This is a genomic window from Mycolicibacterium iranicum, from assembly GCF_002101705.1.
GTDB lineage: Bacteria > Actinomycetota > Actinomycetes > Mycobacteriales > Mycobacteriaceae > Mycobacterium > Mycobacterium iranicum.
In genome coordinates, this window is sequence record NZ_LQPC01000027.1 from 228,728 (window position 1) to 279,838 (window position 51,111).

The following is a 51,111-nucleotide window of genomic DNA, read 5'->3' on the forward strand; positions in this document are numbered from 1 at the left end:
GTGACGAATGCCAGGGCGACGCCGACGCCCCACGGGGTGTGCTGGATATGGATTCCCACCGGGCTGGACGGGCCGTAGAGGGCGAGCAGCACCAGGCTTGCCACAATCGTGGGCAACGCGAATGGCAGATCGATGATCGCGTCGATGATCCGCTTGAACGGGAAGTCGTCGCGCACCAGCACCCATGCGATCAACAGGCCGAACACCAGGTTCACCGCCGTGACGATCACCGAGATCGTCAATGTGACCGTGAACGATGCGACGGCCGACGGCGAGGTCACCGCCGAGAGGAACGCGTCCCAGCCGCCTTTGGCGGAAATCCAAACGATCGCGGCCAGCGGCAGCAGCACGATCAGGGACAGCCAGACCACTGCGACGCCCACCTGAAGAGTGGCGCCGCCAGGCCGGCCGAATCCGGACTGTCCGCCCGGAGCTGGGGTCAGCTCCGGGCGGACGGCCTCGGGATTCGGATCGACAACAGAAGTCATCCAGTCGCCTGCTTGTAGATCTTGGTGATGGTGCCGTTGTCTTTATCGAACAGCTGGGTATCGACGGCTGTCCAGCCACCCAGGTCGTCGATCGTCCACAGCTTCTCGGGCGCGGGGAACTTGTCCTTGTACTCCTCGGCGACCGCGGGATCGACCGGCCGAAAACCGGCCTCGGCCCACACCTTCTGACCCTCGGGGGTGAACTGGAAGTCGATGAAGGCCTGCGCCTTGTCGGGGTGCTGGCTCGTGTTGACCACCGCGGTCGGATTCTCGATCTTGAATGTCTGCGCCGGGTTGACGTGCTCGAGGTCGAAGTTCAGCGCCTCGTTCTCGTAGGCGAGCAGCACGTCGCCGCTGCCCTGCCGGAACACGTCGGTGGCCTCACGGCCTGAGCCGGGACGCAGCCTCACATGCTCGGTGACGAGCTTGTTCACGAATTCGATGCCAGCCTGCGGGTTCTGCCCGCCGTTGCTGGCGTAGGCGTAGGGCGCCAACAGGTTCCACTTGGCCGCGCCGGAGCTCAGCGGGCTCGGGGTGATGACCTCGATACCGGGCTTCAGCAGGTCGTCCCACGTACGGATGTTCTTCGGGTTCCCGGGCCGAACCGCGAACGTGACGATCGAGCCGAACGCGATGCCCTTGTTGGGGCCCGCGTTCCAGTCCTGGTCGACCTTCCCGGCCTTGACGAGCCGAGTGATGTCCGGTTCCACCGAGAAGTTGACGATGTCGGCCGGCTTGCCCGACTCCACGCTGCGGGACTGGTCACCCGAGGCGCCGTAGGAGGCGGTGACCTCGACACCCTTTCCTTCCTCCGTCGCGGCGAACGCAGGGGCGGCCTTCGACCAGCCCGGCTCCGGCACGGCGAATGCGACCAAGGTCAGCGTGGTTTCGGCATCACCGCTGCCGCCCTCGCCCCCGGCCACGTCGCTGGCACCGCCGCCGCACGCCGCGAGCACGGTCGCCGTGGTCGCGAGCGCGGCGGCAATGCGCCACCGCCTGGTGTTTCGCAGGATTTTCTGCATGAATGACCTTTCCGGTTTCGGGATTCCGAGGATGGACCCGTTGCGGGAAGGCGGGGCTTTGCCGAAAGCAGTCATGCCACAGCCATCACCGACGCCGAGCCACGAACGGGCAGGGTGTCAGCGACAACAACACACATCAGCAACGGCAGAGAAACCCACGGCAATGAGGGCCACGATATGACCACCCTTGTTGCCGGACGCCGGTTGCATGGCGCGAAGAATAACAGAGCCGACGGATTTGTCAGCGGGTGAGCAGCCACATCACAAGGACGAGAAGGATCAGCGCGACGAGCGCCAGCGTCACGCGCGAGCGCGGCATACCGCTCATCGGGGCAATCTCCTCTTCGCGCAGGCGCTCATCGGTGCAATCTCCTCTTCGCGCAGGCGCTCATCGGGTCGACTCCCGCTTCTCTGCGTCGTCCTCGGTGTGGCGAATGCGGTGCAGAATCCTGATGCCGTTGCCGAGAAGACCGTCGAGGACCACGGCAGCGACGTAGGCCAGCGCCAACACCACCGGCATAACGACAACCGTCTGCGCGACGAACGGCAGCCCGGACAGCCACAACTCCACGCCGTCCCACCAGTTGAGGAAGCCGTCCACCCGGCCAGCCTATGCGCCGCGGCAAAGCCCGACCCGCCGGGTGTTCCGGTAGACGCCGGGGTATCCGACAGTCGATGATGTGCCCATGGTCTTGCAGCAGCCCGAAACCTCCCGCGGGGTGTCCTCCAACGGGGAGTCGACGGCGTTGACCCTGCCCTCGCCCACGCCGTATGCCACCGCCGGCCCCCTGCGGAACCCGTTCCCGCCCATCGCGGATTACGCGTTCCTGTCCGACTGCGAGACTCAGTGCCTGATCTCCTCAGCCGGGTCGGTGGAGTGGTTGTGCGTGCCGCGTCCGGACTCCCCGAGCGTGTTCGGCGCGATCCTCGACCGGGGCGCCGGCCACTTCCGGCTGGGGCCCTACGGGGTGTCGGTGCCGGCCGCCCGGCGCTATCTGCCCGGCAGCCTGATCCTGGAGACCACCTGGCAGACCCACACCGGCTGGGTGATCGTGCGGGATGCGCTGGTGATGGGCCCGTGGCACGACCTCGAGCGCCGCTCGCGCACGCACCGCCGCACCCCGATGGACTGGGACGCCGAGCACATCCTGCTGCGCACGGTGCGGTGCGTGAGCGGCACCGTCGAGCTGGTGATGAGCTGCGAGCCGTCATTCGACTACCACCGCACCAGCGCGCAATGGGAGTACTCGGCGCAGGCTTACGGCGAGGCGATCGCGCGCGCCACGAAGGACCCCGATTCACATCCGACGCTGCGGCTCACGACCAATCTGCGCATCGGGCTGGAGGGCCGTGAGGCTCGCGCGCGCACCCGGCTCAAGGAGGGCGACAACGTCTTCGTCGCGCTCAGCTGGTCGGGTCACCCCGCGCCACAGACGTTCGACGAGGCCGCCGACAAGATGTGGCAGACCAGCGAGTGCTGGCGGCAGTGGATCAACGTGGGCGACTTCCCCGACCATCCGTGGCGGGCGTATCTGCAGCGCAGCGCGCTGACGCTAAAGGGCCTGACCTACTCCCCGACCGGTGCGCTGCTGGCCGCGCCGACCACATCCTTGCCGGAAACGCCTCAGGGTGAACGCAATTGGGATTACAGGTACGCCTGGGTCCGGGATTCGACCTTCGCACTGTGGGGTCTCTACACGCTCGGGCTGGACCGCGAGGCCGACGACTTCTTCGCGTTCATCGCCGACGTATCCGGCGCCAACAACGGTGAACGTCATCCGCTGCAGGTGATGTACGGCGTCGGCGGGGAACGCACGCTGGTCGAGGAAGAGCTCAACCACCTTTCCGGCTACGACAACGCCCGCCCGGTGCGTATCGGCAACGGCGCCTTCGACCAGAGGCAGCACGATATCTGGGGGACGATGCTCGATTCGGTTTATCTGCACACGAAGTCGCGTGAGCAGATCCCCGAGACGTTGTGGCCCGTTCTCAAGGAGCAGGTCGAGGAAGCGATCAAACACTGGAAGGAGCCCGACCGCGGCATCTGGGAGGTGCGCGGCGAACCGCAGCACTTCACCTCCAGCAAGATCATGTGCTGGGTAGCCCTTGATCGCGGCGCCAAACTGGCCGACCTGGAGGGCGAGAAGTCCTACGCCCAGCAATGGCGTGCGATCGCCGAGGAGATCAAGGCCGACATTCTCAAGCACGGTGTGGACGAGCGTGGCGTGCTGACCCAGAGGTACGGCGACCCGGCACTGGACGCCTCCCTGTTGCTGGCGGTGCTGACCCGGTTCCTGCCGCCCGACGATCCGCGCATCCGGGCGACGGTGCTGGCGATCGCCGATGAACTGACAGAAGAAGGCCTGGTGCTGCGCTACCGAACCGAGGAGACCGATGACGGTCTGTCCGGCGAAGAGGGCACCTTCACCATCTGCTCCTTCTGGCTGGTGTCTGCCCTGGTCGAGATCGGCGAGATCCACCGGGCCCGGCACCTGTGCGAGCGGTTGTTGTCGTTCGCCAGCCCCCTGCACCTCTACGCCGAGGAGATCGAGCCGCGCACCGGACGTCACCTGGGCAACTTCCCGCAGGCGTTCACCCACCTGGCTTTGATCAACGCCGTCGTCCATGTGATCCGCGCCGAGGAGGAAGCCGACAGCTCGGGTGTGTTCCAACCGGCGAACGCGCCTGTATAGCGGGACCGTCGCGGTCGCGAGCGGTTCCTCGTCGGCCGACCACCCCGAAGCACTCGCCACCGCAAGCTGACGTCAGTTCGCGGCGTTCGTGATCATCGTGTCCGCGATTTCGGCAGCCTCGTCGGTGATGTCGTAGCCGCACGCCCACGCCTCGACCGTCAGGTTCGACACGTGAGACAGCGCGTGCTGGCATGACCAGCCGTCGGCACCTTCCTGAGTCGTCATCTGGGTGATCAGGGTGTCGTCGACAGAGACGTCACCGATTTCCCAGAGGTACTCCCCCTCGCCCACGACAATCGCGTCGTTCGCGCAGTCCTGCCACGTTGCCAGAGAACGGTCGAAGAATTCCTTGGCGTTCTGCTCGGCCGGATAGAGCACCGCGGTCTGTTCCACCCAGTGGTCGTTGTCCTCGTCGGGTTCACGTGCCACTTGGTCACGCACAGCCGTCCAATCGGTGCCCTCGTAGACGGGCGCCTCGGCGCCGTACACCGCGCCCAGGCAGTCAGGATCGGACACGTTCTCGGAATTGTCAGTCATCTCGTCGAGCTCGCTGGTGACCTTCATTTGTGTCGACCCGAGGATGCCGTTGATCTCTCCGATGGTCAGCAGGATCTCGTCGAGATTGGCCTCGTCGAGCGGTGGCACAGTGAGCGAACCGGCTCCATGGCCGCGGACCGCCTGCCCTTCGGTGGTGCTGACACAGCCTGTGATCAGCACTGATGCTGCCGCGAACGCGCCAACGAGGAAGGCGCGGCGGCGGGCAGCAGAGTCATTCACCGACATATTGTGGGCCATCGAGCACAGCGGCCGCGACGTACAGCATTCTTTCAGCGAGTCGTGGCGATCTTGTCGAGGATGACGTCTGCGATCGCTACCGCGCCCTTCGCGTCACCCGCGGGCCTCGGATCGCTGAGTTCCACTTCGACGATGCAGTCCCCGGCGAGGCCGGCAGCGCGCAAACCTGTCGGTGATTCGGTTCCCGCGGAGGTGTGCAGCACATTCGCCGAGAGCACGCGCTCGCCGAAGGCGACGTCGGTGATCCTGCTGACCTCGTCGGCGCCGTGGCCGGGTAGCTGTAACGACACCGTCTGGCCGTTGCAGCGCCGCCACTGCCCCGTCATCGATGCGAAGAACTCCTGCGCGGCGCCGGCACTGGCCATCTGGACGACGCTGAAGAAGCCGGTCACCGGCGGCGCGTCGAATCCGCCTCCGGCCCACGTGCTGGTGGCCACCGACTGCACGGGTTCGGCGTCGTAGACGATCCGCTGGAGCCGGTAGGCGGAACTGACGCATTCCGCGGGCGCCGCCTGACCGTCGGCCACGGTGCTCAGCAAGATGTCGGAGTCGCCTTCGACGGGCGGCCCCATCAGGCTGTTCGGACCGGTTCCCAGCACCCCGGACAGTTCAGGTGCGGTGGGAAGGAACTGGCCCAGCGGGATGGCCGGGGACGGCTGAGCCGCTTCGACGATCGTGACGACGGGTCGAGTGTCGCCTGGGTCGCCGGCACACCCGGACAGCCCGAGCGCGACGCACACCGCAGCGGCCGCGCCCGCGGCGAATCTCCCCGACATATGTCCTGGGTAGCACGCCGCGGCGCGGCGCGCGACCGGGTTCAGAGAACCCTCAATACTTCGCCAAGCACCGCGAGCGCGCGTGTCAGAACGGCAACACGCCGGCCCTGCTGGCATTCCACGCGCATTCGTCGAAGACGGGCGCGCGCAGAGCGCCATGGATGTGCGGCGTGGCGGCGTGCAGACACGCGCGCTCGCGGTGCGTCGACGTCACTCGCTGTCGATACGCCGTGCCGTTGCGCGGCAACACCTTTCGAATACTCGTATCACTGCAGGCGCCCACCGCTGCCCTAACCGGTCGACACACGAGACTGTGACGAGCAGTGCGACCAGCAGCGTCACCAGCCCGAGTATCGGGTGCAGTGCCGCCGAGACCGCGGTCAGGTTGAACGCAGCCACGAGTACCACCACCGTGACGGCGACGAGCTTGGCGCTACCCAAGGATTGTGGGCTGGACATCGGCCACTCCTGGAGGCTCTGACGAAATGTGTGACCAAGCGCGCGGACAAGGTACTCACGCGGACCTAGACGAGCTCGAAGACCTTGCTCACGCTCTCGTCGACAGCACCGATGGTGGCGTGCACCTGCACCTCGCCATCAGCGGAAGAAACTGTGGCGCAGACGATTGCGCACGTTCGGTCGTCCACTCTGCTGGACAGCATCGGGGAGCGTTGCATCAGGGCGACGCCGGTCTCGACGATATGGGCCGCAGCGACCGACTGGACCGAGTCGGCGACCGTCCCGCGCCGCACCACTGAGGCCAGCGCATGCTCGATGACCCGGCGCATGGACCCGCCGGGAAGTTCGGCGTGTTCCCATGCCCGCAGCGCCGCCTGCATGGCCGGGCAGTCGTCATGACCGAGCACGACGATCAGCGGGACCTCGAGCTTCTCGACGGCGTACTCGAGGCTGCCCAGCACACTTTTGTCCACGACGTGGCCCCAGGTGCTGATGTCGAACAGTGCGCCGGCGTCCTGACCGAACACCGCGTCGATGCTGACGGGGGCGTCGGCACACCGGAAGACGGCGGCAACGGGTTGATCTGGCGACCGTTCATGGGACGGCCGTTGGCCGTCACGCAACTGCTGCCAGGCGGCAAGTGGAAGGGTCATGAGCTCCGTCCTTTCGTGATGGTGGATCAGCTGAAGTACTCGGGCCTGCTGACGTAGGTCTCGGTCACGAACATCACGCCCGACGACGCGTCCAACAGCGGCCGCAGACCGGCGAGCAAAGCCTCGACCTTGTTGTCGGGTACGACGGTGATGATCAGTTCCAGGGTCGCCTGCTGGTTGAACAGCAATCGGCCCTGGCGATAGCCGTGGTGGCCGAGCCCGGAAACCCCGGACAGGCTGGTGTATCCGGTGGCGCCGACGCTCCCGATGAGCTCGCGCACCGCGGCCGCGTCGGTTCCTCCGACGACGACCTCGATCTTGGTCATCTTGGTCAGGTTGGGGGTCATGGGATCATCTCCTCGTCGTAAACCTGTTGTGCGCGATAGGTTTCAGCCCAGGACCGCCAGCCTGCGCGGGTCCAGCGCTGCCATGAGTGCGTTGCGTCTTCGCGGGCGGCCACGACGATCCAGTCGTTGCCGAACAGCTGTTGCAGAAGCGGATTCCGCTCGACGACCGTGTCGATGCGGGCCAGCGGCGCTTGGATGACCGCCAGGAGCCGAAGCGGTTCATGCAGCAGCCGGTCCCCGTAGCTCACCGATTGCCACGGCAGGCCCAGTCGCAGGTCGCCGGAGTGGCCGGCGATCACCCCGACGTTCCCGACGACGTTGTGGACGGTCTTGCTTCCGGCCCCGAAGACGTCGGGGGCGACGGCAGAGAAGTAGTACTGGCAGTTGATCCACTGTGCCACCACCATGGGAGCGGTCAGGATGGTCTCCAGCGCGGTGGCGTCGGCGTCGGCGTCGGCGTCGTAGGAGTGCAGGAAGGTTCGACGGCGCAGGTCGAGTCCGCGGGTGACGTCTCGCGGCGCGACGATGAATGCGGCGTTGCCTGCCAGCCCCCACTCCGGGTACACCTGTGCCCAGTCGACCGCTCTGCGCCCGACGTGCCTGGCGGCGGCGCGCGGTGAGAAGCGCCGCCGGGCGCCGGGCAACACCGCGCACCTCTCGGCTGCCAGCGCTCGTCCGGCACGGGCGAGATCGGCTTCGAGGCGGTCGATGTCGGTGCGGTGGCTGGGAGGAATGAGGTGATCGTCGAGGACGGTGACCCGGTCGGTGGCCGTATCGTGCAGAGCTGCCACCACATGGGTGTGGTCCGGAATGTCGATGCCTGCGTCGCGCAACTCGTCGCGGACTTCGGCCTGGTTGAGGATGCGCGCCGCAGTGCGGGCATTGGGGCCACCGCCCTGCCCACCGCAGGCGCCGCAGTCCAATGACGCTTGGTACGGGTTGTTCTCGGTGCCGCTGTGGTGCGCGCACAGGACGACAAGGCGACCGAATCCGGTTGTCAGACCGATGGTTTTCAAGGTCACCTGGGCAAAGAGCACCCGCTCGTGCAGCGGAATAGATTCCACGGTGAGCATGGTTTGCGCCTCGGGTGTGATCACGTCGCGTAGCTTCCGCCGCACGCTGGCGACGGCAGCTGGGGCCAAGGTCTTGGCCGCCGACAAAGGAGCCGCGATCCAGCCGGCAGCTTCTGCGAGGGTGAACGGGCCTGCGGGAGACTCCTTGGCGGCGTGGTAGGCCGACTCGGCCCCGCCCAGCGTGATCGCACCACTGAGGCGACGCCCGGCGACGCGAAGGGCCTCAGGCGCAGGCTCTTCGGCGATGTGGTGATGCGGCCGGATCAGCACCGGGCACAGGTCAGCCGGTGCGCCGCCGAGTAGGTCGGTGTACCGGATGGCAACGGCGAAGAACCCTGCGAATCCCAGAGTCTGGTAGCCGCCGCATGATTCGAGGTGACGACGCAGACCCTCTGAGCGGGTGTCGATGCACGTGACGAGGTGGGTGTGCGCGGGCTCCGGGCTGTAGGGCGCCCGGGACCCCAGTTCGGCGAGAAGCCCATCCTGGTAGTGAGCCTCGAAGGCGTTCTGCCAGATGAGCGGACGGGCAGGGGCAGGTAACGCGGCGAGGATGCGCGCCGCCGTGGCGAGGTCGGACTCGATGTCACCGGCTAGGCCCCACACCTTGAAAAGGTGCGCGGCACGATCCCGGGCCGTGGACGGGGCGGACACGACCGGGTCCGCGATCTGGTCGTTCTGGTTCTCTAGAAGCGCCGCTTCATAACTCAGTCTCATGGCCAGGTACTGCAACAGGTCGATGCCGCCGTCACGATCGGCGCACCAGTTCACGTGCGCCGCCCACCCCGGCAGCCGGGTGAGATGGGCCTGCAGATAGGTGATCCGGTCCTGATCCGGGATGCCAAGGGCATCAAGCGCTTCCAGTACGCCGTCGTCGGGACGTTCGGCGATGTCGCGCAGCCGGGCGCGCAGGGTGCGCGGCAAAGTGCGGTCGGTCGGCGCCAGCGCCCGCCACGCGCTGTAGAAGCCCTGCTCCCTGCCGGGCATCGGCCAACCCGCCTCGCCGAGGAACGCGGCCATCCATTTGGAGGTTTGCGCATCAACCACGCGGGCCGCCTCGCTCCCGTGGTCCTCGGCCCGAGTTCGATACAGCCGCTGCGGTTCTGGGGCGGGAATGCCATGCAGGAGATCGGCACGCAACAGCGCGGTGGCGCTCAGCCGGTGGTTCCCGAGCTGCAAGTCCGGCTCGTCGGCCAGTATCGGGTAGCGGCGCAGGAGCGTTCGATCCAGGTCGGCGTCGGTGATACGCCCCTCGCGGTACAGCTTGCGGAATACCGCCTCGCGAAGGGTACCCGGCGTCCCGTAGAGGTCGCCGGCCCGTCGAACGGCCTGTTCGAACGGCATGGCCTGCAAACCTGCGAGGGGGTTGACCGCGATGAAGGTATCCAGAGGATAGTGGGTCGGCAGCACCCGCGCGGCGATTCGAACGTCGCTGCGCAGCCGTGCACGCCGGGAGTCCAGTTCAGTTGACGTGGAATTAGTCATCGCGGTGATCCTCCGGTGGCGGGTTGGACGGTTGCTGCGCTGAGCGCCTGGGTGTATAGGGTTCGTCGTAGGGCCATGGCGACCGGTGACCGGCGCACCGTTGCCAGCGCACCAAGCAAGATCGCCGCGGCGGTCACGGTCACCCAGACCTCGACCGGGGCGACCGTGGTGTCCGGCAGCGACGATGCAAGGAAGACGGTAATCGCGCTGATCACCGCGACGTAGCCCACAGCGCAGGGCAGTAGGACGGCCGCGGCGCTGACTGCGCCGGCGATGTCGGGGCGGCGCTTCAGCCACCCCCAGGTAGCCGCCGCACCGGTCACCCAGGCGAACAGCAGCAGGGCCTGCTCAGCGGCGTGGGTGTGCGTCCACCTCGAGAGCAGCCCGGTGGCGGCGAGCAACGCGGCGAACGGCAGTGCCGCGGAGGTGATCTGGCTGAACAACCGCCGGCGCCCGTCCAGAGGCGGCGCGGGGGGCAGTGCGATGAGCCGACGGTGACGGGCGATCGCCGAGCCGGAGGAAAGAAACAGCGTAGCTTTGTAGAAGCCATGCGCCACAAGGTGAATCACCGTCGCAGCCCAGAGTCCGAGCCCACAGGTCAGGATCATGAATCCCATCTGCGCCATGGTCGAATAGGCAAGCGCACCTTTGATGTCCGGCTTTACAAGCATGGCCGCCGCGCCGTAGGCCATCGTTGCTGCGCCCGCGGTGACGATGAGGGCGGTGGCCAGCATTGGACTGGGCAGCGGACTCAGCCGGATCAGCAGGATCCCGCCGGCATTCACCACGCCGGCGTGGAGCAGTGCCGACACCGGGGTGGGCGCTGCCAGAGTCGCGGGCAGCCAACGGTGAAACGGGATTTGCGCAGATCGGGATAACGCGGCGGTGACGATCAGCACGGCGACGACCGGTGCTGAAGCACCGTCGAGTTGGGATGCCGGCAGGTCGGTGAGGGTGACGCTGCCCGTCCCGACATAGATCAGTCCCACGGCAAACCAGAGGGCGCTGTCGCCGATCAGGAATGCCACCCCGGCACGGCGGACACCGTCGCGAGCGTTTTCGAGATGCCAGTAGGTGCCCAGGAGCAGGCACAATGCGACACCAGCCGCCGTCCAGCCGACAGCGACGCCGACGATTGTGGTGGCTGTCGCCATCACAGCGGACGCCGTGGTCAGCAAGCCTGCACCGGCGGTGAACCACCAGGCCCGCGAATCCCCCGCGAGGTAGCGCACCGCAAACGCCTGCGCCACGGTGCTCACCCCGAAGATCAGCAGAAGCACCGTTATTGCCAATCGGTCGGCGCCGAACACGAAGACACTTGTTCCGACGGTGACCTCCTCGCCGCGGGCAGCGCTCACGGCAAGTCCTGCAGCAAGAAGGAATCCCGTTCCCGCGCTCAAGGAGCCAAACCGCGCCGTTAGCACAGGCGCTCTTCGTCCGAGCGTGGCCGCCAACAGGGCGGCCGACAACGGCGCCGAGAGCAACAGCAGGAGCGCGGCGGCTTCATCCCACACCAACATACGAAGAAAACTACATGTAACTAATTGCGCGTGTCAAATGTTGTGTTTTTTTCTGCACATCTTTGAGATCGATCTGTAACGAAGTTTGTTTCGTGTGTTACTGTTCGCACTAAAGCCTCGAGAGGAAGGACGCCGACAGTGCGCGCAGGAGATGTCATGATTCGCCCGGTAGTTTCGGTGCGGTCCTCGGCGCCACTGCGTGAAGCCGGTACGGTGCTGGCCGATTACGGCTTCGCCGGACTGCCCGTTGTAGACGAATCTGGTTGCCTTCTAGGCTTTCTCACCGCCGGTGACGTACTTCGTGCCGGCACCGCGGGTGACGCGACGGCGAACACTGCGATGACTGCTCCCGCGGTTGCCGTCGGTTTTCACTCCGACCTCGACGAGATCGGCCGACTGCTGGTGCGCCGCGGTATTCGCAGCGTCCCGGTCATTGACGACGAGCGACGAGTGATCGGCATCATAAGCCGAGGTGACCTGCTGCGACTCGACCTGACCAGCGACGACGTCATCGCCGTGGGAGCACAGAAGATGCTCGATGGCTACACCGGCAAGCGCCGGTGGATCGCCCAGGTGCGGCAGGGCACGGTTCTTGTCGCCGGACATTTCGACAGCGACGCAGAGCGTCGGATCGCCACGGCGCTGATGCGGATGGTCCCCGGCGTCCGCGAGGTGCGCATCGGGGCGGCAATGCCGACCACCGACTGACTTGATACCGACAGTTCACCAGATCAAGGGAGACCGATGGCCGACGCAATAGTCGTTCCACTGTGGGGATGGGCCGCACTGACCGCGGCCATCGCGGTGATGCTGGCGATCGACCTTTTCCTGCACCGCGACAACCATGTCATCAGCTTCCGCGAAGCCGCCGTGTGGTCGTCCATCTGGATTGCCGCGGGACTGGGCTTCGGCGTGATCGTCTGGTGGGTCTACGGCGCCGAGGTCTCAGGAACCTATTACGCCGGTTACCTGATCGAGAAGGCCCTCTCGGTCGACAACGTCTTCGTCTTCGCGCTGATCTTCACTTACTTCGCAGTGCCGGACCACTATCAGCACAAGGTGCTGTTCTGGGGGGTCATCGGCGCGCTGCTGTTCCGTTTGGTGTTCATCTTCATCGGCGCGGAACTGCTGGCCGCATTCTTCTGGACGGCCTACATCTTCGGGGCGTTCCTGATCTATACCGCCTACAAGATGGCCTTCCAGCACGACAACACACTCGAACCGGACAAGAACCTGATCGTGCGATTGGTGCGCCGGGTGATCCCGACAGATCCGCGCTACCACGGGGACAAACTGTTCACGCGGGTCAACGGCAAGCGGATGGCCACGCTGCTCTTCGTCGTCCTGATCGCGGTCGAGGCGACCGATCTGATCTTCGCGATCGACTCGGTGGCTGCCGTGCTGGCGATCACCACCAGCACGTTCATCGTCTGGACCGCCAATGCCTTTGCGGTGCTGGGCCTGCGCAGCCTGTACTTCTGCCTGTCAGGGCTGCTCCGACGGTTCACCCATCTGCACTACGGCCTCGCGGTGCTGCTGGCCTTCGCTGGCGTCAAGCTCATCCTGTCGGAGACTCCAGTCGGCAAACTTCCGATTCCGGTGACCCTTGGCGTCATCGTCGTGACGCTCACGGTGTCCATCGTGTGGAGCCTCCTCGCGACCCGAACCGCGAAGGCGGCGAGCGACACGCTGGATTAGTGAAATGCTTCACACGAATGGGCCGTACCATGTCTTGCGATGGTCGCCGCGAAACGAACACCGAAGACGCCCCCGCCGGCCCGCACCCCCAAGAAGGCGGCCACACGCGGGCGGCCGAAAAAGGTGCCCGCGGCCGGCGTCAAGGCTCTGGTCGAGTCCGGCGGTCAGCCGCGCGCATGGACTTTCCTGACCAACCACGCCCACGTCCTGTTGTGCCTGGCGCGGGAATCGCTGACCGCCCGGGAACTGAGCCTGCTCATCGGGATCACGGAGCGCTCGGTGCAGGCCATCCTGGCCGACCTGATCGCTGAGGGCTACCTGGAGAAAACGAAGGTCGGCAGGCGCAACAGCTACTCGGTGAATCCGTCGGGACGCTTGCGCCACCCGCTGGAGTCCGCGCACACCGTCGGCGAATTGATCGACGTACTCGCGTAGTCGGCGCAAATCCGTGACGCCCCAAAGGGAACACGGCGCGCCTTCACCGCTCGGCGGCTTTGGCGACCATCTCAGTGAGCAACTTCGTCGCTTCGTCAGTGATCTGTTCGGCGCACACCGAGGCCTCCAGCACCACATTCGACGCGGCGGCGAGGGCATGTTCGCACTGCCATTCGATCGAATCCAAGGCCGTCGACCTTTGGCTCAGGATGCCATCGGTTCGCACGGCGTCGCTCAAATCCCAGTCGTACCAGTCCTCGCCGTCGCTGATCGACACGGTCCGCCCTGCGCAGCCCTGCCATTGCTGCGCCGACTCGGCGACGAACTCTTCGGCGTCCTGCGCCGACGGCATGACGACCGCGGTCTCCTCCACCCAGTGCTCGTACTCGTCGCCTGACTCACTGGCCAGCCGCGTCAGCACGGCCGCATACCCGGTATCGGCATAAACCGGCTCTTCTGCGGTGTACAGCGCGCCGATGCAGTCGGGATCCGACACGTCGGCCGAGTCGTCGGTCATCTCGCGGACCTCGTCGGTGACTTCGATGTCAGAACTGCCCAGCAGGTTGTTGAGTTCCTCGTCGTCGAGCAGGATGGCGTCGAGGTCGCCCTCCCCCAGAATCGCTGTGGGCGAGGCGCTGTCACCGCGCACGGCCGCCCCGTCCACGACACTGGTGCAAGCCGCCGTCCATACCGACAGCGCGGTCGCGGCCATCACAGCGCCTCTACGCACCCGCCGGTTCACAACCTGACCTACTTCTTGGGTTTATCGGCAGCCGACTCGGTGGACAGTGCCGCGACAAACGCTTCCTGCGGAACATCGACCCGGCCGATCGTCTTCATCCGCTTCTTGCCCTCTTTCTGCTTCTCCAACAGCTTGCGCTTACGCGTGATGTCGCCGCCGTAGCACTTGGAGAGCACGTCTTTGCGGATCGCCCGGATGTTCTCGCGCGCAATGATTCTCGACCCGATGGCGGCCTGCACCGGCACCTCGAACTGTTGGCGCGGAATCAGTTCCTTGAGCTTGGTCGTCATCTTGTTGCCGTACGCCGACGCACCGTCCTTGTGCACGATGGCACTGAACGCGTCGACGGCTTCGCCCTGCAACAGGATGTCGACCTTGACCAGATCGGCCTCCTGCTCGCCGGCCTCCTCGTAGTCGAGGCTGGCGTAGCCGCGGGTACGTGACTTCAGCGAGTCGAAGAAGTCGAAGATGATCTCGCCGAGCGGCATCGTGTACCGCAGCTCGACGCGCTCGGGCGACAGGTAGTCCATGCCGCCGAGTTCGCCGCGCCGGGCCTGGCACAGCTCCATGATCGTGCCGATGAACTCGCTCGGCGCGATGACCGTCGTCTTGACGACCGGCTCGAACACCGAACGGACCTTGCCTTCGGGCCAGTCCGACGGGTTGGTCACGATGACCTCGGTGTTGTCTTCTTTCACAACCCGGTAGACCACGTTGGGCGCGGTCGAGATCAGGTCGAGGTTGAACTCGCGCTCCAGCCGCTCGCGGGTGATCTCCATGTGCAACAGCCCGAGAAACCCGCAGCGGAACCCGAACCCGAGCGCCACCGACGTCTCCGGCTCGTAGGTCAGCGCCGCGTCGTTGAGCTGCAGCTTGTCCAGCGCCTCGCGCAGCACCGGGTAATCGGAGCCGTCGACCGGGTAAAGGCCCGAGTACACCATCGGCTTGGGTTCGCGGTAGCCGGTGAGCGCTTCGGTCGCGCCCTTACGCGCCGTCGTCACCGTGTCACCGACCTTGGACTGGCGCACGTCCTTCACGCCGGTGATCAGGTAACCCACCTCACCGACGCCGAGACCGTCGGACGGCTTGGGTTCCGGCGAGACGATCCCCACCTCGAGCAGTTCGTGGGTAGCGCCTGTCGACATCATCGCGATGCGCTCGCGCGGGGTGATCTTGCCGTCGACCACGCGCACGTAGGTGACGACGCCGCGGTAGATGTCGTAGACGGAGTCAAAGATCATCGCCCGGGCGGGCGCATCCGGGTCGCCCTGCGGCGGCGGGATCTCTCGGACCACGTGGTCGAGCAGGTCGGCGACACCGGCGCCGGTCTTGCCCGACACCCGCAGCACATCCTCGGGTTCGCAACCGATGATGTGGGCGATTTCACCGGCGTACCGGTCGGGGTCGGCGGCGGGCAGGTCGATCTTGTTGAGCACCGGGATGATCGTCAGGTCGCGATCCAGCGCCAAATACAGGTTTGCCAGGGTCTGCGCCTCGATACCCTGCGCCGCGTCGACCAGCAGCACCGCACCTTCGCACGCCTCCAGCGCGCGGGACACCTCATAGGTGAAATCAACATGGCCAGGCGTGTCGATCAAATGCAGCACGAACTCTTCGCCGTTGACCACCCACGGCAGCCGCACGTTCTGCGCCTTGATGGTGATGCCGCGCTCACGCTCGATGTCCATCCGGTCGAGGTACTGGGCCCGCATCGAGCGCTCGTCCACGACGCCGGTGAGCTGCAGCATCCGGTCGGCCAACGTGGACTTGCCGTGGTCGATGTGGGCGATGATGCAGAAGTTCCGGATCTGCGCCGGCGCAGTGAACGTCTTGTCGGCGAAGCTGCTGATGGGTTTCTCCTGGTGAGCGGGTTCTGTCAGCCTGATCAGGCCCATCCAGAGTATCGACCGCAGCACCCCGCAGCCCAATCGAGGCGGATCCTCAGCGCCTATGCTTGGCGGGTATGGCCACCTCGGCATCGCCTTTCAAGGCGTTTCAACGCTTCTTGGTGAAGAGCACCGAGAACCTCGTGTTCAACGAGGCGCCGAAACTGGTTCGTCAACTGCAAAGATCCGACACCCTGCAGCGCGGCATCCAGCAGGGTATCCGGATCGGCCTGGACGTCCTCGCCGGCGCCGCTGACAAGAGCACACCCGCGCTGCCCGCGGGCCGTCCCGTCTCCAACAATTTCGTCCCCACCGCGCACCGCGCCCGCAAGGTCTCGTACTCCCCGGACCTCGACGGCCGCGCCGACCCCGGGGAGATCGTCTGGACCTGGGTGGTTTACGAAGACGACCCGACCAGGGGCAAGGACCGTCCCGTACTCGTTGTGGGCCGCGACAGCCACATCCTGCTCGGGTTGATGCTGTCGAGCCAGGACCACCACCGCGACGACCCCAACTGGGTCGGCATCGGGAGCGGCACCTGGGATGACGAAGGCAGAGCCAGTTGGGTGCGCCTCGACCGGGTGCTGGACGTGCCCGAGGAAGGCATCAGGCGCGAGGGCGCAGTGCTGGACCGGACGGTGTTCGACATCGTCGCGGCGCGGCTGCGCGCCGAGTACTCGTGGTCCTGATTCCCGCCTCAACAGGGAGCGAGCTGATCAGGCTGGTCGGCGCCACATCTGCCACATCGTCGGGCCGCCGTCAGGGATCGTGAGCTCGCCGGTCACCTCGAAGCCGAATCGCATGTAGTACGGCACGTTGGACTCTTTGCTGGACTCCAGGTAGGCCGGTGCGCCCTCCCTGTCGCATTTGTCCAGTCGCGACGTCATCAATGCATGCCCGAACCCGCCCCCGCGCACATCGGGATTGCTGCCGATCACTGCGAGATACCAGTGCGGCTCCTCAGGATGGTGCTTCTTCATCAGCTCGGAGATGCCCATCCCGCGCCCCACTTGCAGGCCCATCGCCCGCAGAAAGCTCGGCATCATCCGGAACTCCTCGCGCGGTGTCTGCTTCCACCGCCCCGGCGGGTCCCACAGCGCCGCGGCGCCGATCGTGCCCGCTCGGGACGCGACCTGAACCGCTCCGTTCCCGATGTAGTGGTGTCGCGTCATCGCGCCGAACACCAGCGGAAGCGCGCGGGCGCGTTTGGCGTCGTCGGGCACCATCCACATCATCACGGGGTCGTCGAAGAACGCCCGCCCCAGCACGTGCGACAGCTCTTTCACGTCCGGTTTCTGTGCGAACCGGACATCGACGTCGGCCATCAACCCTGCGTGATGTAGGCCTGAAGCTGCTCGTGTTCGCGCTCGAGCTCCTCCATGCGGGTCTTCACGACATCACCGATGCTCACGATCCCCGCGAGCCGGCCGTCCACGACGACGGGGACGTGCCGCACCCGATTGGTGGTCATCAGCACGCTCAAACTGTCGACGGAATCCTCGGGCGAGCAGGTCGCCACGAGCGCGGTCATGATTTCCGAGACGGGACGGCAGAGCAGGTCAGCACCCATCTCGTGGAGCTTACGCACCACATCGCGCTCGGACACGATGCCGAGAAGCCCGTCGGGCGAGACCACCACCATCGCCCCGATGTTGTGCACCGACAGCTCCGTCAGGAGCCCGGCGACGGAAGTCTCCGGTGTGATCGTGGCGACCGTGGCACCCTTGCTGCGCAGCACGTCGGAAATCCGCATCGACATCTCCCTGAGTGACCTGGCTCACATCAGGTTACTCCTGCGCATGTTCCAGCGGAACAGAACCGCCATTGCCCCGGTTGCAGAACAGTATCCATTCCCGCCCGAAAGGACACCATGCCGGAATCGATCACTCTCGGCGATGAACTAGCAGTTAGCGCAATGGGATTCGGAGGAATGGCGCTGACTCCTGTCTACGGTGGCGCCGTCGACGACGCCGAGTCGCTGGCCACCCTCCACCACGCCGTCGACGTCGGTGTCACCTTCCTCGACACGGCGAACGTCTACGGTTCCGGCGACAACGAGCGACTGTTCGCGCGCCTCTTGGCCGACCGCCGCGACGAGGTCACCCTCGCCACGAAGTTCGGCATCGTCTCCAACCCCGCCGAGCGCGCGGCGGGCCGCGTCGCGCTGCGCGGTGACGCGGCCTACGTCCGCCAGTGCATCGACGAGAGCCTCCAACGGCTGCAGACCGATACGGTCGATCTCTATTACCTGCACCGGCGCGACCCGAACGTCCAGATCGAGGAAACCGTTGGCGCCATGGCCGAACTGGTGACCGCGGGCAAGGTCCGCCACCTCGGATTGTCCGAGGTTTCCGCGGCAGATTTGCGGGCCGCCAATGCCGTTCACCCGATCGCTGCCCTGCAGAGCGAATGGTCGATCTGGTCTCGCGACGTCGAAGCCGCCATCGCCCCGGCCGCCGCCGAACTCGGCATCGGACTGGTTCCTTTCTCTCCGTTGGGCCGCGGCTTCCTCGCGGGCGCAGTGCGGTCGACCGCCGACATGGGCGACAACGACTTTCGGCGCACCATGCCCCGTTTCACCGGAGCCGCGCTGGATGCGAACCAGCGCGTCGTCGACGCCGTCGTCGCCGTCGCCGACGACGTGGGAGCGACGCCGGCTCAGGTCGCCCTGGCGTGGTTGCGTCATCGCGCCGAGGATCTCGGGGTCGCTTCGGTGCCCATCCCCGGGACTCGCCGCGCCGCGCGCATCGACGAAAACCTCGCCTCGCTGTCGGTGACGTTGACACCCGATCAGGTCGACGCGCTCGGCGCGGCAGGTGACGCGGTCACCGGTGCCCGCTACGCAGACATGTCCCACGTGGGTTCAAGCCGCGCATAGCGGAAAGCCAACGCGCGATTACCGCGCGCGGAGCCCTGCGGGCCGGTATACCTGGCGGCATGATCGAAGTGACGCTGCTCGGCACCGGAAGTCCGATTCCCGACGCTCGGCGCGCCGGTCCGTCGACGCTCGTGCGCGCCGGGGAGCAGATCTTCTTGATCGACTGCGGCCGCGGCGTGCTGCAGCGCGCCGCCGCCGTCGGCGTGGGCGCCAACTCCATCACTGCGCTGCTGTTGACACACCTGCACAGTGACCACATCGCCGACCTCGGCGACGTGCTCATCACCCGGTGGGTGTCGAACTTCGCTCCCGATCTGCCACCACTGCCGATCATCGGCCCTCCGGGGACCGCCGCCGTCGTCGAGAACATGTTGAAGGCGTTCAGCTTCGACATCGGCTATCGCATCGCCCACCATGCGGATCTGACGACGCCGCCGCCCGTCGAGGTCGAGGAGGTGACCGGCGGCGTCGTCTGGGGCCGTGAAGAGGTGTCCATCCGCGTCGGCCCGACCGACCATCGGCCCGTCGCACCCACCATCGGCTTCCGCATCGAGCACAACGGCGCGTCGGTGGTGCTGGCAGGCGACACGGTGCCCTGCGAGGGGCTCGACGAACTGGCCGCCGGTGCAGGGGCGTTGGTGCACACGGTGATCCGCAGGGATTTGATCGACGCGATGCCGGTACAGCGGATCCGCGACATCTGCGATTACCACTCGTCGGTGGAGCAGGCCGCCGAGACCGCTGCCCGGGCCGGCGTCGGAATCCTCATCCTGACCCACTACGTGCCGACGCTGCAGCCCGGTCAAGAAGACGACTGGCGCGCACTGGCGGCCTCGAAATTCGACCGCCAGATCGAGATCGGCGACGACCTCCACCGCGTCGAGGTCCACCCGGGCGTGTGCGCCCGGAACAATTAGGCCAGCCGGGTGATCTCGACGATCACGTCGAGATCGGTCGACCCCTCGCCCGAGTAGATCCCCTTCAGCGGGGTCACATCCGAATAATCCCTGCCCACTCCGACGCTGACGTACTGCTCGTTGATATCGGCGTCGTTGGTCGGGTCGTAGTACCACCACTCCCCCGTCCACGCCTGAATCCAGGCATGGCTCTGACCGTCGACCGTCTCACCGACTTTCGCGTTCTTCTTCGGATGCAGATAGCCCGAGACGTAGCGCGATGGAATACCCATGCTGCGCAACAGGATCAGCGTCAGGTGGGCGAAATCCTGACACACGCCCTTGCCCTCGCGCAGCGCGTCGACGCCGGACGTATGCACTCCCGTGGTGCCGGGGACGTACTTCAGTTCAGCCTGCACCCAGCGCGCCGCCTCGATGACGGCCTCGGCGGGCTCGTGGTACTTCGCGATGCGCCGGCCCACCCGTTCGATGCGCTTACTCGCAGGCACGTAGTGGGTTGGGGCGAGCACCTCGTCGTACTTGTCGATCACCGCTTCGGTTGCCAGGTCAGCCCACGTCACTTTCTCCCTGGGCGCTTCGGGCCGGTCCGTCTCGACCACGGAGGAGGCCGTCACCTCGAGCTCGGTGTGGGGCGCGTGCAGATCGAACGCCGTGACCGCGGTGCCCCAGTAATCGACGTACCGGTAGGACCTGGTCGCCGGAACCGTCTCCACGCGATTGAGAATCACGTTCTGCCGGGAGTCAGACCGCGGCGTCAGGCGCGCCTCGTTGAACGAGGCCGTCACCGGGGACTTGTAGGCGTAGCCGGTCGAATGCACCACACGCATCCGCCACATCTAAATTTCTCCCTCTTCGATCACCAACGCGTTGTGTCCCGCATCCGTCCACGCGACCCACGGGGCGGAGTGGAAGTACTGCAGCGCCAACGCTTCTCCGACGTCAAAACAGGTTTGTTGCAAACCGGCCAGCCGTTGCTCCAACGAGTCGAGAAGTACCCCGGGCTGAAGAAACTCGAGCTCGCTGCGTGCCCGGCCGAGCAGGCGCTGCGCCTCTGCGGTGGCGCCGAGACGGTTGTGCGGACGGTTCATCAATTCGTCGAGGTTGTGTTCAGCCAGTCGCAGCGAGTAGAAGATCGACCGCGGGAAAAGCCGGTCCAGCAACATGAACTCGACCACCCGTCCCGCATCGAGCACACCTCGATAGGTCCGCAGATACGTATCGTGCGCTCCTGCGGACCTCAGCAGGGTGACCCACGCAGGGGAAGACGCGCTATCGCCGACACGTGAAAGCACAAGGCGCACCGTCATGTCGACGCGTTCCAGCGCGCGGCCGAGCAACATGAAGCGATAGCCGTCGTCGCGACTCAGCGTCGAGTCGGCCAGCCCGGCGAACATCGCCGCCCTGCCCTCGACGTAGGACAGGAACTCGTGCGGACCCAGTCGCTTGGCCGCACGCTCCCGCTCGGCCAGGGCGTTGTACGTCGTGTTGAGGCACTCCCAGATCTCGCTCGAGGTGACCTCCCGTGCGCCCCGGGCGTTTTCGCGGGCCGCTGAAATCGCCTCGACGATCGAACAGCCTCCGTACGTCTCGCGGCTGAACGCGACGATGTCGGTCAACGACCACACGTCCAAACGCTCATCGGGCGGCTCGATCCCCAGAACCTTGAGCAGCGTGCGCGAGGCCAGGTCCGGATCGACGCTTGAGTCCTCCAGCAGCTGGTGGACGGTCACGTCCAGAATCCGGGCGGTGTCGTCGGCGCGTTCGACATAGCGCCCGATCCAGTACAACGATTCAGCGTTTCTTGCCAACATGTTTCAGCTCTCCCCTACTGCTGGTTCTGCTGCTGTTGCTGATCGTGCGTGCTGTCGACCTTGCCGTTCTTGCTGCCGCTCTTGCTCGCCGTCGTCGGCAGCGAGCGGACCACTTCGGCCGCGGCGAGCTCGCGGTCGGCGGCCGAGGTTCGGGAGGCCAGCACCCAGGTGTCCTTCGAGCCACCGCCCTGGCTGGAGTTCACGACAAGAGAGCCCTCGGGCAGCGCGACGCGGGTCAGACCACCGGGCAGCACCCATACGTCGTTGCCGTCGTTGACGGCGAACGGGCGAAGGTCGACGTGGCGGGGCGCCAATTTGTCGTCGATGTGGGTGGGAACCGTCGACAGCTGCATGACCGGCTGGGCGATCCAGCCGCGCGGGTCGGCGATGATCTTCTTCGTAATCGTCGCGAGCTCCTTTTCGGATGCATCGGGACCGAACACGATCCCATAGCCGCCCGAACCCTCCACCGGCTTGATCACCAGTTCCGCCACCCGGTCGAGCACCTCTTCGCGCTCGTCGTCGAGCCAGCAGCGGAACGTGTCGACATTGGCCAGCAGCGGCTTCTCACCGAGGTAGTACTCGATGATCGTCGGGACGTAGGTGTAGACGAGCTTGTCGTCGCCCACGCCGTTACCGACAGCGCTGGAGATGACGACGTTGCCTGCCCTGGCGGCGTTGAGCACTCCCGCGACACCGAGCACGGAGTCAGGCTTGAACTGCATCGGATCGAGGTAGTCGTCGTCGATGCGTCGGTAGATGACGTCGACCTGACGTTCACCTTCGGTGGTGCGCATGTAGACGGCGTTGTCGCGGCAGAACAGGTCGCGACCCTCGACGAGCTCGACACCCATCTGGCGGGCCAGCAGCGAATGCTCGAAGTAGGCGGAGTTGTAGACGCCGGGGGTAAGTACGACAACGGTCGGGTCGGCGACGTTATTCGCGGCGGCGTTGCGCAGGGCGCGGAGCAGATGTGATGAGTAGTCGCCGACGGCGCGCACCCGGTGCGTGGCGAACAGGTTCGGGAACACGCGCGCCATCGTGCGGCGGTTCTCCATCACGTACGAGACGCCCGATGGGGACCGCAGGTTGTCTTCGAGCACCCGCCAGTTGCCCTGGGCGTCGCGGATCAGGTCGATGCCGGCAACGTGGATGCGCACGCCGTTTGGCGGGGCGATGCCGACCGCCTCACGGTGGAAGTGCTCGCAGGAGGTGACGAGCCGGCGCGGGATGACGCCGTCGCGAAGGATCTCCTGTTCGCCATAGATGTCGTCGAGGTACATCTCCAGCGCCATGACCCGCTGACGGATGCCGCGTTCGAGCCTCGTCCATTCGGCCGCCGAGATGACCCTCGGTACGAGGTCCAGCGGGAAGGGCCGCTCCTGACCCGACAGCGAGAACGTGATGCCCTGATCGATGAATGCGCGACCGAGCGCCTCGGTACGGGCCTCGAGGTCGGACACGTCCGACGGGGCGAGCTCCTTGTGGATGCCCTTGTAGGGTCCACGGACGTTGCCGTGGGCGTCGAACATCTCATCGAAAGCCTTGGCGTACGACCCGAGCTTGTTGTATCCCCCGAAAATTCCGTCATGCCGCTTGACAGCTGTCTTCGCGGCAGTTTTCGCGGGCCGTACTGTTTCGGTCGCCAAGATGTCCCCTACTCTTTGCCGAGCGCACGTTGCGCGAGCATGTGGATGCCAATTGCCATGCTGCAGCATCCCGGCCATTTCGGCAGGCCAGTCCATCTCGCTTTGGGGGTTTTACCCACTCGCTGCTACCCTGAACAGTCGCTGCGCCCGTGCGGGCGCCCCAAGACTTCAGCAACTCTGTCGAGATTTAGAAGGAATACACGCGTGGCCAACATCAAGTCGCAGCAGAAGCGAATCCTCACCAACGAGCGCCGCAGGCTGCGCAACAAGTCGGTGAAGTCGTCGCTGCACACTGCGGTTCGCGGCTTCCGTGAAGCAATCGAGGCCGGCGACAAGGACAAGGCCGGCGAGCTGCTGGTCTCCACCAGCCGCAAGCTCGACAAGGCCGCCAGCAAGGGCGTCATCCACAAGAACCAGGCCGCCAATCGCAAGTCGGCGCTGGCCAAGGCTCTCCAGAAGATCTGAGCTCCGGGCTCAGAACCCAGCTCTGACCGCTCAGTCGCTGACCAGCACTCCAGCTGTTTACTCGCTTACCAGCACTCCAGCTGTTTACTCGCTTACCAGCACTCCAGCTGTTTACTCGCTTACCAGCTCGGCGACTGAGCGGACCGCTTTCTCCAGTGCGTAATCCGCGTCGGCCGCCGCGCCTTTGACATCGGCGTTGAGCGCGGCCACCAGCCGCACTGCCTCCGCCACCGATTCCCGTGACCAACGCCGGGACTGTTTCTGGGCCTTCTGCACCCGCCACGGCGGCATACCGAGTTCGCCGGCCAGCCGGTACGGATCGCCCGACAGTGGACCGACCCGTGCGATCGTGTGCACGGCCTCGGCCAGCGCGTCGGCGAGCACCACGTGGGGCTCGCCGGCCATCATCGCCCAGCGCAGCGCCTCGGCCGCCCCGGCGACGTCCCCGACCACCGCCTTGTCGGCGATATCGAAGCCCTTCACCTCGGCCCGTCCCGAGTGATAACGGCGCACCGCCACCGCGTCGACCGCTCCTCCGGTGTCAGCCACCAGCTGCGAGCATGCCGAAGCGAGCTCGCGAAGGTCCGAACCGACCGCGTCGAGCACCGCCGTCACCGTCGCGTCGTCGACCTTCGCGCGCAGCGCCCGGAACTCTTTGCGGACGAAGTCGGTGCGCTCCGATGCCTTGGTGATCCGCGCACACGGATGCACCTCGGCGCCCACCTTCTTGAGGTGATCGGCGAGCGCCTTTGCCCGCCCCCCGCCGGAGTGAATCACCACCAGCAAGGTGCCCTCCGGCAAGTCGGCTGCGGCGTCCTCAATGAGCGCGACGGAATCTTTCCCGGCCTCGGCGGCGGCCTCCAACACCACCACCCGCTCATCGGCGAACAGCGACGGGCTGAGCAGTTCCGCCAGCTCACTTACGCTGACCTCGCCTGCCCGCATGCGATCAACGGGCACGTCGGCCGTCCCTGCCGACGCGCGCGCGCTGTTGAGAACTTCCGACACCGCGCGTTCGACAAGAAGCTCCTCGTCACCCAGAACCAGGTGCAGGCCCGTCACACTCACCGGTCGATGGTGTCACGTCGCGCCGACACCGCCCAATGCCACACCGCCCCGATCACCACCGCTGCAACCGCGACAGCGACCACACCCGCGACACCCGATGGCACCGGTACCGACGCCGCGGGCATGTCGGCAGCCCAGCGCGCCACGCCCAGTAGCCACCACACCTCCGGACCGGTGAAGCGAATGAGCAACTCGGCACCGGCAGGCCACAGTGCGCTCAGCGCGGCCGCCGCCGTCCCGATCACGGTGATGGGCGCGATCACCGGTGCCACGGCGAGGTTCGCGGCGACGGCGACCAGGCTGACCGAACCCGACACCCCCGCGACCAGGGGCGCGGTGACAAGCTGCGCGGCGAGCGCCACACTTGCCGCGTCCGCGAGCGGCTTCGGCCAGCCCCGCCCCGTCAGCCGTCGCGACCACACCGGGGCGACCAGCACCAGCGCCGCGGTGGCCGAAGCCGACAGCGCGAACCCGACATCGACAGCCAACTGCGGTGCGCCGATCATCAGCGCGATCACTGTGCCTGCCAGCGCCGGAAGCGCCTGGCGCCGCCGATGCGACAGCACCGCCAGCAGAGTGATCGCACCCATCACGGCGGCACGCAGCACACTCGGTGACGGCTGGACGACGACCACGAACGCCACCAACGTCAGTGCCGCCAGGCCGACCGCCGCCCGCGGTCCGATCAGCAACGCCGACATCAGCACCGCCCCACACACGATCGTCACGTTGGCACCAGACACCGCGGTCAGATGCGAAAGTCCCGACGCCCGAAAGTCTGCCGTCGTCTCTGCAGCCACCGCGGAGGTGTCACCGAGGACGAGGGCGGGCAGCATCGCGGCCTCGGCGGCAGGGAGTACCAACCGCGCGGAGTCGGCGAATCGCGCACGCAGATGATGGGCCGCCCGGTGGATTGGGGCCGCCTCGCCTTGTACCGCCTCGCCCGTTGCGGAGAGCACCGCGATGCTCAGGTCGCGCCGCTTCGGTCGACCGACCTGAGCACGGAATGCCGCCGGCTGCCCCGCCGTGAGCATTGAGTAATCGGAACCCGAGGCGAATACGACGACATCGCCGGAGGATTCGACACCGTCGAGCATCAACAGTGACCCGCGGATCATCGTGCGGCCACCCTCGAGAACCCGCGGGGTCTCTGACGGCATCACCGTGACGGAGGTGATCGAGCCGAAATACCCTGTGACCGGGTGACTCTGGACCTCGCTGACCCGCACTGTCACTGCCACCGCAAAGCCGATTCCGACGAGCGTCACCGCCAGCACACCCGTGGTCAGCGCCCGGCGGTCGAGACCGCCCGCACTGCGGCGCGCGGCCCACCAGCCCGCGCCGGCGGTCAGCGCAACCGCACCCACGACCATCGCGACCGCCCCGGCCTGGAACCAGAGGATGCCGCCGGCCGTCACCGCCCAGCTTGTCAGCGCGGCCGGGACGAGTCGCAGATCCACCGCGGTCAGACACGGACGAGGTCGCGGAGCTTGTCGAGCCGGGCGGGTCCGATGCCGTCGACGTCGCCGAGTTGATCCACACTGTCGAAGCGGCCGTTGGTATCCCGCCACGCGATGATTGCCGCAGCGGTCACCGGCCCGACTCCGGGCAGAGTGTCGAGTTCCTCTGCCGTGGCCGTGTTCAGGTCCACCAAACCCGTTGGTGTCGAGGCATTCTCAGACGAGCCCCCGGGTATCGGTGGCGATTGTTCGGCCACGACCGAGCTCCCCATCTCGGTCGGCTGCCCGGCCGGCGCACCGATGCCCACGACGATCTGCTCGCCGTCGGCGACGCGACGCGCCATGTTCAGGCCCAGCACGTCGGCGCCGTCGAGCGCACCGCCCGCGGCGTCGAGCGCGTCGGCGATCCGTGCGCCGGGCTCTAGTGTGACCAGCCCCGGGGTGTGAACCAGACCGACGACGCTGACCACCACCGGCTGCGGCTGTCCTGCTGACGCCTGGCTGGACGTCGGGGCCACCGAAGAGACCATCTCCACCGGCGGGAGTTTCGCCGAGACAACCGCGGGCGGGCTGTCCCGGATCAGCGTCAGAACCGTCACCAGGACGGCGACGGCCCCGACCACGCCGAGCGCCACCACACCGGCGCGGCCCGGATCTGCGCGGATCTTCGACAGCCACGCCGATGGGCCGGTCTGCGTCTCCGTGGGCAGCCACCTCGACAGCGACGTGTCCGGTGGTTCGTCGTCGTCCGCAGCATCAGCGCCGTCGCCGGATCCGAGGCGTCGCCGGAGGCGATCGGAAGGCAATTCGGTGGCCATGGGGCGACGGTATTGCCACCCGGTGACGGCGACGGCTCGTCACGACACCGACGGGCGCAGCCTGTGGATGAATTCGGCATTGGGGACAGCTGATGCCCAATCGCTCCTCACGTCCGCGGATGCCTGATCGCTCCTCACGTCCGCGGATGCCTGATCGCTCCTCACGTCCGCGGATGCCTGATCGCTCCTCACGTCCGCGGTGGCTACCATTGCTCTTCAATATGAATCGCCGAGCCCCGATGATCGCAGGTGTCGCGTTCGCGGTGCTCTACGCCGCAGCCGTGCTGGTGCTCCCCGCACTACCCAATCCCGAACCCGGAGTCGTCCGCATCCAGGCGCTCTTGCTGACCTTCTCGGTACTGGCCGTCGTCGTCGTCCTGGCGTTCGCCCGAGACCGCCTCGCCGGGCCGCCCGCCCATCTGTTCACCATCGGATCGGCCGTCACCGTCGCGCAGCTGTGCATCACGGCGTGGTTCGTCGCCGGGCCCGCGCTGCGCCCAGGGCAGGTGACCGTCGGCACAGCGCGAGCCATCGACGACATCGCAGCCATGTGGCTTCCGGTCGCCACGATTGCCCACATCCTGGTCGCGATCCCGATCCTGTTGATCGCCAACGAAGGTCAGCTGCCAGGTTGGCTCGGCACCGCCGCCGCGGTGTTCACAGTGGAACAGCTGCTCGAGACGATCACAATCATCGGCCCGCCCGGCAGCTTCATCTCACCCGGCGGCCCGATGAATCACTACCTCGGTGGTGCGCTGACGGCGGCGTTCTTCCTCGCGCTGGGCATCGCGTTGACACCGCCCGAACCAGCCGCGACTGCATCTCCCCCTGACGACACGCCAACCGAGGAGATGTCCGCCGCCGAGGAAGTCCGAGGAGACTGATGGCACTGCCGCGATTGGTACCACCGTCCACCGCGGATGCGTCCGCCGGCGAATCCCTGCGCGCCGAAGTGCGCCGGTTTCTCGCCGAACAACTCGCCGCGGGCACGTTCACCCCGTCGCCTGACGCGTGGCTGAGCTGCTGGGATGAGAACTTCACACGAGCACTCGCCGAGCGCGGATGGCTGGGCATGACAGTGCCCGTCGCCTATGGCGGGCACGGCCGCTCCTTCCTCGATAGGTTCATCGTCACCGAGGAACTGCTGGCTGCAGGCTCCCCGGTCGCGGCGCACTGGATCGCCGATCGCCAGATAGTGCCGTCACTGCTCAAATACGGCACCGAGTTTCAGAAGCGAGAGTTCCTTCCGAAGATCGCGCGCGGCGAATGTTTCTTCGGCATCGGGATGAGTGAACCGGATTCGGGTTCCGACCTGGCCAGCGTGCGCACCAAGGCGGAACGCGTGGACGGCGGGTGGGCGCTGACCGGCACGAAGGTATGGACCTCAGGTGCTCATCTCGCGCACGCGTTCATCGCGCTCGTTCGTACCGAGCCCGTTGATCCGGCGCACCGTCACGCCGGACTGAGTCAGTTCATCGTCGATCTGCGTGCGCCGGGCGTGGACATTCGTCCGATCGTGTCGATGAACGGTGCCCATCACTTCAACGAAGTGATTCTCGACAACGTATTCGTGCCCGACACCATGGTGTTCGGGACGATCGGCGAGGGCTGGCAACAGGTGACCTCCGAGTTGGCCTTCGAGCGAAGCGGACCCGAGCGCTTCCTCTCGACATTCGTCCTTTTGGACAAGTGCGCGGAAAGCATGGCCGCGCAGCATATTCCGCACAGCGCTGATCTTGGCCGTCTGGTGGCGCGTATCGCCGGATTGCACCAGATGTCGTCGGCGGTGGCAGGAGCGTTGGAGAGGCACGAACCCGCCGATGTTCCCGCCGCTGTCGTCAAGGTGCTGGGCACCACGGCTGAGGGCGACATCGCCGAATTCGCCCACCTGTCAGCTGAAGCTGCTGCGGGACAGAACTTCTACACGATGTCGAACGCCGCAGTGGACCAACGCCCCGGGTTCACGTTGCGTGGCGGCACCAACGAGGTGCTACGCGGGGTCATCGCGCGCGGTCTGGGGATGCGGTGACCACTCCGGGAGTTGAGCCCGCGCTGGCGGAGATGATGGATGCGGTGTTCGCTGAGCACGGCCGAGACGCCGACGTGTGGCGCCGGCTCGACGAGCTCGGCCTGGTGCGGCTGACCGGTGCCGAGGATTCCGGTGGCAGTGGTGCCGGATGGATGGAGGCAGCCGAGCTGTTGTCCGCTGCGGTACGCCACGGTGTGCGGATCCCCTTGGCGGAGAACGACTTACTGGCCTGCTGGCTTCTCGATTCGGTCGGAGTCGCGTGCGACCAGGCGACGCGGACGGTATGCGTGCTCGACGAGCGCGGCGTCGCCACCGCCGTGCCGTGGGCCTCACGCGCCGGAAGGATCGTCGTCGTCTGGCCACACGACGGCGGCTACGCCGTGGCCGACGTCGCCGTCGATGCGCTCGCGATCACGCCCGGTGCCAATATGATCGGCGAACCCAGAGACACTGTCACCGCCGATCTGACCACGCTGGACGGCGTCGCGGTGAGCAGCGACCTGCTGGCACAGTTGAGATTGAGATCCGCTCTGGTGCGGTCGATTCAGGTGTGTGCCGCGCTGGACCGTGCGCTCGAACTATCCATCGAGCATACGACCTCGCGTCACCAGTTCGGCAGGCCGCTGTCCAAGTTTCAGGCCGTGCAGCATCAGATCGCCGACATCGCCGCCGAGGCCGCGCTGGCACGGAGTGCGACGGAGTCGGCGCTGTCGGTCGCGACAGCTTCGGATTGGTCCTCGCCGTCGCTGGAATTCCTTGTGGCGGCCGCTCGTTCGTGTACAGGCCACGCGGCGACCGTGGTGGTCCGCAACGCCCACCAAGTGCACGGTGCGATCGGGACGACCAGCGAGCATCGACTACACGTGTTCACCCGCGCAGCGCTGGCATGGCGCTCCGAGTACGGGTCGGTGCGCTACTGGGATGAGGTTCTGACCGGCATGGCGGTCCAGTCAGGCGCCAACGGGCTCTGGGGCCTGATCTGCCCCTAGCGGTCAGCGCACGATCACCGAGCTGGGAACGCGGGGCGCTCCCAACATGTCCCGGTGCGACGGCGGTGTCCGCCCGTTGTCGGTGATGCCGTACCGGGCTGCCACTTCTGCCGCGATCACCGCGTGACCGCTGATGTCGCCGAGGTCGGGATCGCGATACAGCCCGTCGATCACACGCCCGGCAAACTCGGGCGTCTCTGCCTGCTGTGCGAAGGCTTCCAGCGCGTCGGGATTGTCGTCGAAGGCCGAGCGGAGCTTGTCTGTCAGCAAGATCCCCAGCCACACCGCCACGGTGGCGACTCCGGTGCCGCGAAAGTCGACCGCCATGTCGGCTGCCATCTTGTCGACGCCGGCCTTCTGCGCCCCATAAGCGGGACCGTGCATGTAGCAGACCGATCCAGGCGACGACGTGAAGGCGATGAGAGCACGCGGCTGCGCGGTCAGCAGCGGGGCCGCGTGCCACGACGCGACGTAGGCCGACCGCAGGCCGACGTCGAGGACGTCGGCGAGGTCGCGGGGCTTCTCCCAGAAGGGTTTCGGGCTCACCAGCTGATCGGAGATCACTGCTGCGTTGTTGACGAGCAGATCGAGGCGCCCGGTCTCGCCGCCGACACGCTCGAACACGCGGCCGACGGCATCGTCATCGCTGTGATCAACTCGGATCCCGGTGCCCCACGTGGGCGCCTGTGGAACGGAACGGCCGGTGCCGTACACGCGCCAGCCCAGCGACGCCAACGCGGTGGCGATGCCCAGTCCTGCCCCGCGGCTCGCCCCGGTCACCACCGCCACCGGTGCCATGTCGCTCATGCGGTCACCTTAGAGGCAGTAGCTTGCTCGTTGAAGGAAGAAGCGACGTTGAACGTCACTCGACGAGAGGGCCCTGTCTGTCATGACCCCCATATCCAGGACCACCGCCGCTCCGCTGCGCGTCATCCAGTGGACCACCGGGAACATCGGACGACGCTCGCTGCACGCGATCATCGGCCGTGACGACATGGAACTCGTCGGCGTCTTCGCGCACGGTGCCGACAAGGTCGGGGTGGATGCCGCCGACCTGGCGGGCTGGCCCGAACCGACCGGGGTGACAGCCACCAATGACATCGAAGAGCTGGTGGCGTTGAAGCCGGACGCCTGTTGCTACAACCCGCTGTGGCCCTGCGTCGACGAGTTGGTGCGCCTTCTGGAGTCGGGCATCAATGTGTGTTCGAGCGCTGCGTGGATCACCGGCGGCAAGCAGACACCGCAAGATCTCGACCGTATCCGGAAAGCTTGTCAGGCAGGAAATTCCACGATCTTCGGCAGCGGCGCCCATCCCGGCATGAGCAACCTCGTCGGCATGGTGCTTTCCGGCGCGTGCGAGCGGGTGGACGAGATCCGGATCACCGAGTCCGTCGACTGCTCCACCTACGAATCTGCGGGGACCCAGACAGCCATGGGTTTTTCCCAGGACCCAGACACTCCGGGACTCGCTGACAGTGTGCGCCGCGAGAGCGAGGTGTTCGCCGAATCCGCGGCGATGATGGCCGATGCGATCGGGGCCAAACTCGACCGGATGACCTTCGACGTCACCTTCACCCGGGCGACAGGTGACAGCGATCTGGGCTTCATGACGATCCCCGAGGGCACCGTCGGCGGCGTCATGGGCTATCACCGCGGGTGGGTCGGTGACCACAACGTCGTCAGCGTCGGTTTCAACTGGATCATGGGCGACCATGTCACGCCTCCCAAGCCCCTGGAGCACGGGCACGTTGTGCAGGTGTTCGGTGTTCCCAACATGCGCACCGTGGTGCACTGCCTTCCGCCCAAGGACTGGACGGAGCCCGGCTTCATGGGCTTGGGCATGATCTACACCGCGATGCCGGTGACCAATGCCGTGTCCGCAGTCGTCGCCGCGGAGCCGGGGATCGTGACGCTGGCCGACCTCCCGCCGATCACAGGGAGGTCCTTGGTCTGATTTATCGGCGGGATCCTGCCACCGCGGCGTTCAATTTCTGCCAGTGGAATTATTGGCTTGAGCTGCGGGTTTAACCGGTCAGATCGCTCGAATGATCGGGCGAACGACACAGCAACGTCGAAACCGCGCGACTCGCTCCACGGCTTTTGACCCAACAGGGAAGAGAGCAGAACCATGAAGAAGCTCAGTATCACCACCGCAGCAGCAGCCGGGCTGTCCGCCGCCGTGCTCGGGCTGGCAGCCCCCGCGCTGGCCGCCCCCACCGGTACGGGTGACGCGCAGGCCACCATCAGCCAGCTCGAAGCCGACGGCAACCGCGTCATCGTCCAGAAACAGTCCGATGTCGCCCTGGCCGATGCCAACGTGGTCAGCGTCAACCGCGGCGCCCCCATCCGCGGCACCGTCATGGACGACTTCAGCGACCGCACCTATCAGCAGACGATCACGGGGTATGTCTACTACGTGAAGGTCCGCTGAGCGGACAGTCAGGCCGGGGTCCGCTGAGCGGACAGTCAGGCCGGGGTCCGCTGAGCGGACAATCAGGCCGGGGTCCGCTGAGCGGATACGCGAGGGGCGCCTCCGAGGAGGCGCCCTTTGTCATTCCGGGGCGAGCTGGACGGCGACCCCGACGGCGCCGCCACCGACATGCACCGACAGCACCGGGCCCATGTCGGCGACAGTGAGGGAGGACAGCTGCGGAAGTCGTTGTGTCAGTGCGGCACCAAGCTGATCGGCGGCATCGTGATTGTCGACGTGGTGAACCACGACATCGGCAGCCCGCTCGCCTACCACCTCTGCGACACGCTCCACGAGTGCGGCATGCGCCTTGCTCACGGTTCGGATCCGCTGGTCGAGGACCAGCCGCCCGTCGACGTCGAGGCACAGCAGCGGTTTGAGCGACAGGGCTGTTCCCAACCACGACGCCGTGGTGCGGATCCGCCCGCTGCGGCGCAGGTTGTCCAGACGATGCACGACAAGAAACACGTGCGAACGCGTCCTCGCGGACCGCGCGGCGGCCTCGACCGCATCGATGTCTCCCCCGGCTGCTGCACATTCAGCCGCGGCCGTGGCGATGAAGCCGACGCCCATGGCCGCCGAGCGCGAGTTGACGACCCGCACCGATGCCCCGAATTCTCGCGCTGCAGTCGCGGCCGCACTGTAGGTACTCGACAGCGCCGCCGAAAGATGAACGGCGACAACACCGTCGCCCTTACTGTCGGCGAGAGCTTGACGGTAGGTATCGACGAGCTCGGCGGGCGAGGCACCGGCCGTCGTCACCTTCGGCCGGTCGTGGATGTCGAACGGGATCTCGTCGATTCCGTCGCGCAGATCCGTCCCGTCGATCAGCACATGCAGCGGCACCTCGCGGATGTCCCGCCGCTTGCGCTCATCGAGAGGCAGGCGCGACGACGAGTCGCTGACTACGACCACAGGCATGGATAGTCGCTAACCGCCCGAGGCGGACAGTTGCACGCCCGCCTCGGCCAGTCCCTTGATCATCAGGTCGGCGACGGCCTGGTGCGCTTCGAAGTTCCAGTGAATGCCATCGGGGTTTCCCCTGCCGCTCATCACTTCCTCGCCGACAGCGGCCTTGAGGTCGACCAGCGGCACATCGTGTTCGGCGGCCCAGCGCATGATGGCATTGACCGTTCCCGGCCTGCCCCGGTGCGACATCCCGTACGTCGGGGCAATGTGCACCGACGGCAGGGACGCAACGACGGGGATTCCGGGGCGGTTGAAGTCGATGGCCGCCCTGGTCATTTCGAGATATTCCACCGTCAGGCGCGGAGGCAGCGCGGGGCGAGCGATCGGCGACAGGCGGGGCTGCAGCCACCCGTATCCGTCACGCGCCCATCGCCGGACCCTGGGCGGGCGCACATAGCGGATGAGCTCGCGCAGCGCCGTCGGCAGCGGCGACGGCAGCGAATCCATGCCCGAGGTCGCGAATATCACCGCGCCGGCCCTGGGTAAGGCCGCCCACGAGCGTGGGTCCTGCGTCGCCGCCCACCACACATCCCGGCTGGTCCACCCGATCCGGCCAATCAACTCGACATCCCAGTCGAGGTGTCTTGCAACGAGATTGGGCCAAATACGCGGGTCGTCGGCAGGGAGCCCACCGGTCGGCCCGTAGTATGACAGCGAGTCGCAGAAGACCAGCAGGGTCCTGCGGCCAGAGTCCCCCTCAGAGGACATCGTTGGCGACCTGCGCCGAGGCGTTCCACACGTCGAGACGCCACCGGATGTCCTCGAAGGCGGCTGGGTCGCCGTCTGCGCGGGTGTGCCCGGCCAGCTGCACCCAGCTCGCGTTGCCCATACCGCCGAGCACCGGCCAGTTGTCGACCGGTAGCCCCAGTAGCGCCGCGGTCAGCGCGGCGATCAGCCCTCCGTGCGCCACGAGAACGACCGGCCGGTCCGAATTTACGATGCCCCACTCTGCTTGCTGGGCAACGATTTCCCGCACCAACGGAAGGCTCCGCTCGGCGACGTCGACGCGGCTCTCCCCGCCGTGCGGGGCCCATCGCGCATCGTCACGCCAGGCCAACCGGGCGCCCGGCGCCATCGCGTCGACCTCGTGGTGGGTCATCCCCTGCCAGTCCCCGAGATGGGTTTCACGCAGCCGGGTGTCGATGCTGACTGCCTGACCGGACCGGTCGCCGAGCGCGACAGCGGTATCGAGGGCGCGACGCAGATCCGACGAAACGATCAGCAGCGGTTGGCGTTTCGCGAGAACCTCGGCTGCTGACACGGCTTGCTCACGGCCCAGGTCACTGAGGTCGGTGTCGAGCTGGCCCTGCATACGGCTGCCCGCGTTGTACTCGGTCTGTCCGTGCCGCAGCATGACCAGACGTCGAATCGTCATTCCGGTGCCTCCGCGCCATCGACGCCCTCAGCGCCTTCAACGCCTGCGAGATCGACCGGGATCGTCGGGCAGTCGCGCCAAAGCCTGTCCAGCGCATAGAAATTGCGCTCATCCTGATGTTGGATGTGCACGACGATGTCGACGTAGTCGAGCAGGGTCCACCGGCCCTCGCGGGTGCCCTCGCGGCGCGCGGGTTTGTAGCCGGCGCGTCGCATTTTCTCCTCTACCTCGTCGACGATCGCATTGACCTGCCTGTCGTTGTTTCCCGACGCGATGACGAAGCAGTCGGTGATGACGAGTTGGTCGGAGACGTCGATGACGACGATGTCCTCGGCCAGTTTGGCCGCCGCCGCGCGCGCGGCAACGGTGGCCATGTCGATAGCTTCTGCTGTGGCGGTCAGGGACGGTCTCCTTCACCTGCGGGGGTCTTGCTGTAGAGGTTTCGTTTTGCGACGTACTGCACGACTCCGTCGGGCACCAGGTACCAGATCGGTCGCGATTGTTCGGCACGGATCCGGCAGTCGGTCGATGAGATCGCCAGGGCGGGCACTTCGACGAGGTGCAGCGCGTCGGCGGGCAACTCGGCCATCGCGGCGGAGATGTGCTTGCCGTCGAGTTCGTACCCGGGCCTGCTGACACCGACGAACCGGGCGATTGCGAACATCTGCTCCCAGTTCTGCCACGACAAGATCGAGGCAAGAGCGTCGGCGCCGGTGATGAAGTACAGGTCCGCGTCCGGATTCTGGTTGTGCAGGTCGCGCAACGTGTCCTTGGTGTAGGTCGCCCCGCCGCGGTCGATGTCGACCCGGCTGACCGAGAACCGCGGATTGGAGGCGGTCGCGATCACCGTCATGAGGTACCGGTCCTCGGCGGCGGTGACGGCGCGGCTGCGCTTCTGCCACGGTTGGCCGGTGGGGACGAACACGACTTCGTCGAGATCGAACAGAGCGGCGACCTCACTGGCGGCGACGAGGTGCCCGTTGTGGATGGGATCGAACGTCCCACCCATCACACCTAGCCTCCTGCGACGTGGCCCGCCTTCTTGCACAAATAGCGAGCTTACGGGAGTGCCACGAAGGCCTCAGGCCGACTCAGACGCCGGAGAGCCGTGGGGACGGCAGAACCTCGGACACCTCGAACGCCGCGCGATCGGCGCGGTAAACGTCACGGGCGTACTCGACGCACCGCCCCGTGTTGTCCACCGTGTTGCGGGTGAGCAAAGTCCCCGCAGACCCGGCACGCACACCCAACTGCATACTCGACGCATCATCGAGCACGATCGATTCGAGCACGGCAGTCGACCGCGCCAGCTCGATCCCATAGCGGGAGCGCAGCACGGCCCACAGCGAACCGTCGTCGGTCATGTCGAGGATTCCCGGGGTCAGCGCGGCGGGCAGGAATGTGGTCTCCAGCGCGAAGGGCACGTCATCGACGCTGCGCAGCCGGTGGAACACGTGGACAGCGGCGCCGTCCTCCAGGTCGAGGGCGCGACGGACCGCGGGATTGGCGATCTGATGCTCGGCCCACAGCAGCTGCGCGGCGGGCCGGCGCCCCATCCTTGCGACCTCCTCCGAGAAGCTGCCGATGTGGAACCGCACCCGCGGCTCCGCGACGAACGTGCCACGCGGCGGCTTGCGGTAGACGACGCCTTCACTCTCCAGAAGCGATAGCGCCTGACGCGCGGTCATGCGGCTTACCTTGTGCTGCTCGGCCAGCTCGCGCTCGGACGGCAGCAGGGTGTGCGGCCCCATCTGTTCGGTCTCGATGCGGCCGCGGAGGTCGGCGGCGATCGTCATGTAGAGGGGCGTCCCCGAGGGCATCCCTGCAGCGTAGCGACGTAAGTCGACTTCAGTTATCACATGGGCTGTGTAAACACTTCGTGATTTCGTTGACCCGCGCTCACCGCTGTCCGATACTTTGGTTCAACCACATGGTCTATACCATCGTTGAGACGGAGAGTTGAACATGTCCGACCAGTCATCGCGCAGCGATTCCGCTGAATTGGCCCAGTTCGGTTACACCCAGTCGCTGGAGCGACGAACGGGGAAGTTCGCATCGTTCGCCGTTGCTTTCGCGTTCGTCTCGATCGCGACGGGCATTTTCACCACCTACGGTGCGGTGCTCAACAGCTCCGGACCGGCCGGGATCTGGACATGGCCGATCGCCGTCGTCGGCCAGCTCGCCGTTGCGTTCGTGCTCGGCGCACTCGCGGCGCGAATCCCGGTCACCGGGTACCACTACCAGTGGATGTCTCGCCTGGCCAACCCGATCCTCGGCTGGATCATCGGGTGGATCTCGTTCACGTTCCTGGCGATCGTGGTGGTCGCCGTTGACTACACGATCGCCTCGACGATCCTGCCCGTCCTGCTGAACTACGAGAGCACAGCAACCATCGCCTGGATCATGACCGCGGCCGTGCTCACCGGCCAGGCGCTTCTGGTCGCGTTCTCCACACCGTGGGCCGAGCGGGTCAACAACAGCCTGGTGACACTGGAGCTCATCGGCATGGCCGCCCTGACGGTGCTGCTTCTGGTGGTAGCGGCCCTTCGCGGTGACATGGACTTATCGAATCTCTTCAGCACCGGGGCGATCCCGAGTGAGGGGTACTGGAGCTTCGGTGACCTCACCTCCGCCGGCCCGTGGATGCTCGGCTTCCTGCTCGGCGCGTTCACGATCGTCGGCTTCGAATCCGCGGCGAATCTCGCCGAGGAGACGCACGACCCCGAACGTGTGGTGCCGCGCGCGATGTGGCAGGCCGTGCTCGCCTCGGGCGTGTTGGGCTTCCTGTTCATCGTCGCCGTGACGCTGGCTGCTGGTGACCCGGTGGTGCTCGCCGAGTCGGGGACGCCCATCGCCGACGTCATCAACAGGACCCTGGGGTCGGCGGTCGGCACTCTCCTGCTGCTGATGGTGGTCCTTGCGATCTTCGCCTGCGGTCTCGTCATCATGATCACCGGCGTGCGCGTGACGTGGGCGATGTCGCGCGACCAGCGCTTTCCAGGATGGCAGCAATGGAATCAGATCTCGCCGAAGTTCCACACCCCGCTCAAGGCCACGCTGCTGTACTTCGTCCTGGCCCAGCTCATCCTGGCGGTGTTCGCCCACTCCGAAACCGCGCTGTTCACCCTCTTCGGTGCGGCGACATTGCTCCCTGCGGTCATGTACGCCTCGACCGTGGTGCTCTATTTGGTCAAACGCAAGACGCTGCCGGTCTCGAGCAAGTTCGATCTCGGAGCATGGGAGATCCCGGTTCTCGCGATCGCGGTCATCTGGCTCGCCTTCGAGTTGGCGTTGTTCCGGGACGCCGCATTCAAGCAAGCGTGGCTCTACGTCCTCGTGATGGTCGCGATCGGCGCGGCTTACCTGGCATACCTACTCGTCAGACGGGGCAAGCAGGGGCTGTCGATGCCGGACATGCATTCGATCGACGCTGAACTCAGGGAATGACGGGACTACCGATGCAGTACATCCTGGCCGTCGACCAGGGCACCTCGGGCACCAAGGCTGTAGTGGTCGACGCCGAGGGACAGGTCGTCGCGACCGCCGAAGTCGCCCTGCGGCCCGACTATCTGGCCGGCGGTGGAGTCGAGCAGGACCCCGAGGCGATGTTCGAGTCCGTCGTCACGGCCGGCCGGCAGGCGCTCGCGCAGGCCGCAGTTCCGGTGGCCGCGGTGGCGCTCGCCAATCAGGGCGAAACCGTCCTGGCGTGGGACCGGACAACCGGCGAGCCCCTTTCACCCGCGATCGTCTGGCAGGACCGGCGAGCTGAGTCGGTCTGCGGCGGGCTCGCCGAGCATGCCGAGGATGTGGCGCGGCGCACCGGTCTGGTGCTCGACCCCTATTTCTCCGCTCCGAAGATGGCGTGGCTTCGCGCCAATCTGACTCGCGACGGAGTGGTGACCACAACGGACACGTGGCTCGTGCACCGAATGTGCGGCGCGTTCGTCACCGATGCATCGACGGCCAGCCGATCTCTGATCGCTGCGCTCGACACCGTGGCCTGGGACGACCAGCTGTTGGCATTGTTCGGACTCCGCGACGAAGCGCTGCCCGACATCGTTGGCAGTGACGAGATTGTCGGTACCACTGATGTTTTCGGCCCTTCACTGCCGGTTGCCGGGCTGATCGTCGACCAACAGGCCGCGTTGCTCGCCGAAAGTTGCCTGACGGCAGGGTCGGCGAAGTGCACCTACGGCACGGGCGCCTTCCTGCTGGCACAGCTGGGTGGGGACCCGGTGCGATCGACATCGGGTCTGACCACGTCGGTGGCCTGGCGCCTGCGCGACGAGACGTCGTACTGCATCGACGGTCAGGTCTACACGGCCGCCTCGGCGGTCCGATGGGCCGTCGATCTCGGCCTGGTCCCCTCCGCAGACCAGATCGACACTGCCGCAGCCGAATCCAGCGAGGGTGTGATCTGCGTTCCCGCACTCGCCGGGCTCGCGGCGCCGTGGTGGGATTCCGGAGCGACGGCGTCGTTCACCGGAATGACGCTGTCCAGTGGACGGGGCAACCTGGTCAGAGCGCTCATCGAGGGCATCGCGGCTCAAGTCACCGCGCTGACCGATCTCGTCGCCGCCGACCTGGGCAGCCCGTTGACGCGATTGCGGGTGGACGGCGGCCTGACGCGCTCGGCTTCGCTGATGCAGGCCCAGGCCGATCTGGCGCAGATCCCCGTCGACGTCTATCCGTCGATGCACGCCACCGCGCTCGGCGCAGCGGCGTGCGCCCGACTGGCGCTCGAACCTGGGACCGCTCCGTGCGACGCGGTGGGGACGTGGTACCCGCAGCACACCTATGAACCCCGATGGTCGGCCGATCGGGCCGCCGAATTCCTTGACCGCTGGCGGCGCGTAGCGGACGACACTGTGGCGCAGGAGGTTTCAGCGTGATATCGGATGTCATCGTGATCGGCGGCGGAATCGTCGGCTGTGCGATCGCGAGGGCACTGGCCGGAACCGAACTCTCGGTCACGCTGGTGGAGGCCCGAATTGATGTCGGCGACGGGACCAGCAAAGCCAATACCGCGTTGCTGCACACCGGATTCGACTCGACTCCGGGCACACTTGAGTCGCGGCTGGTTGCCCGCGGTTATCGCATGCTCAGCGAGTATGCCTCACAGACCGGCATTCCCGTCGAGCACACGGGCGCCATGCTCGTCGCGTGGACCGAAGAGGAGGCCGACGCGCTGCCGCGACTCAAGGAGAAGGCCGAAGCCAACGGATATCACGCATGCACCATCGTGACGTCCGACGAGGTCTATCGCCGCGTGCCCGATCTGGGGCCGGGCGCACTGGGCGGCTTGACGGTGCCCGGAGAATCGATCATCTGCACGTGGACCACGAACCTGGCGTTGGCCACCGACGCCCTCGCGCGCGGCATAGAGCTGCTGCGCGGCACCCGCGTGACAAGCGTCGCTGTGGGGCCCGACGTGACCACATTGCACACCACCGCAGGTGATCTGCAGGGCCGCTGGATCATCAACGCCGCAGGCCTGGGCGCCGACCACCTTGACCAGGAGTTCGGATACCGACGCTTCACCGTGATTCCGCGCCGTGGCGAGCTGCTGGTGTTCGACAAGCTCGCCCGGCCGATGGCGCCGCTGATCGTGCTGGCCGTACCGTCGTCCCGCGGGAAAGGAGTGCTGGTCAGCCCGACCATCTACGGCAATGTCATGGTCGGCCCGACATCGGAGAACCTCGAAGACCGCACGGCCACAGGCACGTCCGAGGACGGCTTCGAGTTCCTCGTGTCGAAGGGCCGCGCTCTGATGCCCACCCTGTTCGACGAGGAGATCACGGCGAGTTACGCGGGGCTGCGCGCCTCCACCGAGCACGACGACTACCTGATCGACCTCGATTTCGAGCAGCGCTACGTCCTCGTGGGCGGGATCCGTTCCACCGGGCTGACTTCGGGCATGGCGATCGCCGAATACGTCACCGGACTTCTTTCCGACGCCGGAGTCGACGTGACCGAACGTGAGGACCTGCCCGCGCCTCCAACGATGCCCAATCTCGGCGAGGCCGGGCTCCGCCCGTATCAGGATTCGAAGCGCATCGACGCCGATCCCGAGTACGGCCGCATCGTCTGCTTCTGTGAGCGCGTCAGCGCGGGCGAGATTCGTGACACCTTCGACTCCCCGATACCGCCCGCCGACCTGGACGGGCTCCGGCGGCGCACCCGCGTGATGAACGGACGATGCCAGGGGTTCTACTGCGGGGCTCACACCCAGGCTCTGCTACAGGCCGGGGTGAGGGCATGAGCGATGTTGCGGTGGCCATCGTCGGCGGCGGACCGTCCGGTCTGACCGCCGCGGCGGCGTTGGCGCCACACGTCTCCGGTGAAGTCCTCGTCCTGGAGCGTGAATCCCAGACCGGCGGCATTCCCCGACACAGCGACCATCCCGGCTACGGGATGCGCGACCTGCACCGCTTCATCTCGGGACCGGCATATGCGCGTCGACTCACGGAATCGGCGGTCGCCGCAGGCGCGACGCTTGAGACCGAGGCGATGGTGACCGGTTGGTCGGGGGAACGCGCCATCCAGGTGACGTCACCTCGCGGGGTCCGCACCGTGACCGCTGATGCCGTCGTATTGGCCACCGGCGCCAGGGAGCGGCCGCGTCCGGCACGGCTCGTCCCCGGTGACCGACCGGAGGGCGTCTACACCACGGGCCAGTTGCAGAACCTGGTGCACCTGCACCACGCGGAGGTGGGCAACCGTGCGGTGATCGTGGGGGCCGAGTTGGTCAGCTGGTCAGCGGTGCTCACCCTGCGCGAAGCCGGATGCGCGACGGTGGCCATGGTCAGCAGCTATCCCCGCGCCGAGGCGTATGCGGCATTTCGCGCGGCGGGCCGCCTGCTGCTGGGCGGGCCTGTGATGACCCGCAGCCGGCTGGTCGGCATTCACGGTAAGCATCGGGTGCAGTCCGTGACCGTCGAAGAGATCGGTTCCGGTCGGCGCCGCGAGATTTCCTGTGACACCGTCGTTTTCACCGGGGACTGGATACCCGACCACGAGCTGTCCCGGACCGCAGGCCTGCAGATGCATCACGCCACCCGCGGGCCAGTCGTGGACACCGCGCTGCGAACGAGCCGTCCGGGGGTATTCGCGGTCGGCAACCTGCTGCACCCGGTGGACACTGCTGACGCGGCGGCGCTCGACGGTCGCCACGTCGCAGCCGGGGTGAAGGCCTGGCTGCGCCACGGAGACCAACTCCCCGCCAGCACGCAGGGTGCGCCGATGCGCGTCGAGGCGCCGCTGCGATGGGTGACACCGCAACTGCTTTCCCCCGACGGCGCGGCGCCCGCGCGTGGCGACCTATTGCTCTGGACCGACGAATACCGCCGGTTCCCCAAGCTTCGCGCCGTACAGGATGGCAGGGTCCTCGCCACCAAGCGCACGCCCTGGCCTGCCGCGCCGGGGCGGATCTACCGCGCCCCATGGTCGTTGGTCGCGGGCGCCGACCCGAAGGGCGGAACTGTCACGCTCACGCTGCTGTGACGAGCAGCGCGAGCTGAGCACGGTTCAACCCGCTTCGGCCGAACCAGCGTCGCGAAGCGGGTTGAACGTTGAGTCTGGCTACCGGATCAGAAGTCGCCGATCGGCGGGCCGACCGGATACTCCCCCTCAAAGGGTGAGGCCTTGGTGCCGACGACCGCCTTGCTGGTGTCGCGCACCTCGGTCGAACTGCTGCCGGTGGCGGAAACCTCGCCGGCATCCCCGAGGCGCGCCTCCGAGATGCCACGGGCCACACCGAAGTCGTTGATCCGGATCACCGCGTTCTGAGAGGCCTGCCTGCTCGTCACCTGCGGGCTGGGAGCGATCTCCTGGATGTCGGCGTTGGCGGTACCCGCGCCCAGTCCCGAGAAAGCTGCTGCCATCACGAACGAACCGAGGCCGACTGCGCCCAGCTTCGTCCCGCTGCGGGCGGGTGCTTTGGCGTGCTTAGCCATGGCTTCCCCTTCGATCAGAAGGACACAAGTGTCCGAGTAATGGATTTTCGGGCATTGCTAGATTAGCAGTGAACGGCGCTACTCGCGCGTCGAACGCGGCCTCGCCATGACGCCGCTTTTTCACGGCTCCATTGCCCTGATGAAGTCCAAATCAGCTGTCAATAAGGACATTTCGAGTAATCAGTGACGTCGGATCGATCTGTCCGAAAGCTGGATAATCCCTGGGAATTGCCTGCTGATCACCTCGGAAAATGGCGTCAATTTGATTTGCTGACTCCCAGGAAATGCCCAGCATTTCTGACAGGAAATACTCAGGTTCGCACCACGCACTGCGAAGCGACCGGGACGGGGGTGATGCACGTAGTTTTGGGCCGGGATCTCGCGCGCGCCCCACGAGGGGTACAACGGTGACATATGAGATATGCGCTCGGTGCCCTCTACCTGGCGGGCTGGATCACCACGACGTTCCTGCTGCTACGCAGCGGCGCGTTCTCAGACCCGAGTCGCCGCAGGCACCGCGCGATCGCCGGGGTCGTCGCCGGGGCCTGCGCGTTAGCCCTGGCCGCGGTGTGGCCGATATCGGGTTGGATATTGCCGTTTCTGCGCGCCGCCATGGATGACGACGGCTGAGGCTCTCAGGAGTGCTCGGCGATGTAGTCGTCCGCGTCCTTATCCCGGTTGTCGACGTTGATCGTCGTCTCCCGCTCGGCATAGAACCGAAGCCACTGCATCGCCAGTTCATGCCGGAGTTCCAGTGAGGCGCTCTTGATGAAGTCCGGCATCGCCTCGCGCTCTTCCTCGTCGAGGTGTTCGCCGTTCTCCTTGCGGGCTTCGAAGACGGCGTCGAACCACTCCTTGGTGCCCGGCTTGTGTTCGCGGGAACGGCGGATCGCGTCGCGGATCGCGTTGTGGTCGGTGATGGCGTCCTCGGTTTCGTCTTCCGGGTCACCCTCGGGATTGCCGCGGTCCTCACTGCCGCCGTGCTTCAGCAGCGCCGGGTAGAACACCGCCTCCTCGGCTTCGGCGTGGACGTCGAGGCGGTCGCCGAGGGCATCCCAGATCGCGGCGAGTTCGGCATCAGACTTTGCGTTGTCCAATAGGAAGAATTGCCGACGAATCCAGTCGTGGTCGGCGTAAACCAAATCGATGATGTCTGCCATCCGAAGAGCCTCCTTAGTCTGACGAGATCGACACCAATTCGAACGTTCGCACCGGGCCTGCAACCGTCGAGCGGCACATCGACAGCAGCGGCTCCGACATCCTCTCCGCGAGGACGACATCGACAGAGCCCGAATCGGTGCGGAGCTGCACGTGGATGTCGTGCTGCCCGTGCTCGACCTTCAGCGGTGACAGCGCGTGGATTCGGTCATCGCCCAGAGATTCGCGCACGAAATACTGGGCGGCCTGCACCGGGTGGGGTAGGCATGTCCGTCCGCGCAAGTACCTGTGGTCCAGCCGACCGTCGAGGTATTTAGCCACCAGACCGGCGGAGTCGGTCGAGTCGACGCGTCCGTAGCACAGGCCCTCGGGCAGGATCAGCATGGTGGCCGCGAAACGGTCGCCGCCCAGATGTGAGCATTCCCAGGTGAATTTGGGGTAGCGGGCCGCGATGGCCGATGCCGCGCTCCGTCCGCGTACGGCGCAGCACTGGTCGTGCCTGCCGTGTGCGCAGACCGCGACCAGCGGGCCGTCGACCGGTTCGCCGTCCGAGCCGTCCAGCGCGATGTCCAGATATCCGCGGGCGTCGTCGACCTCTCCGCCGTAGAGCGCCTCGCTACCCTCCTCGCAGTTCGCGATGAACCATCGCCAGCGAAGCTTCTCCTGCCGGCGCCCCGGCCGACGTATCGCGGTGACCCGCAGGCCGGCGGTTTCGATGCGACGGCAGATGCTGCGTCCGAGGTCGCGGGAAATGATGGAGGGCGAGTCGAGGAACGCCGAGTGACCCCAACCGCCGGACAGTTCGAGCATCGCCCAGGACCGTCCCGCACCGGCCGTGCCGTAAATGGGGTCGTTGCGCGCCAACGACTGATCGCTGCACGGCGTGCGTTTGGGGCTCAACCTTGTGCCGTCCCGTCCCCCGCGGACACCACCACGGCTTCGCGTAACAAGCGGCGAATGAGGACTTCTGAGTCGGCGTGGTCGAGTCCCGGCAGTGACTCGGCGTCCGCGACGAGCCCGCGTTGCAGCGCCTCGAGTGGCGTGGCGCACGACTTCGGGAACGTGATGGCCCGGTCCGGCAGCCGCAGGTGAACCTGCTCGCCGAGGTGCTCGAGCGTGCCAATCAGCCCGTGGCGCCAGCGCACCGGCAGCGAGCCGGCGGCAGCCATCGCGTCGAGAGTGGCCAGAGGCCTGACGGCGACGGGCCTGGTCCGCTCGGCGTGGCGATCGGACAGGTGGGCGGCGGCCTTATCGCTGAGATCGGCAACCCGATCACGTACGGTATCGGCCAGTTGTGCCATGACTTTGCTTGCCGTCGAGGCCATTTCGTCACGATCGGCGGCATCGATGCCCAGGGGCAGAGACTTTCTGAACTCTTCGTCGGCGGTGAGTGTGTCGACGACCGCGCGCACCACGTCGAGGTACGTCAGCGCCGATACGCCGATCGTCATGTGGATCGAGGTGGTGTCCAGCGAGCGGGCGGAGTGCACCCAGCCACGGGGTAGATACAGCGCGTCGCCCGCTTGCAGGACGGTATCGATGGCGGGGGCGTCGCGGATGCGTGCGGTGATGGCGTCGCGGTGTTCGGTCCACGGCTGCGAGTCCAGCGGGTGCTGGTGCACCGGGTCGTGCACCGTCCAGCGCTTCTCGCCCGCGACCTGAAGGACGAACACGTCATGGACGTCGTAATGGGGCTCGAACCCTTGGGCGTCCGGCGGGGTGATGTAGGCGTTGGCCTGCACGGGATGACCGAGGTCGTCGGTGAGGCCCCGCACGAAGTCGATCAGCGGAGGCCACAACCGGTGCAGTCCCTGCAGGACGATCGTTGCACCGGCGGCGAACTCAGCCAAGACCTTCGCCGAATCGACCTGATCAGGCATCTCGGCGCCGAACCCGGCGGGCCCGGTATAGCAGCTGCGGGCCAGCACGTTCCCTGTCTTGGCCATCCTGATGAAGGGAGCGCGCACCCCGCGCTCAGAGATCAGCCCGTCAACCGCACTCGGTGACAGGAGATCGCTGAAGTCGCGGGGTAGCGCGGTGTGGCGACTGAGCAGGGGCTTACAGCCCCAGTATTCGGCGGCGAACACACCGGGCTCAGTCGACACACATCGGCCGAGCATGCCGGCCTCAGGCAGTTCCGTCGGCACCGCCGTCGTGACCCTCGGGGTTCGAGCCGCCATCGGCCGTTCCCTCACCGGAATTCTCAGAGGCGGTTCCGTCGGCGCCGCCGTCGTGACCCTCGGGGTTCGAGCCGCCGTCGGCGGTACCTTCTCCGCCGCCACCTGCTGTGGTCATGTCGTCATCGTCAAGTGCCATCGTGGTTTCCTTTCTCGGGCTGCAATCACGCACCTCGGGTGTTCACCTGCAGACTGCCGCCCAAACGCGCGCGCCGTAGCGAATCGCTACAAATCACCCATGGACCCCGCAGCGGCTGTGTCCGGCACCTAGACGGGCAGCAGCGCGTCGATCACCGTGGCGAGCTGCTTGGCGGAACGGCACTCGTGCATGGTGATCACGTCCTCGTAGCGCGGAACCGCCGAGTCACCGCTGCCCCACAGATGCCTGGGCTCAGGATTGAGCCAGTGCGCGTGCCTGCTCGCGTTGACCATGTGCGCGAGGAGATCTGTCTCGGGGTTGCGGTAATTGTTGCGGCCGTCTCCGAGGACCAGCAGTGAGCTGCGCGGCGACAGCACATTCGGGAACTTGTCGAGGAACGACACAAACGCGTGGCCGTAGTCGGAGTGCCCGTCCCGGGTGTAGACGGCCGCTTCGCGGGTGATGCGCTGCACCGCGACGGCGAGATCGGCGTCCGGGCCGAACAACTCGGTGACCTCATCGGTGGTGTCGATGAACGCGAAGACACGCACCCGGGAGAACTGCTGGCGCAAGGCGTGGACCAGGAGCAGAGTGAAATGGCTGAATCCGGCGACCGACCCCGAGACATCGCACAGCACCACGAGCTCCGGCCTGGCCGGATGCGGCTTTTTGAGCACCACGTCGATCGGCACTCCGCCGGTGGACATCGACTTTCGCAGCGTCTTGCGCAGGTCGATCTCTCCTGATCGGGAACGGCGACGACGCGCAGCCAGCCGCGTGGCCAGCATCCGGGCCAGCGGACCGACCACACGGCGCATCTGACGCAGCTGCTCGCCCGAGGCGCGAAGGAACTCGACGTTCTCGGCGAGCTGCGGCACTCCGTACATCTGGACGTGGTCACGGCCCAGCTGCTCGGCGGTGCGCCGCTTGGTCTCCCCCTCGACCATCTTGCGCAATTGCGCGATCCTCTGAGCAGCAAGGGCTTTGGCGATCTGCTCCTGCGTGGGGGTGGGCTCGTCGCCGTACGGGGCGAGCAGGCCGGCCAGCAACCTACCCTCCAGATCGTCGAGGCTCATCGCCTTCAGCGCCTGATACGACGAGTACGACGGACCCCGGCTGGAGTTGTATCTGCCGTACGCCTCGACGATCTGGGCGATCATCGCCGCCAGGCGCTCGTCGATGTTCGCGAATTCCTGGTTCTCGGTCAGCATCTGCACCAGGGCGCTGCGCAGCGCCTCGATGTCCTCTGGCGGCAGACCCTCGTCGTCGTCATCATCCTCGAGCACCGTCTTCGCGCCGAGTGCGGCAGGAAAGTACAGGTCGAACAGTGCGTCGTACGTCTCGCGATGATCGGGTCGGCGCAACACCGCACATGCCAAACCTTCACGGAGCACTCGGCGATCGGCCAGGCCTAGCGTGGCCATCACCTGGCCGGCGTCAACCGTCTCCGACGGACCCACCGAGATCCCCTGCCCGCGCAGCGCTTCCACGAATTCGACCAGGTGGCCGGGGATTCCGTGTGGGGCCAGCGGCTGTTGCGGGCGGGTACGTCGGGGCGGCATCAGTTGAGCCTCAGCTCCCCGGCGGCCTTGATCTGGTCGGACTGGTGCTTGAGAACCACGCCCAGCGTCGCCGCGATCACTTCGTCGTCGATGGTGTCCATGCCCAGCGCCAGCAGCGTGCGGCCCCAGTCGATGGTCTCGGCGACCGACGGCAGCTTCTTCAACGCCATCCCGCGCATCACGCCGATGATGCGCACCAACTCCTCGGCGAGCCGCTCGGGCAACTCGGGGACCCGCGAGAGCAGGATGCGCCGCTCAAGGTCGGCGTCGGGGAAGTCGATGTGCAGGAACAGGCATCGACGCTTGAGGGCCTCGGAAAGCTCACGTGTCGCGTTGGACGTCAGCACCACCAGCGGTCTGCGCTCCGCGGTGATCGTGCCCAGCTCGGGCACCGTCACCGCGAAATCGCTGAGGACCTCCAGCAGCAGGCCCTCGATCTCGATGTCGGCCTTGTCGGTTTCGTCGATCAGCAACACGGTGGGATCTGTGCGCCGGATCGCGGTGAGCAACGGGCGGGTCAGCAAGAACTCCTCGGAGAAGACGTCGTCTCTCGTCTGGTCCCAGTCGCCGTGCCCGGCCTGGATCCGCAGGATCTGCTTGGCGTGATTCCACTCGTACAGCGCGCGGGCCTCGTCGACTCCCTCATAGCACTGCAACCGGACCAGTCCCGAGCCGGTCGATTGCGCGATGGCGCGGGCCAACTCGGTCTTGCCGACACCCGCGGGCCCCTCCACCAGCAGCGGCTTGCCCAGCCGGTCAGCCAGGAACACCGCGGTCGCGGTGGCGGTGTCTGGCAGATATCCGGTCTCGGCCAACCGGCGCGCGACATCGTCGATGTCGGCGAACAACGGCTCCGTGGGTGCGGGAACGGTCAAGATTTCTCCTCGGGCTCAGGCCGGTCGGGTGTGGCCGTCGCCCCACACGATCCACTTGGTCGATGTCAGTTCCGGGAGACCCATGGGGCCTCGGGCATGCAGCTTCTGGGTGGAGATCCCAATCTCGGCGCCGAAGCCGAACTGCTCGCCGTCGGTAAACGCGGTGGACGCGTTCACCATCACCGCGGCGGCGTCCACCCGCTCGGTGAAACGTTGCGCGGCAGCGTGGTTCGTCGTCACGATGGCTTCGGTGTGGCCCGTGCCGTACTCGTTGATGTGAGCGATCGCGGCGTCGATGCCGTCGACGACCGCGAGTGCGATGTCCATCGACAGGAACTCGGCACGCAGCTCGTCCTCCGACGGATCGGTGTGCACGGTCACCCCCGCCGCCTGCAGAGCGCCGGCCAATCTGGGCACCGCGACGTCGGCGATGGCGGCGTCGATCAGCAGCGACTCGGCGGCGTTGCAGACGCTGGGTCGGCGCGTCTTCGCGTTGAGCAGGATGCTCTCGGCCATGTCGAGGTCAGCTGACTCATGAACGTAGACATGACAATTGCCGACACCCGTCTCGATGGTCGGCACCTGCGCATCGCGCACGACGGCGTCGATCAGACCGGCGCCCCCGCGCGGAATCACCACGTCGACGAGCCCGCGCGCCTGGATCAGATGAGTGACGCTGGACCGGTCCTCGCTGGGGAGTAACTGAACCGCATCGACGTCGAGCCCCTCGGTGGCCAGCGCGGCGCGCAGGGCATTGACCAGTGCGGCGTTCGAGTTCGCGGCAGATGAACTTCCGCGCAGCAGAACGGCATTGCCCGACTTGAGCGTCAGCCCGAAGGCGTCGACGGTGACGTTGGGCCGGCCCTCGTAGACGATGCCGATCACACCCAGCGGTACACGCTGCTGGCGCAGCTGCAGCCCGTTGGGCAGAGTGCGACCCCGCAGCACCTCGCCGATGGGGTCGGGAAGCCCGGCCACCTGTCGCAGGCCGTCTGCAATGCCCTCGACCCGGGTCGGGTTCAGCGCGAGGCGGTCGAGCATCGCCGCGGGGGTTCCCGCGGCGCGGGCGACGTCGAGGTCGGCCGCGTTGGCTTCCAGGACGGCGCGGGTGTTCATCAGGATGTGGTCGGCGGCGGTGCGCAGCGCACGATTCTTGGAGTCGGTGCTCAGGGTGGCCAGGGTGCGGGCGGCCGCGCGCGCACGGCGTGCGGCGTCGTGGACCTGTTCGCGCAAGTCAGGGACGGACGGGGCCTGGACACTCATCCGGCCAGCGTATCGAACACGGTCGATTCGTTCGACACGTGTCTAGCGCCGCTGTCTGCTCCTCGCTCAAGCGCTCCTCGCGCCACCCACTAGGTTGAAGGCTTATGGCAACGCGCCTCTGCGTGGTGGGCAGTGTCAATGCCGATCTCACGTTCACCGTGGACGCGCTGCCGCGGCCCGGTGAGACCGTGCTCGCGTCCTCTCTGCTGCCGTCGCCCGGCGGCAAGGGCGGCAACCAGGCGGTGGCAGCCGCCCGCGCCGGCGCGACCGTCGAACTCGTGGCGGCTCTGGGTACTGACGGTGCGGCCGCACAGTTGCGCGGACATCTGCAAGCCAACGGCGTCGGTTTGAAGGGGATCGCCACGATTCCTGGTCCCAGCGGATCCGCGGCGATACTCGTCGACGCGCAGGCCGAGAACTGCATCGTGGTGGCGCCGGGCGCCAACGGGCATTTGAGCTTGAGCTCCCCGGTCACTCAAGCGGTGGTCGCCGACAGCGAGGTGGTGCTCGTATCGCTGGAGATACCGCTGGACACCGCCGTCGCCGCGGCACGAATCGCGCGGTCCTCGGGAGCGGTGTCCATCCTCAACGCCTCGCCCGCGCCGCACGACCCCACTGAACTGGCACAGCTGTTCGACGTCGTCGTCGTCAACGAGGACGAGGCAGCGCCGTGGACCGACCGGCCGGTGCCCCATCTGGTCATCACGCGAGGCTCCCAAGGAGCCAGATACGTCGGCCAGCAGCGCCTCGACATCGCCTCGCCCGCGGTCGAAGCCGTGGACACCACAGGTGCGGGCGACGTGTTCGCCGGCGTGTTGGCAGCCAGCTGGCCCGAGGGTGTGGAGCATGCGCTGGCCCGCGCCTGCGCGGCGGGCGCGTTGGCGACGCTGGTCCACGGAGCCGGTGACTGTGCGCCTTACAGTGAGGCCATCGAGGACGTCATGGGAGCGTCCTGAGGCCGACGGGAGAACCGCAGGATGACCACCGCCCCCCGCCCCGCAGTACCGTCTCCCCC

General features: G+C 66.6%; 55 protein-coding genes (1 of these 55 running past the window's edge). 19 read left to right on the forward strand and 36 right to left on the reverse strand.

The genetic code is table 11. The features are described 5' to 3' along the window. The 4 genes from cysT to AWC12_RS10495 all read right to left on the reverse strand — a co-directional run. Positions 1-488 carry the 5' portion of a sulfate ABC transporter permease subunit CysT gene (gene cysT, locus AWC12_RS10485; protein ID WP_085174103.1) on the reverse strand. It extends 385 nt beyond the left edge of the window, so 488 of the gene's 873 nt are visible here — the first part of the coding sequence; its start codon is at positions 486-488; its stop codon lies off the left edge, out of view. Next, positions 485-1,510, reverse strand: a complete 1,026-nt coding sequence (locus tag AWC12_RS10490) for a sulfate ABC transporter substrate-binding protein (protein WP_085174191.1) — start codon at positions 1,508-1,510, stop codon at positions 485-487. Before AWC12_RS10490 ends, cysT begins: the two co-directional genes overlap by 4 nt. A 117-nt stretch (positions 1,511-1,627) precedes the next feature. Then, complete coding sequence (locus tag AWC12_RS32030) at positions 1,628-1,720, reverse strand: Ms4533A family Cys-rich leader peptide (RefSeq protein WP_412093724.1); 93 nt, start codon at positions 1,718-1,720, stop codon at positions 1,628-1,630. Positions 1,721-1,898: 178 nt separating this feature from the next. Further along, positions 1,899-2,111, reverse strand: coding sequence for a hypothetical protein (locus AWC12_RS10495; protein WP_085174104.1), 213 nt, complete (start codon positions 2,109-2,111; stop codon positions 1,899-1,901). Between the two features lie 85 nt (positions 2,112-2,196). On the opposite strand from AWC12_RS10495, the gene AWC12_RS10500 reads away from it, so the two are divergent. Next, a complete protein-coding gene (locus tag AWC12_RS10500; RefSeq protein ID WP_024449552.1) occupies positions 2,197-4,203 on the forward strand; it encodes a glycoside hydrolase family 15 protein in 2,007 nt (668 codons plus the stop codon). 72 nt (positions 4,204-4,275) lie between these two features. Here AWC12_RS10500 and AWC12_RS10505 read toward each other — a convergent pair whose 3' ends face one another. The 7 genes from AWC12_RS10505 to AWC12_RS10535 all read right to left on the reverse strand — a co-directional run bounded on the left by AWC12_RS10505 (position 4,276) and on the right by AWC12_RS10535 (position 11,308). Further along, positions 4,276-4,986: a sensor domain-containing protein gene (locus AWC12_RS10505; RefSeq protein ID WP_234813935.1), complete on the reverse strand. Its 711-nt coding sequence runs from the start codon at positions 4,984-4,986 to the stop codon at positions 4,276-4,278. A 44-nt stretch (positions 4,987-5,030) separates the two neighbouring features. Further along, positions 5,031-5,774 (reverse strand): sensor domain-containing protein, encoded by a 744-nt coding sequence (locus tag AWC12_RS10510; protein WP_024449550.1) that lies wholly within the window; start codon positions 5,772-5,774, stop codon positions 5,031-5,033. A 210-nt stretch (positions 5,775-5,984) separates the two neighbouring features. Continuing rightward, positions 5,985-6,233: a hypothetical protein gene (locus tag AWC12_RS10515; protein ID WP_085174106.1), complete on the reverse strand. Its 249-nt coding sequence runs from the start codon at positions 6,231-6,233 to the stop codon at positions 5,985-5,987. Positions 6,234-6,298: 65 nt separating this feature from the next. Next, on the reverse strand, positions 6,299-6,886 hold the full coding sequence (locus tag AWC12_RS10520; RefSeq protein ID WP_085174108.1) for a carbonic anhydrase: 588 nt from the start codon (positions 6,884-6,886) through the stop codon (positions 6,299-6,301). 26 nt (positions 6,887-6,912) lie between these two features. After that, the gene (locus tag AWC12_RS10525; protein WP_024449547.1) at positions 6,913-7,233 is read right to left on the reverse strand and encodes a P-II family nitrogen regulator; all 321 of its coding nucleotides are present in this window, start codon (positions 7,231-7,233) and stop codon (positions 6,913-6,915) included. Continuing rightward, complete coding sequence (locus AWC12_RS10530; RefSeq protein WP_085174111.1) at positions 7,230-9,788, reverse strand: DUF2309 domain-containing protein; 2,559 nt, start codon at positions 9,786-9,788, stop codon at positions 7,230-7,232. The genes AWC12_RS10525 and AWC12_RS10530 overlap by 4 nt, the downstream gene beginning before the upstream one ends. Beyond that, on the reverse strand, positions 9,785-11,308 hold the full coding sequence (locus AWC12_RS10535) for a proton-conducting transporter transmembrane domain-containing protein (protein ID WP_085174113.1): 1,524 nt from the start codon (positions 11,306-11,308) through the stop codon (positions 9,785-9,787). Before AWC12_RS10535 ends, AWC12_RS10530 begins: the two co-directional genes overlap by 4 nt. Before the next feature lie 156 nt (positions 11,309-11,464). On the opposite strand from AWC12_RS10535, the gene AWC12_RS10540 reads away from it, so the two are divergent. From AWC12_RS10540 to AWC12_RS10550, 3 genes are read left to right on the forward strand one after another with little or no spacing between them, the layout of a single operon-like run. After that, positions 11,465-12,016, forward strand: a complete 552-nt coding sequence (locus AWC12_RS10540; protein WP_085174115.1) for a CBS domain-containing protein — start codon at positions 11,465-11,467, stop codon at positions 12,014-12,016. A gap of 36 nt (positions 12,017-12,052) precedes the next feature. After that, on the forward strand, positions 12,053-13,006 hold the full coding sequence (locus AWC12_RS10545; RefSeq protein WP_085174117.1) for a TerC family protein: 954 nt from the start codon (positions 12,053-12,055) through the stop codon (positions 13,004-13,006). Positions 13,007-13,045: 39 nt separating this feature from the next. Then, a complete protein-coding gene (locus AWC12_RS10550) occupies positions 13,046-13,441 on the forward strand; it encodes a helix-turn-helix transcriptional regulator (protein ID WP_234813936.1) in 396 nt (131 codons plus the stop codon). 43 nt (positions 13,442-13,484) lie between these two features. On the opposite strand, the gene AWC12_RS10555 is transcribed toward AWC12_RS10550, so the two are convergent. Beyond that, positions 13,485-14,153, reverse strand: a complete 669-nt coding sequence (locus AWC12_RS10555) for a sensor domain-containing protein (RefSeq protein WP_085174119.1) — start codon at positions 14,151-14,153, stop codon at positions 13,485-13,487. A 38-nt stretch (positions 14,154-14,191) separates the two neighbouring features. After that, positions 14,192-16,078 (reverse strand): translation elongation factor 4, encoded by a 1,887-nt coding sequence (lepA, locus tag AWC12_RS10560; protein WP_085174121.1) that lies wholly within the window; start codon positions 16,076-16,078, stop codon positions 14,192-14,194. Positions 16,079-16,146: 68 nt separating this feature from the next. Here lepA and AWC12_RS10565 point away from each other — a divergent pair, with 68 nt between their 5' ends. Further along, complete coding sequence (locus AWC12_RS10565; protein WP_024449539.1) at positions 16,147-16,758, forward strand: type II toxin-antitoxin system PemK/MazF family toxin; 612 nt, start codon at positions 16,147-16,149, stop codon at positions 16,756-16,758. Between the two features lie 27 nt (positions 16,759-16,785). On the opposite strand, the gene AWC12_RS10570 is transcribed toward AWC12_RS10565, so the two are convergent. Further along, positions 16,786-17,394, reverse strand: a complete 609-nt coding sequence (locus tag AWC12_RS10570; protein ID WP_024449538.1) for a GNAT family N-acetyltransferase — start codon at positions 17,392-17,394, stop codon at positions 16,786-16,788. After that, on the reverse strand, positions 17,394-17,822 hold the full coding sequence (locus AWC12_RS10575) for a CBS domain-containing protein (protein ID WP_085174195.1): 429 nt from the start codon (positions 17,820-17,822) through the stop codon (positions 17,394-17,396). The genes AWC12_RS10570 and AWC12_RS10575 overlap by 1 nt, the downstream gene beginning before the upstream one ends. A 117-nt stretch (positions 17,823-17,939) precedes the next feature. Between AWC12_RS10575 and AWC12_RS10580 the strand changes: the two genes are divergently transcribed. Continuing rightward, entirely contained in the window at positions 17,940-18,947 is a 1,008-nt protein-coding gene (locus AWC12_RS10580) for an aldo/keto reductase (protein WP_085174123.1), read from the forward strand. Between the two features lie 59 nt (positions 18,948-19,006). Then, entirely contained in the window at positions 19,007-19,864 is an 858-nt protein-coding gene (locus AWC12_RS10585; RefSeq protein WP_024449535.1) for a ribonuclease Z, read from the forward strand. Here AWC12_RS10585 and AWC12_RS10590 read toward each other — a convergent pair. Genes AWC12_RS10590 through AWC12_RS10600 form a run of 3 tightly spaced genes read right to left on the reverse strand, consistent with a single transcriptional unit; the run spans position 19,861 to position 23,324 of the window. After that, positions 19,861-20,700, reverse strand: a complete 840-nt coding sequence (locus AWC12_RS10590; protein ID WP_024449534.1) for a transglutaminase family protein — start codon at positions 20,698-20,700, stop codon at positions 19,861-19,863. The genes AWC12_RS10585 and AWC12_RS10590 overlap by 4 nt on opposite strands. Then, positions 20,701-21,675 carry an alpha-E domain-containing protein gene (locus tag AWC12_RS10595; RefSeq protein ID WP_024449533.1) on the reverse strand — a complete coding sequence of 325 codons (975 nt, stop codon included), beginning with the start codon at positions 21,673-21,675 and terminating at the stop codon, positions 20,701-20,703. Positions 21,676-21,689: 14 nt separating this feature from the next. Further along, positions 21,690-23,324: a circularly permuted type 2 ATP-grasp protein gene (locus AWC12_RS10600; protein ID WP_081660178.1), complete on the reverse strand. Its 1,635-nt coding sequence runs from the start codon at positions 23,322-23,324 to the stop codon at positions 21,690-21,692. 204 nt (positions 23,325-23,528) lie between these two features. On the opposite strand from AWC12_RS10600, the gene rpsT reads away from it, so the two are divergent. Then, positions 23,529-23,789 carry a 30S ribosomal protein S20 gene (rpsT, locus tag AWC12_RS10605; protein WP_085174125.1) on the forward strand — a complete coding sequence of 87 codons (261 nt, stop codon included), beginning with the start codon at positions 23,529-23,531 and terminating at the stop codon, positions 23,787-23,789. A gap of 111 nt (positions 23,790-23,900) precedes the next feature. Here rpsT and holA read toward each other — a convergent pair whose 3' ends face one another. Genes holA through AWC12_RS10620 form a run of 3 tightly spaced genes read right to left on the reverse strand, consistent with a single transcriptional unit; the run spans position 23,901 to position 27,135 of the window. Next, a complete protein-coding gene (gene holA, locus AWC12_RS10610) occupies positions 23,901-24,857 on the reverse strand; it encodes a DNA polymerase III subunit delta (protein ID WP_085174127.1) in 957 nt (318 codons plus the stop codon). Next, the gene (locus AWC12_RS10615) at positions 24,854-26,317 is read right to left on the reverse strand and encodes a ComEC/Rec2 family competence protein (protein ID WP_234813937.1); all 1,464 of its coding nucleotides are present in this window, start codon (positions 26,315-26,317) and stop codon (positions 24,854-24,856) included. Before AWC12_RS10615 ends, holA begins: the two co-directional genes overlap by 4 nt. 5 nt (positions 26,318-26,322) lie before the next feature. Next, a complete protein-coding gene (locus tag AWC12_RS10620) occupies positions 26,323-27,135 on the reverse strand; it encodes a ComEA family DNA-binding protein (protein WP_085174129.1) in 813 nt (270 codons plus the stop codon). 221 nt (positions 27,136-27,356) lie between these two features. Between AWC12_RS10620 and AWC12_RS10625 the strand changes: the two genes are divergently transcribed. The 3 genes from AWC12_RS10625 to AWC12_RS10635 are packed head-to-tail and all read left to right on the forward strand — an operon-like array spanning position 27,357 to position 30,153. After that, complete coding sequence (locus AWC12_RS10625; protein WP_024449615.1) at positions 27,357-28,019, forward strand: hypothetical protein; 663 nt, start codon at positions 27,357-27,359, stop codon at positions 28,017-28,019. Beyond that, entirely contained in the window at positions 28,019-29,164 is a 1,146-nt protein-coding gene (locus AWC12_RS10630; RefSeq protein ID WP_085174131.1) for an acyl-CoA dehydrogenase family protein, read from the forward strand. Before AWC12_RS10625 ends, AWC12_RS10630 begins: the two co-directional genes overlap by 1 nt. A gap of 32 nt (positions 29,165-29,196) precedes the next feature. Beyond that, positions 29,197-30,153, forward strand: coding sequence for an acyl-CoA dehydrogenase family protein (locus AWC12_RS10635; RefSeq protein ID WP_085174133.1), 957 nt, complete (start codon positions 29,197-29,199; stop codon positions 30,151-30,153). Between the two features lie 3 nt (positions 30,154-30,156). Here the strand turns inward: AWC12_RS10635 and AWC12_RS10640 are convergent, their stop codons facing one another. Next, entirely contained in the window at positions 30,157-30,960 is an 804-nt protein-coding gene (locus AWC12_RS10640) for an SDR family NAD(P)-dependent oxidoreductase (RefSeq protein ID WP_085174135.1), read from the reverse strand. An 82-nt stretch (positions 30,961-31,042) separates the two neighbouring features. Between AWC12_RS10640 and AWC12_RS10645 the strand changes: the two genes are divergently transcribed. Next, on the forward strand, positions 31,043-32,107 hold the full coding sequence (locus AWC12_RS10645; RefSeq protein ID WP_085174137.1) for an NAD(P)H-dependent amine dehydrogenase family protein: 1,065 nt from the start codon (positions 31,043-31,045) through the stop codon (positions 32,105-32,107). Positions 32,108-32,281: 174 nt separating this feature from the next. Further along, the gene (locus AWC12_RS10650; protein WP_024449620.1) at positions 32,282-32,584 is read left to right on the forward strand and encodes a hypothetical protein; all 303 of its coding nucleotides are present in this window, start codon (positions 32,282-32,284) and stop codon (positions 32,582-32,584) included. Between the two features lie 120 nt (positions 32,585-32,704). Here AWC12_RS10650 and AWC12_RS10655 read toward each other — a convergent pair whose 3' ends face one another. From AWC12_RS10655 to AWC12_RS10680, 6 genes are read right to left on the reverse strand one after another with little or no spacing between them, the layout of a single operon-like run. After that, positions 32,705-33,544, reverse strand: coding sequence for a DegV family protein (locus tag AWC12_RS10655; protein ID WP_024449621.1), 840 nt, complete (start codon positions 33,542-33,544; stop codon positions 32,705-32,707). Positions 33,545-33,553: 9 nt separating this feature from the next. Then, the gene (gene octT, locus AWC12_RS10660; protein WP_024449622.1) at positions 33,554-34,300 is read right to left on the reverse strand and encodes a diglucosylglycerate octanoyltransferase; all 747 of its coding nucleotides are present in this window, start codon (positions 34,298-34,300) and stop codon (positions 33,554-33,556) included. Then, a complete protein-coding gene (gene gpgP, locus AWC12_RS10665) occupies positions 34,290-34,967 on the reverse strand; it encodes a glucosyl-3-phosphoglycerate phosphatase (protein ID WP_024449623.1) in 678 nt (225 codons plus the stop codon). Before gpgP ends, octT begins: the two co-directional genes overlap by 11 nt. Further along, positions 34,964-35,368 (reverse strand): ribosome silencing factor, encoded by a 405-nt coding sequence (rsfS, locus tag AWC12_RS10670; RefSeq protein WP_085174139.1) that lies wholly within the window; start codon positions 35,366-35,368, stop codon positions 34,964-34,966. Before rsfS ends, gpgP begins: the two co-directional genes overlap by 4 nt. After that, positions 35,365-36,015 carry a nicotinate-nucleotide adenylyltransferase gene (gene nadD, locus AWC12_RS10675; protein WP_081660186.1) on the reverse strand — a complete coding sequence of 217 codons (651 nt, stop codon included), beginning with the start codon at positions 36,013-36,015 and terminating at the stop codon, positions 35,365-35,367. The genes rsfS and nadD overlap by 4 nt, the downstream gene beginning before the upstream one ends. Before the next feature lie 43 nt (positions 36,016-36,058). Continuing rightward, entirely contained in the window at positions 36,059-36,787 is a 729-nt protein-coding gene (locus AWC12_RS10680) for a GntR family transcriptional regulator (RefSeq protein WP_085174140.1), read from the reverse strand. Between the two features lie 145 nt (positions 36,788-36,932). On the opposite strand from AWC12_RS10680, the gene AWC12_RS10685 reads away from it, so the two are divergent. Genes AWC12_RS10685 through AWC12_RS10700 form a run of 4 tightly spaced genes read left to right on the forward strand, consistent with a single transcriptional unit; the run spans position 36,933 to position 42,470 of the window. Further along, positions 36,933-38,414, forward strand: a complete 1,482-nt coding sequence (locus AWC12_RS10685) for an amino acid permease (protein WP_024449627.1) — start codon at positions 36,933-36,935, stop codon at positions 38,412-38,414. Between the two features lie 11 nt (positions 38,415-38,425). Further along, positions 38,426-39,859 carry an FGGY family carbohydrate kinase gene (locus tag AWC12_RS10690; RefSeq protein WP_024449628.1) on the forward strand — a complete coding sequence of 478 codons (1,434 nt, stop codon included), beginning with the start codon at positions 38,426-38,428 and terminating at the stop codon, positions 39,857-39,859. Continuing rightward, entirely contained in the window at positions 39,856-41,229 is a 1,374-nt protein-coding gene (locus AWC12_RS10695; RefSeq protein WP_085174142.1) for an NAD(P)/FAD-dependent oxidoreductase, read from the forward strand. The genes AWC12_RS10690 and AWC12_RS10695 overlap by 4 nt, the downstream gene beginning before the upstream one ends. Then, a complete protein-coding gene (locus AWC12_RS10700; protein WP_085174144.1) occupies positions 41,226-42,470 on the forward strand; it encodes an NAD(P)/FAD-dependent oxidoreductase in 1,245 nt (414 codons plus the stop codon). Before AWC12_RS10695 ends, AWC12_RS10700 begins: the two co-directional genes overlap by 4 nt. Before the next feature lie 86 nt (positions 42,471-42,556). Here the strand turns inward: AWC12_RS10700 and AWC12_RS10705 are convergent, their stop codons facing one another. Continuing rightward, positions 42,557-42,922 carry a hypothetical protein gene (locus AWC12_RS10705; protein ID WP_024449631.1) on the reverse strand — a complete coding sequence of 122 codons (366 nt, stop codon included), beginning with the start codon at positions 42,920-42,922 and terminating at the stop codon, positions 42,557-42,559. A 414-nt stretch (positions 42,923-43,336) separates the two neighbouring features. Between AWC12_RS10705 and AWC12_RS10710 the strand changes: the two genes are divergently transcribed. Next, on the forward strand, positions 43,337-43,552 hold the full coding sequence (locus AWC12_RS10710; RefSeq protein WP_234813938.1) for a hypothetical protein: 216 nt from the start codon (positions 43,337-43,339) through the stop codon (positions 43,550-43,552). 5 nt (positions 43,553-43,557) lie between these two features. Here the strand turns inward: AWC12_RS10710 and AWC12_RS10715 are convergent, their stop codons facing one another. The 7 genes from AWC12_RS10715 to AWC12_RS10745 form a co-directional block, all read right to left on the reverse strand. Further along, a complete protein-coding gene (locus tag AWC12_RS10715) occupies positions 43,558-44,082 on the reverse strand; it encodes a hemerythrin domain-containing protein (protein WP_085174146.1) in 525 nt (174 codons plus the stop codon). A gap of 13 nt (positions 44,083-44,095) precedes the next feature. Beyond that, on the reverse strand, positions 44,096-44,980 hold the full coding sequence (locus AWC12_RS10720; protein ID WP_085174148.1) for a ferredoxin family protein: 885 nt from the start codon (positions 44,978-44,980) through the stop codon (positions 44,096-44,098). Next, a complete protein-coding gene (locus tag AWC12_RS10725; RefSeq protein ID WP_024449634.1) occupies positions 44,977-46,200 on the reverse strand; it encodes a cupin domain-containing protein in 1,224 nt (407 codons plus the stop codon). The genes AWC12_RS10720 and AWC12_RS10725 overlap by 4 nt, the downstream gene beginning before the upstream one ends. Before the next feature lie 7 nt (positions 46,201-46,207). Next, positions 46,208-46,396 (reverse strand): hypothetical protein, encoded by a 189-nt coding sequence (locus tag AWC12_RS10730; RefSeq protein ID WP_024449635.1) that lies wholly within the window; start codon positions 46,394-46,396, stop codon positions 46,208-46,210. 128 nt (positions 46,397-46,524) lie between these two features. Beyond that, on the reverse strand, positions 46,525-47,958 hold the full coding sequence (locus AWC12_RS10735) for a vWA domain-containing protein (RefSeq protein WP_024449636.1): 1,434 nt from the start codon (positions 47,956-47,958) through the stop codon (positions 46,525-46,527). Then, positions 47,958-48,833, reverse strand: coding sequence for an AAA family ATPase (locus tag AWC12_RS10740; RefSeq protein WP_024449637.1), 876 nt, complete (start codon positions 48,831-48,833; stop codon positions 47,958-47,960). Before AWC12_RS10740 ends, AWC12_RS10735 begins: the two co-directional genes overlap by 1 nt. Before the next feature lie 15 nt (positions 48,834-48,848). Then, complete coding sequence (locus tag AWC12_RS10745; protein WP_024449638.1) at positions 48,849-50,096, reverse strand: glutamate-5-semialdehyde dehydrogenase; 1,248 nt, start codon at positions 50,094-50,096, stop codon at positions 48,849-48,851. Positions 50,097-50,200: 104 nt separating this feature from the next. Here AWC12_RS10745 and AWC12_RS10750 point away from each other — a divergent pair, with 104 nt between their 5' ends. Beyond that, positions 50,201-51,052, forward strand: a complete 852-nt coding sequence (locus tag AWC12_RS10750) for a ribokinase (protein WP_024449639.1) — start codon at positions 50,201-50,203, stop codon at positions 51,050-51,052. Positions 51,053-51,111 lie beyond the last annotated feature (59 nt).

Bases quoted from the DNA above. Each gene is read 5' to 3' on its own strand.
- AWC12_RS10490 (WP_085174191.1), bottom strand. From the start codon at position 1,510: ATGCAGAAAATCCTGCGAAACACCAGGCGGTGGCGCATTGCCGCCGCG.
- AWC12_RS32030 (WP_412093724.1), bottom strand. From the start codon at position 1,720: ATGCAACCGGCGTCCGGCAACAAGGGTGGTCATATCGTGGCCCTCATT.
- AWC12_RS10500 (WP_024449552.1), top strand. From the start codon at position 2,197: ATGGTCTTGCAGCAGCCCGAAACCTCCCGCGGGGTGTCCTCCAACGGG.
- AWC12_RS10505 (WP_234813935.1), bottom strand. From the start codon at position 4,986: ATGTCGGTGAATGACTCTGCTGCCCGCCGCCGCGCCTTCCTCGTTGGC.
- AWC12_RS10510 (WP_024449550.1), bottom strand. From the start codon at position 5,774: ATGTCGGGGAGATTCGCCGCGGGCGCGGCCGCTGCGGTGTGCGTCGCG.
- AWC12_RS10515 (WP_085174106.1), bottom strand. From the start codon at position 6,233: ATGTCCAGCCCACAATCCTTGGGTAGCGCCAAGCTCGTCGCCGTCACG.
- AWC12_RS10520 (WP_085174108.1), bottom strand. From the start codon at position 6,886: ATGACCCTTCCACTTGCCGCCTGGCAGCAGTTGCGTGACGGCCAACGG.
- AWC12_RS10525 (WP_024449547.1), bottom strand. From the start codon at position 7,233: ATGACCCCCAACCTGACCAAGATGACCAAGATCGAGGTCGTCGTCGGA.
- AWC12_RS10530 (WP_085174111.1), bottom strand. From the start codon at position 9,788: ATGACTAATTCCACGTCAACTGAACTGGACTCCCGGCGTGCACGGCTG.
- AWC12_RS10535 (WP_085174113.1), bottom strand. From the start codon at position 11,308: ATGTTGGTGTGGGATGAAGCCGCCGCGCTCCTGCTGTTGCTCTCGGCG.
- AWC12_RS10540 (WP_085174115.1), top strand. From the start codon at position 11,465: ATGATTCGCCCGGTAGTTTCGGTGCGGTCCTCGGCGCCACTGCGTGAA.
- AWC12_RS10545 (WP_085174117.1), top strand. From the start codon at position 12,053: ATGGCCGACGCAATAGTCGTTCCACTGTGGGGATGGGCCGCACTGACC.
- AWC12_RS10550 (WP_234813936.1), top strand. From the start codon at position 13,046: ATGGTCGCCGCGAAACGAACACCGAAGACGCCCCCGCCGGCCCGCACC.
- AWC12_RS10555 (WP_085174119.1), bottom strand. From the start codon at position 14,153: ATGGCCGCGACCGCGCTGTCGGTATGGACGGCGGCTTGCACCAGTGTC.
- lepA (WP_085174121.1), bottom strand. From the start codon at position 16,078: ATGGGCCTGATCAGGCTGACAGAACCCGCTCACCAGGAGAAACCCATC.
- AWC12_RS10565 (WP_024449539.1), top strand. From the start codon at position 16,147: ATGGCCACCTCGGCATCGCCTTTCAAGGCGTTTCAACGCTTCTTGGTG.
- AWC12_RS10570 (WP_024449538.1), bottom strand. From the start codon at position 17,394: ATGGCCGACGTCGATGTCCGGTTCGCACAGAAACCGGACGTGAAAGAG.
- AWC12_RS10575 (WP_085174195.1), bottom strand. From the start codon at position 17,822: ATGCGGATTTCCGACGTGCTGCGCAGCAAGGGTGCCACGGTCGCCACG.
- AWC12_RS10580 (WP_085174123.1), top strand. From the start codon at position 17,940: ATGCCGGAATCGATCACTCTCGGCGATGAACTAGCAGTTAGCGCAATG.
- AWC12_RS10585 (WP_024449535.1), top strand. From the start codon at position 19,007: ATGATCGAAGTGACGCTGCTCGGCACCGGAAGTCCGATTCCCGACGCT.
- AWC12_RS10590 (WP_024449534.1), bottom strand. From the start codon at position 20,700: ATGTGGCGGATGCGTGTGGTGCATTCGACCGGCTACGCCTACAAGTCC.
- AWC12_RS10595 (WP_024449533.1), bottom strand. From the start codon at position 21,675: ATGTTGGCAAGAAACGCTGAATCGTTGTACTGGATCGGGCGCTATGTC.
- AWC12_RS10620 (WP_085174129.1), bottom strand. From the start codon at position 27,135: ATGGCCACCGAATTGCCTTCCGATCGCCTCCGGCGACGCCTCGGATCC.
- AWC12_RS10625 (WP_024449615.1), top strand. From the start codon at position 27,357: ATGAATCGCCGAGCCCCGATGATCGCAGGTGTCGCGTTCGCGGTGCTC.
- AWC12_RS10630 (WP_085174131.1), top strand. From the start codon at position 28,019: ATGGCACTGCCGCGATTGGTACCACCGTCCACCGCGGATGCGTCCGCC.
- AWC12_RS10635 (WP_085174133.1), top strand. From the start codon at position 29,197: ATGATGGATGCGGTGTTCGCTGAGCACGGCCGAGACGCCGACGTGTGG.
- AWC12_RS10640 (WP_085174135.1), bottom strand. From the start codon at position 30,960: ATGAGCGACATGGCACCGGTGGCGGTGGTGACCGGGGCGAGCCGCGGG.
- AWC12_RS10645 (WP_085174137.1), top strand. From the start codon at position 31,043: ATGACCCCCATATCCAGGACCACCGCCGCTCCGCTGCGCGTCATCCAG.
- AWC12_RS10650 (WP_024449620.1), top strand. From the start codon at position 32,282: ATGAAGAAGCTCAGTATCACCACCGCAGCAGCAGCCGGGCTGTCCGCC.
- AWC12_RS10655 (WP_024449621.1), bottom strand. From the start codon at position 33,544: ATGCCTGTGGTCGTAGTCAGCGACTCGTCGTCGCGCCTGCCTCTCGAT.
- octT (WP_024449622.1), bottom strand. From the start codon at position 34,300: ATGTCCTCTGAGGGGGACTCTGGCCGCAGGACCCTGCTGGTCTTCTGC.
- gpgP (WP_024449623.1), bottom strand. From the start codon at position 34,967: ATGACGATTCGACGTCTGGTCATGCTGCGGCACGGACAGACCGAGTAC.
- AWC12_RS10680 (WP_085174140.1), bottom strand. From the start codon at position 36,787: ATGCCCTCGGGGACGCCCCTCTACATGACGATCGCCGCCGACCTCCGC.
- AWC12_RS10685 (WP_024449627.1), top strand. From the start codon at position 36,933: ATGTCCGACCAGTCATCGCGCAGCGATTCCGCTGAATTGGCCCAGTTC.
- AWC12_RS10690 (WP_024449628.1), top strand. From the start codon at position 38,426: ATGCAGTACATCCTGGCCGTCGACCAGGGCACCTCGGGCACCAAGGCT.
- AWC12_RS10700 (WP_085174144.1), top strand. From the start codon at position 41,226: ATGAGCGATGTTGCGGTGGCCATCGTCGGCGGCGGACCGTCCGGTCTG.
- AWC12_RS10705 (WP_024449631.1), bottom strand. From the start codon at position 42,922: ATGGCTAAGCACGCCAAAGCACCCGCCCGCAGCGGGACGAAGCTGGGC.
- AWC12_RS10710 (WP_234813938.1), top strand. From the start codon at position 43,337: ATGAGATATGCGCTCGGTGCCCTCTACCTGGCGGGCTGGATCACCACG.
- AWC12_RS10715 (WP_085174146.1), bottom strand. From the start codon at position 44,082: ATGGCAGACATCATCGATTTGGTTTACGCCGACCACGACTGGATTCGT.
- AWC12_RS10725 (WP_024449634.1), bottom strand. From the start codon at position 46,200: ATGCTCGGCCGATGTGTGTCGACTGAGCCCGGTGTGTTCGCCGCCGAA.
- AWC12_RS10730 (WP_024449635.1), bottom strand. From the start codon at position 46,396: ATGGCACTTGACGATGACGACATGACCACAGCAGGTGGCGGCGGAGAA.
- AWC12_RS10735 (WP_024449636.1), bottom strand. From the start codon at position 47,958: ATGCCGCCCCGACGTACCCGCCCGCAACAGCCGCTGGCCCCACACGGA.
- AWC12_RS10745 (WP_024449638.1), bottom strand. From the start codon at position 50,096: ATGAGTGTCCAGGCCCCGTCCGTCCCTGACTTGCGCGAACAGGTCCAC.
- AWC12_RS10750 (WP_024449639.1), top strand. From the start codon at position 50,201: ATGGCAACGCGCCTCTGCGTGGTGGGCAGTGTCAATGCCGATCTCACG.